The organism is Micromonospora sp. RB23 (assembly GCF_053585025.1).
Genome location: NZ_CM132111.1, coordinates 119736 through 175530, shown reverse-complemented (window position 1 = coordinate 175530; position 55795 = coordinate 119736). Strand labels below are relative to the sequence as shown.

The following is a 55795-nucleotide window of genomic DNA, read 5'->3' as shown; positions in this document are numbered from 1 at the left end:
TCGGCGTACCCGCCCGCGCCGCCGGTCGCGGTGACCACCCGTTGCCCGACGCGGGCCGGGTCGACGTCCGGCCCGACTGCGGTGATGACGCCGCCGACACCGTTGCCGGGGATCATCGGCGGGGTGTACCGGTTCGGCCCGGGACGTCCCGAGCGCTGCTGCGTCTCGACGAAGGTGACGTTCGCGTGCGCGACGTCGATCAACACCTGGCCGGGGCCGGGCGTCGGGTCCGGTGCCGGGCCGGGCGTCAGCACCTCGGGACCGCCGAATTCACGCAACCAGATCGCCCGCATGGAACCCCCTCGTGTCGTGCCAGGCAGCCACGAGTCCAACACCTGAACCGCACTTGAGGTCAAGCCGCGATCAGGTTGAGCCGCGCGGTGGGCGGTCAGGGGCGGGTGGACGGCCCGACGCCGGGGGATTCGACCAGTCGGGACAGCACGATGGTGCTGCGGGTGGACGTCACGAACGACTCGGCGCGCAGCCGCTCCAGCGCGGCCTCGAGGTGGGCGATGTCGGCGGCCCGCAGGTGCACCAGCGCGTCCGCCTCGCCGGAGACCGTGTACGCGCCGACCACCTCCGGGTGCCGCCGGGCCGCCACGCCGATCTGCGCCGGGGTGGTCCGACCGGCGCAGAACAGCTCGACGAACGCCTCGGTGGTCCATCCGACGGCCGCCGGATCGACGACGGCGGTGAATCCCCGGATGACGCCGGTGGCGCGCAGTCGGTCGACCCGGCGCTTGACCGCCGGGGCGGAGAGTGACACCCGGGTGCCGATGTCGGCGTACGACGCACGGGCGTCGGCGACGAGCAACGCAATGATCCGCTGGTCAACGGCGTCTATCTGCAACGTTCCGCCTCTGGGAAGCAATGGTTGTGGCTGTTACCAAACTTCGACGATACCTACTCTTGGTGACCGTGAACCAGCAGCGAGTCCCGCGAAAGCGGACATATCTCATGTGCTCGCCCGAGCATTTCGCGGTCGAGTACGCGATCAATCCGTGGATGGACGTGACCACCCCGGTGGACCGGGACCTGGCCGTCAAGCAGTGGGACCGACTGCGCGAGACACTCGTCGGTCTCGGCCACGAGGTGCACCTGCTCACGCCGGAGGCGGGGCTGCCCGACATGGTGTTCGCGGCCAACGGCGCCTTCGTGGTCGACGGCAGCGTCTACGGCGCGCGGTTCAAGCACGAGCAGCGGACCGCCGAGGCGGCCGCGCACCACGCGTTCTACGAACGCCAGGGCTGGCGGTTCGTCGCGCCGAGCGAGACCAACGAGGGCGAGGGCGACTTCGCGTACGTGCCGGAGGCGCACGGCGGACTCATCCTGGCCGGTCACGGATTCCGTACCGAGATCCCGGCGCACGCCGAGGCGCAGGAGGCGCTGGGTCGGCCGGTGGTGTCGTTGCGGCTGATCGACCCGCGCTTCTACCACCTGGACGTGGCGCTCGCCGCCCTCGACGACGCGAACATCGTCTACTTCCCCGGCGCGTTCTCCGCGGCCAGTCAGCGCGTCCTCACGCAGCTCTTCCCGGACGCGGTGATCGCCGACGACGAGGACGCGATGGCCTTCGGGCTCAACCTGGTCAGCGACGGCGCGAACGTGGTGCTCAACAGCGAGGCCACCCGACTGGCGGGCAAGCTCAAGGCCGCCGGTTACACCCCGGTTCCGGTCGAGCTGGCCGAGCTGAAGAAGGGCGGCGGCAGCGTGAAGTGCTGCATCGCCGAACTGCGGCACTGACCCGAACACTGCCGCGTACGGCAGGGGCCGGCCTCCCGTAGGAGGCCGGCCCCTGCTTCGTCCGGTGGGCGCTCAGCCCAGCGTGGCCAGCTCGTTGGTCAGCACGTTCGACATGACCTGACCGTCGCGCTGGACCTCCCGCAGGTACCACTTCTGCTGCGGCGTACGCGGCTGGTTGAACTGCCAGATGCCGCGCGGGCTGTCGATCTGGCCGAGCTTACCCAGCGCCAGGTTGACCTGCTGCGGGGATGGCGATCCGCCGGTCAGCTGGATCGCCTGGTCGAGCACCTGCGCCGCGTCGTACGACGCCATCGCGTAGGTCGTCGGCGTGGTCTGGTGCTTCTTGCGGTACGCCGAGGCGAAGACCCGGTTCGACGTGTTGTTGAGATCGGCCGAGTAGTTCAGGGCGGTCTGGATGCCCAGCGCGTCCCGGTCCAGGCTCTCCAGCACGGTGCCCTCGGTGAGGAAGCCGGGCGCGTAGACGGGGCCGGAGAACTGGTCGCGCAGTTGCTTGATGAACTCCACGGCGGCCGCGCCCGCGAAGAAGCAGAACACGGCGGTCGGGTTCTTGCGCAGCGCCTTCTCGATGTCCGCCACGTAGGTGGTCTTGCCGGGGTTCGGGGTGGGACTGGTGTTGGTCACCGGGTCGGAGATCCGCGAGTCGGTGACGCCGAAACCCTGCTTGAACCCCCGTACGACGTCCGGACTGCCCACGTTCTCCGGCACGATGATCGCGATCCGACCGTTCGCCGGCAACTGATCGCGCAGGTAGAGGCCCAGCGCCCGTCCCGCCTCGTCCAGCACGTACGAGGTCCGCCAGATGTAGACGACGCTCTGCAGACTGCTCGGCGAGGCGTTCGAACCGATCAGCGGGACACGCGCGTCCTCGACGGTGTCCCGGATGCCCACCATCACCGACGAGTTGACCACGCCGGTGAGTGCCAGCACGTTCTGCTTGAGGAGCTGGTCGACGGCGGCCTTGCCGGTCTTGGCGGTCTCGCCCTCGTCGGCGGTCAGCAGTTCGACCGGGTGCCCGCCCAACTGCTGGTTGTGCAGGTCGAGGAAGAGCTGGAAGCCGTTGGTGATGTCGTCACCGATGGACTTGAATCCGCCGGCCTTCGGCGCGATCAGACCAATCTTGATCGGGCTCTTGGTGGCGGTCGGCTGGTCGGCGGTGTCGGAGCCGCACGCGGTGGCGAATCCGGTCGTACCGAGCGCGGCCAACAGTTGGAGCGCCCGCCTGCGATTCATCTGCGACACCGAGTTCCTTCCAGGAGCGTTGCAGGGCGGAACAGCGCCCCTCCGGCGTTCTACCTGGTCGGCGACGCTGCGTCAATGGCTATTGATCATCGTGCAGGGACCGCAACACATCCCGCACCCGGGGCCAGGCCGAGGACTCCGGATCGATCAGTCCGAAATGCTCGCATCCGGGTAGCTCAACAAGGGAGAAATCGGAACCTGTGCCACGGGCTGCCGCCACGAAGTCGCGGCTCATCGAGACCGGCACCTGCTCGTCCAGTGACCCATGTATCACTACAGTACGTGTTGGCATCGGTACCAATGATCGTGGATCGGCCACCGCGTACCGGTCCGGCACATCCCCCGGACCACCGCCGAGCAGCGCGGCCACCGCTCCGGAGTCCAGGTCCAGCCGGTACGCCTCGGCGAGGTCGGCCACCGGGGCCAGGGCCAGCACCCCGCCCACCGTCGACGGCGCGGTGGCCGCCGCGTACAACGCCAGGTGGCCACCGGCGGAATGACCGATCAGGATCGGCGCGGCCCCGCTCACCCGACCCGGCAGCGCCCGCGCGGCCAGCTCCGGCAACGCCGCGATCCCGGCGAGAACGTCGGTCAACGTGCCCGGCCAGCCGCCGCCCGGTTGCCCGGTACGTCGGTACTCCAGTTGTGCCACCGGATACCCGTCGGCCGCGAGCGCGGCGGCCAGCGGTCCGGTGTGCCGCCGGTCGTACTCCGCCCGCCAGAAGCCCCCGTGCACCACGACGACCAGCGGTCGGGCCGGCCCGGCGCCCACGGGGTTGCGGAGGTCGGCGACCTGGTCGGGGTGGTCGCCGTACGCCACCGTCCGGTCCGGCGCGGGCGCGGACCGGGTCAGCACGGCGCGTGGGTCGGCAGACATGGCGCGACCGTAGCGCGCCCGCCCGGGTGGTTCGGCACAGGGAGTTGGTCCCGGGCGGCATGGGCCGCGCCTCCTGGGTAAAGATGGACCCCATGACCGAAGCGCGCTCCGCTGAGCAGAACGACCAGCCCGGCCCCGACGACTCCGGCCACTCCGGCACCGTGGTGGTGGTCGGCCCGGACGGGCGGCCCATCGGCACCATGCAGACCGAGGAGGGCCAGGGCGAGGACCCGACCCGCCTCGTCGAGCAGCCGGCCAAGGTGATGCGGATCGGCAGCATGATCAAGCAGCTGCTGGAGGAGGTCAAGGCCGCCCCCCTGGACGACGCCAGCCGGCACCGGATGCGGGAGATCCACGAGCGCTCGATCGTCGAGCTGAAGGAAGGTCTCGCACCCGAGCTGCGCGACGAGCTGGAGCGCATCTCGCTGCCCTTCACCGAGGACAAGGCGCCCAGCGAGAGCGAGCTGCGCATCGCGCACGCCCAGCTCGTCGGCTGGCTGGAGGGCCTGTTCCACGGCATCCAGGCCGCTCTGGTCGCCCAGCAGATGGCCGCCCGGGTCCAGTTGGAGCAGATGCGCGGCGGCCGGCAGGCGCTGCCCAGCGGCCCCGGCGGGGTCGTCCCCGGTATGCCGGGTATCGGCCAGCCGGGCGGCGGTGAGGGTCACAACACCGGTCAGTACCTCTGACCGGTCACTGGACCCCGAAAATCTTCTCCAGGTACGCGGCCACGCCGTCCTCGGAATTCGTACCGGTCACGTCGTCGGCGACCGCGAGGACGGCGGGGTGCGCGTTGGCCACGGCCACGCCGCGCCCCGCCCAGCTCAGCATCGGCACGTCGTTGGGCATGTCGCCGAAGGCCACCACGTCCGCCGCGGCCACCCCGAGCCGGTCGCAGTACCAGTCGAGCCCGGCCGCCTTGGTCACCCCGGCCGCGGAGATCTCCACCAGCCCGGAGGACGACGAGTGCGTCGCCTCGGCCAGCCCCTGCAGCGCCCTGCCGATGAGCGCCGCGAACGTGTCCGGGTCCTGCTCGCCGGCCCGGGCGAGGAGCTTCACCGCCGGCACGGAGAGCAACTCCTCCGGCGTCTCGATCGGCCGGATCCCCTCGGCATCGGCGTCCCAGCGCAGCGGGTAGTGCGCCTCGTGACGCATCTCCCGGCTGTCCAGGATCTCCACCGCGAAGCTGATGTCGGGCACCTCGGCGCGCAGCCGCCGGGCCACCTCCGCCAGATGCTGTGGCGCGAGCGGGTCGGCCCGGAGCACCTCGTCGTTGAACGGGTCGTAGACCACGGCGCCGTTGGCGCAGACCGCCGGCAGAGGCTCGGCCAGCTGGTCGTACACCATCTTGAGCCAGCGGACCGGGCGGCCGGTGACCAGCACGACCGGCGTGCCTCGCGCGGCGATCCGCGCGAGCACGTCGGCGGTGTGCGGGCTGACCGTGTGGTCGTCGCGGATCAGCGTGCCGTCGATGTCCGTGGCGATGAGCCGGGGCGTCTCTCCCATCATCGGGAGAGTAGTCGGTCCAGATACACCGCCACCCCGTCGTCGTCGTTACGCAGGGTCACCTCGTCGGCGGCCGCGCGGACGTCGGGGTGCGCGTTGGCGACCGCCACCCGCGACCACCCGGCCCACTCGAACATCGGCAGGTCGTTGGGCATGTCGCCGAAGACCAGCACGTCGGCCGGGTCGACCCCGAGCGTCTGCGCGACGACGGTCAGGCCGGTCGCCTTGTCCACCCCCGGCGGGCAGATCTCGATGAAACCGAGTCCGGCCTGGGTGAGGGTGGCGACCTGCGGCGCGACGATCCGGCGGGCCACCGCGAGGAGTTCGTCGACGTGGTGGTCGGCGGTTCTGGCAAACGCCTTGAGCACGTCGCAGGAGAGACACTCGTCGCGGGTGCGCGCCTCGAACCGGTCCTGGTAGGGCCAACTGGGGTGGTAGTCACCCCAGAGCGGGGCATCGTGCTCGTCGGACGCCTCGACCATCACGGTCAGCGGGCCGACCTCGGCCTCCAGATCGGCGAGCAACCGGGCCAGCACCTCCGCGGGCAGGCGCTCGTCGCGGAGCACCACCGGGCCCGCCGGGTCGCTCTGGTCGACCACACGCCCGCCGCCGGCCATCACGAGGAAGTCGGCGGCGCGGATGTCGTTGCGGGTCAGCTCGGTCAGGCGAGGGCCGCGGCCGGTCGCGCCGACTACCGGAATACCGGCGGCCCGCACCCGGTCGAGCACCCCATGGGTGTACGCGGAGACGGTGTCGTCGCTGCGGACGAGCGTCCCGTCGAGGTCGGTCGCGATCAGCTTGGGCAGTCCCGGGCGGGTCATCGTTCCTCCTTCGCCCGCCGCCGTCGCAGCCAGCCGTGCGGCCCTGGTCGAGACCCGGCGTGACGGCGGGCAGCAACCGTACCTCGCGGAACGGGTCGCAACCATGGCTTCCCGGCGAATCGGGCACCAACGCGCAGCGCCCCCCAGGTGTCCACCCCCTGGCCCGCCCCCGCGCCCCGCGCGCCCCGCGCCCCACGTCCCGCCGATCTTGCACTTTCGGTCGTCCATATGTCGGTTTCGACGCCTTATGGGGCGACAGAATCCGCAAGATCGGCGTGGGGGTGAGCACGGGCTCGGCGTGGGGGTGGGGGGTGGGGTGGGGGTGCAGGTCAGGTCAGGTCAGGTCAGGTCAGGTGGGGTTTTCGGGGCGGGCGAAGGGGGTTGTGGGTTGCACGGTCAGGTCGGCGGGAGCGGGTGGACCATCGTCGACCGGACCCGGCTCCCCACGGCGACGCCAGGATCGCATCGCGGGCACGTCGACACGGGCGTCGTCGTCGGGCGGTCCTCCGGGCACGCCGGTCGGTACGGCCCACGCCAGTCGCAGGGCGGCGGCGAACAGGACGCACGTGACAAACGCGAGCACGAGACCGCGGCCGTACTCGACCCGGAACTCGTCCTGGGTCGTGTAGAACAGGGTCCGTTCCCCGGGGTCGTCGAGCGTTGCGGTGGCGGCGACCAGCAACGTCAGCAGCGCGCCTGCCAGCGTGAGTCCGACCAGCCGCGCGTTCGCCCGGACCGCCGGGGTGCCCGCCAACGCCAGGACCACGGCGCAGACCAGGGCGAGCAGACCGGCGAGGTAAGCGACCCCGAAGCCGCCGACCTCGGAGACGGTGGCGGGCACCTCGATCGTGGTGGGCCCCTCGGGACCGCCGCTGGGCAGCGTCGTCAGCACCCACTCGCCGACCATCGACGCGATACCGGCGACCGCGCCGAGGACCGCCAACAGCAGCGGCAGGCGAGGATCCCGGGTCAGACCGACCAGCGGGTTACCGAACCGGCGTGCCCTCGCGGGCTCGTCGGCGCCCCACTCGATCACGGCGGGCGCGTCGGGCGGGTCGACCTGGCGCGGAACGGGCAGATCCTCGGGCATCGGCCATCCCTCCGCCGGTCACGGGCCTGCGTCGCATCATGGCACAGCCCTTGGTCGTGCCGCTGCCGTCGACACCGCGCAGGCCGACGCCGCCCGCCGCCGTCCGCCGCCGCCGCCGATCACCGTGACGGGAATCGCAGCACGGTCGTCGGTGCTGGTCGGTCGCCCGGGAGTCAGGTATCCGCTAGCGTTTCCAACATGCCTATCCGTACCGCTTCCGCACAATGGCAGGGCAATCTCACCGAGGGTTCCGGCACCGTCCGCACCGGTAAGGGCGGCCTGTCCGGCAACTACTCCTTCAAGTCGCGCTTCGAGGAGGGCGAGGGCACCAACCCCGAGGAGCTGATCGCCGCCGCGCACGCGGGCTGCTTCTCGATGGCGTTCTCGAAGGCCCTCGCCGACGCCGGCACCACGCCCACCTCGGTCGAGACCACCGCCAAGGTCCACCTGGACAAGACCGACGCCGGGTTCAGCGTGACCCGGATCGACCTCGAGACCGTCGGCCAGGTGCCCGGCGTCGACGAGGCCGAGTTCCAGAAGCTCGCCGAGGCCGCCAAGGCCAACTGCCCGATCTCCCGCCTGCTCTCGCCGGGCGCCGAGATCACCCTCACCGCCCGCCTGGCCGCCTGACCCGGCGACCCGCACACGTGGACCTCGGCCCGGGTCGCCGAGCGCGACCCGGCCGATCGGTCCCGCGTCGGGCAGAATGAACGTCGTGCCGGTGGAGATGACCCGCGAGCGCTTCGAGGAGCTGGTCGCTGACGCCCTCGACGAGGTGCCCGAAGAGCTTCTCGGCCTGATGAACAACGTGGTGATCCTGGTCGAGGACGACCCACCGCCGGGCGAGACCGACCTGCTCGGCCTCTACGAGGGGCACGCGCTCACCAACCGGGGCTGGGACTACTCCGGCGTACTGCCGGACCGGATCTTCATCTACCGTCACCCGATCCTGCGGATCTGCGACAACGACGAGGACGTCGTCGACGAGGTGGCGGTGACCGTGGTGCACGAGATCGCCCACCACTTCGGCATCGACGACGAGCGGCTGCACGCCCTGGGCTGGGGCTGACGCGCGAGCCGCTGAACCGATCACCTCTGGTTGCCGTGGTCACCTACGGTCGGTGCAGCGACCGCGACCATTTCAGGAGGCACCTTTCATGCGCAGCGAGCTGTTCTCGGCGGAGAATCTGGAGAAGGAGTCGGCGCAGGCCGGCATGCGTCTGCAGAACTCCAAGATGTTGAAGATCGAGCTCAACGGCGAGGCGATGGCCCGGGTCGGCTCGATGGTCGCCTACCAGGGCAACGTGCAGTTCCAGGCCCTGGGATCGGGCGGCCTCGGCAAGTTCCTCAAGCAGAAGCTCACCGGCGAGGGCGTCCCGCTGATGAAGGTCACCGGCCAGGGTGACGTCTTCCTCGCCGAGCTGGCCAAGGACGTCCACATCATCGACCTGGAGCCGGGCGACGCGCTCTCCATCAACGGTTCCAGCGTGCTCGCCTTCGACTCGACCCTCCAGTACGACATCAGGATGGTCGGCGGCGCCGGCATGGCCTCCTCGTCCGGGCTGTTCAACTGCGTGTTCAGCGGGTACGGCCGGATCGCCATCACGACCAGGGGCACCCCGGTCGTGCTCAACGTGGACGCCCCGACGTACGTCGACCCGCAGGCCGCCGTCTGCTGGTCGGCCAACCTCCAGACCGGCTACCACCGTGCCGAGCAGCTCGGTCTCGGCACGCTGCTCGGTCGGCGCACCGGCGAGTCGTTCACCATGAGCTTCGCCGGTCAGGGCTTCGTCGTGGTGCAGCCGTCCGAGGAGCCGCCCGTCATGGGCAGCGGTCAGCAGCAGCAGGAGGGCGGCCTGCTCGGCGGTCTGCTGAGCTGAGCGTCCACGCGGCCGGGGCGCGGCGTTCGCCCCGGTCAGCTCATCTCGCCGGTGCGCAGCCGTGCCAGCCAGGCCGCCGCGTCGGCGTAGTCGACGTCCGACAGGCCGGCCGGCGCGGGCACACGCCGCTCGCCGGCCTCGACCCAACGGTGCCGGGGATAGGACCCGAGGAAACGGACCTCCGCACACACCCGGCGCAGCCCCTGCAACGCCTCACCCAGGCGTACGTCGGCCACGTGCCCGGTGCAGTCGAGGAAGAAGACGTACCGGCCCAGCGCCTCACCGGTGGGGCGGGACTCGATCCGGGTCAGGTTCACCCCCCGTACGGCCAGCTCGACCAGCACCGACAGCAGCGCGCCCACCCGGTCGTGAGCGATGTAGACGGCCAGCGAGGTGAGGTCGTCGCCACTCGGCGGTGGGGGTGGCCCGGGACGGGAGACCAGCACGAACCGGGTCACCGCGTCGGGGTGGTCAGCGATCTTGTCGGCGAGCAGCGTGAGGCGGTGCCGGGCCGCCCCGATGGGCGCGCAGATCGCCGCGTCGTACTCGCCGGACCCGGCGCCGGCCGCCGCCGCGCCGTTGGAGAGGACGTCGACGACCGTCGCGTCGGGCAGGTGGTCCCGCAGCCAGCCCCGGCACTGGGTGGACGCCTGCGGGTGTGCCGCGATCGAGCGGACCGTCGACAGCGCGGTGCCCGCACGCGCGGCGAGCACGAACTCCACCGGCAGGATCACCTCGCGGGTGATCACCAGTGGCTCACCCTCGACGATCTCGTCGAGGGTGACGCCGACCGCACCGCCGATCGAGTTCTCCAGCGGTACGAGCGCCGCGTCGGCCTCCCCGGCCCGGATGCTGTCCAACGCCTCCCCGACGCTGCGGGCCGGCGTGCGGGAGCCGTGTTCGGCGGCGGGGATGGTGCGCAGCGCCTGCTCGGCGAAGGTGCCCTCGGGGCCGAGGTAGACGAAGCGCGTAGGTGGTGTTCCGGGCATGCCGCCCAGACTACGCACCCGGCCCGACCGCCGGAGAGGGATCGCAGGCGAGCGTACGGATGCCGGCCGGCCCGATGGCCCGCACCTCGACGGTGCACACGTCCGTGCCGGCGGTGACCAGTTCCAGCGCGGTGGGTCGCCCCTGGGTGACGACCTGAAGCTCCTCGTGCCCGGTCACCTCCAGCACGGTGTACTGCCAGTCCCCGGCGCACAGCGGGCCGGTGCGGACCCGGACCCGGACGTTGTCCGGGAGCACCGAGGCGCGTCCACGCAGCAACTGCACCACCCGTTGCCCGGTCGGCCCGTTCCGGCAGGTCGTCGCCACCTGGCCGGGGTCCGGGGTGGCCGAGCCGGTGGCGGGTGGCGGCGCGGTCGGCGCGGTCGAGGGTGTGCCCGTCGGTACGCCGGTCGGGCCGGACGGCCGCGGGCTGCCGGCCACGGTGGGCACGCCGGACGGGTCACGCAGCTCCGGAGGTGCGCCGCAGCCGGTCAGCGTTCCGATCACGAAAAGCGCCAGCAGCGCGGCCCACGCGGGCGCGGTGGCGGTGGGGGCAGCCGGATGGCGGGGTGGGGTGAACGGCACGGCCGATCCTCGGGACATCGGGATACGTCGCGGCCGGGGTGGCCGAGCCCATCGTAGGGCGAGCGGTCGGTCGGGTGAAGCTCAGCCGAGGACGCGGTGTCCGGCGCGCTCCAACGCCGTCGTGCCCTCGGTCAGCCGGACGGCCGGCACCAGCACGTAGTCGGTGTCGAAGGTGGAGAAGGTGACCACGCTGACCCGGGCCGCGGCGAGCGGATCCACGAGCGCCGCGAGGGTTCCCGTGCCGTCCATGCCTGCCGGGCCGGAGACGCGCAGGCAGCGCCAGACGGTCTCCACCACGGCCTCGTCGGGCAGCCGATCGGCCGGGCAGATCACCGAGATCCCGTCGGCGGTCCAGCTCACCGTGACCACGTCGGCGCGACTCAGCCCGCTCGACAACGCGTCCGGCAGGGCCGCGCCGGCGCCCAGCCGGCACACGGCGTACTCCCCCGGCAGCACAGTGATATCGAGCATGAGGGCACCTTACGGCGTGGAACCCAGCCCACCCGGGCATCGCCGCGTGCGGCGAGCGCCACATCCCGCCGCAGGTCAGACCTCGGAGAAGAAGGTAAGCGAGCCCGCCACGGCCCCGTCGCAGAGCAGCGGGGTGGAGATCGCGTCGACCGTGGCGTCGGGGCTGCCGGTGGAGGCGGCCTGTACCCGCAGCAGGCCACGGGCGAGCCGGCCGGAGGAGAGCGCCAGCAGGGGCGGGATCTTGTCGATCTCGGCCTCGGTCAGCTCGCCCCGGTTGGCCGTGAAGTCGAGCAGGCGCAGGCCGCCGTCGAGCAGCGGCCGCCCGATCAGTCGGGCGGGCTCGCCCAGGCAGAGCAACTGGCAGCCGGCGGTGGAGATGGCCACCACGCGGGTGTCGGCGTCGATCAGCAGGCAGGGCTCGTCCGCCCGGCCGACGGTCGAGGACCACTGGCCGACATTGTCGAACTCGTGCTCTGTCGAGGCTCGCGCCGACGGCACGAACACTTCCGAGAGCGAGAGTTCGACGTGGGCCACCGCGCCTCCTATGTACAACGACGGACTGTCCACGCTAGCCGGTCGACGACGGATTCACCGAGCGAGCCGGGTCACCGCACCGCAGCGGAGAATCCTGGGCGGCCGGCGACGGCGCGGGAGCCGGTGGGTAGGTGGGGGACCGGGGCCGCGTGGCGTCGCCGGTGACGTTACCGGTGGTGGGCCGCCTTGTCAGCGGCCGTTCGGCCCTCCTCGTACCACCGGTAGTCGGCCGATGGACGGTACGTGCCGTTCAGCCAGGTGCTCGGGTGCTGTGCCACCCGTGCCAGCTTCTCGGCGGTGGTCGGGCTGATCCGGTTGCCACCGGCCACGAGGAGACGGTCCAGCTCCCGGTGGGTGGCCATGAGGCAGTCTTTCGGGAGGCCGTAGACGCTGATCACGCCGGAACCCACGAAGGTCAGCACGGGCGTCACCGGGATGGTCAGCCCCACCGCGTCGGAGAGGGCCTTGCTGGCGCGCTTGGCGTCCCGCCGGGCCTCGGTGACGTACGGGGGCCGCTTCCCGTTGATCTGCACGACGTCCCCGGCGACGAGCACCCGTGCCCGGCCGTGGTCGGCGATGGTCACCGCGAACAGGCCGCTCGGCCCGATGGCGAGGAAACCGGCACGGTCGTCCTGGGCGCGGTCGAGCAGGACGTCCGCCACGTCGGTGCGGGGCCACTCGATGACGTGCCAGGACGGCCCGAGGTGGTCGAGTTGACCGAGTGCCCGCGCGCCGGCCGCCTCCAGCCGACGGGCGCCCCGTTCGGCACGGCGGCGTCGGGCCCACTCGAGCGGTGTGGGGCGGACCGGTTCCAGAGCCCCCGGCGTCTCGACGCGGGGGTGGGGCACCGCGATGGGCGGCAGTGCCCGGGCGGTCGGTACGGCTCGTCGTGCGGGAAAGACAGTCATCGTCGTCGACCTCCGGCAAAAGGTCCCTCGAAGTTATCTCCTCACTACACTACGTTGCCACTGTGGGTGTTCGGCAAGCCGGAGCGCCGGAGTGACTGTGGATGAATGCCATATTCATCCACAGTTCTTTTCTCGGATGCCGCCAAACCCTGCCCTACGCTGCGGGGGTGACCCACTACGTCGACAGTGAAGTCGGCCGGCTCGGCACCGTTCTGCTGCACCGGCCCGGCCCGGAACTGGCCCGGCTCACCCCGCGCAACAACGACTCGCTCCTGTTCGACGCGATCCCCTGGGTCGGACGCGCCCAGGAGGAGCACGACGCCTTCGCGGCCGCCCTGCGCGAACGCGGGGTCGAGGTGCTCTACCTCGCCACCCTGCTGGCCGAGACGCTGGCCGTCGAGGACGCCCGCGCCGAACTGACCGAGCAGGTGCTGCGCTCGCGCCGCCTCGGCGACACGCTCCGCGCCCGGGTCGCCGAGCACCTCACCTACCTGGACCCGGTCGCGCTGGCCGACGTGCTCACCGCCGGGCTGGCCCACGAGGAACTGCGGATCAGTTCGGAGCGCCCCGGCGGGCTCGTCTACACCCTGATGGACCGGCACGACTTCGTCATCGACCCGCTGCCCAACCTGCTCTTCACCCGGGACTCATCGCTGTGGATCGGCGACCGGGTCGGTGTCACCAGCCTCGCCATGCCAGCCCGCCGGCGGGAGACCACCCTGACCGACGCCATCTACCGGCACCACCCACGGTTCGCCGGCACCGGGTTCGTCTACCGTCCCGACCTGGAACACCTGGAGGGCGGGGATGTCCTGCTGCTCGCACCGGGCGTGCTGGCGGTCGGCGTGGGCGAGCGGACCACCCCGGCGGGCGCGGAACGCCTCGGCCGGCAGGTCTTCGCCGCCGGTCTGGCCCACACCATCCTGGTGGTGCCGATCGCCCAGAAACGCGCCACGATGCACCTGGACACCGTCTGCACGATGGTCGACGTCGACGCCGTCCTGATGTATCCGAACATCGCCAGCACGCTCTCGGCGTACACCGTCATCGCCGGCGCGGACGGCGAGGACCCGCGGGTGGACGGCCCGGCGCCCTTCCTGCGGGCCGCCGCCGACGCGATGGACCTGGACCAGCTCCGGGTCATCGACACCGGCCTTGACCCGGTGACGGCGGAACGCGAGCAGTGGGACGACGGCAACAACACCCTCGCCCTCGCGCCCCGGCTCTGCGTCGGATACGAGCGCAACACCGAGACCAACGCGCAGTTGGAGCGGGCCGGCATCGAGGTCATCCCGATCGCCGGTTCGGAGTTGGGCTCGGGCCGGGGCGGCCCGCGCTGCATGTCCTGCCCCATCGTCCGCGAGCCGCTGCCCGCCCGCCGCTGAACCGGGCCACCCGCTGCCCGTGCACGGCTCAGCCGGGCCACCCGCTGCCCGTGCACGGCTGAGCCGGGCCACCCGCTGCCCGTGCACGGCCCTACGGGCAGCGGGCCCGGGTCAGCGCAGGGTGAGCTGGCGGCCGAGCAGCCCCTGGCGGGCACGCCGGCCGGCGGCGTCCAGCGCCTCGGTGCTGGCAAGGGCCTCCGCGTACCGCTTGGCGAACTGCGCGACCGGGTCCTCCCACTCGCCCGCCGGCGCCTTTTCGGGCAGGTCCCAGACGGGTACGAGCCGGCCGTGGGCGCGGAACATCCCGGCGAACTTGGTCTGGTCGCCGAGCGTCAGCGTGCCGGCCGCACCGAGCCGGGCCAGCGCGTCGAGGGCGGCGTCCTCGTCGTCCGGCAGCACCCAGCGCACGTGCGCCTTCTCGGGGACCTGGCACCAGTACGCGGCCTTCGCGGAGGTCATCCGCACGGTCGGGTAGATGGCGGCGTTCGCCCGCTCCAGGGACGCCTGGACGCTCGGATCGTCGGTCGCGCCGGGATCGAGCCAGAACTCGAACCCGTCGTGCATGGTGATCTCGAGCGGGCCGTCGACGAGGATGTCCTGAAGTCGGGGCCCGGGGCCGGGCAGCGGCGGTACGGACACCTGGCGGCCCGGCCCGGTACGCAGCGCGCAAAGGAGCGCCTCGGCCAGGTCCCGGGAGACGTCGCCGGACTGCTGGTGGCGCTGCAGACCGATGAGCACGTGGCCGTCCGGCTTGCTCACGGCCGGCGCGGCCATCGGAAGCACCGTGGCCAGGGTCGCCGACCGGTCCCCGAACTCCTCGACCAGGGCGGGCGCCAGTCGCAGCGGGGCGGACGCGGCGGGCACCAGCTCGCGCAGCGCGATCCACTCGGGCTCGTCGACCAGGCCCTCGAAGGGGCGCGGCACGAAGACGTCCCGCACCTTGTCCCGACGGGGAGTGGTGTCGGTGGCTGCTCGCTGGCTCTTTCGACGCTTGCTCACGGCGTCACAGCCTAGAGCCCTCGGCCCCGCACGGTGGCCCGGACCCGCCACCGCGACCTGCCGGATCGCCGCCCGGTCTCGACCGCCCTTGTGAAAGAGGCCCTAGTTCGCCACCAGCCGGGGAGTGGGGTCGAACTCCGCCCAGACGCGCTGGCCCATGCCGTCCCGCTCGACGCCCCAGCGGGTCGCCAGGCCGGCCACGATGTGCAGACCCCGCCCGTCCGCCGAGTCCAGGCCGGCGGTGCGGATGCGTGGGCCGGTGGCCGCGCCGCCGTCGGTCACCCGCAACTGGATCCGTGGGCCGTCGGCGGACGGCCGTAGCCGCCAGGCCACCCGGACCACGCCGCCGGGCAGCGGGCGGGCGTGCCGGACCGAGTTGCCCACCAGTTCGGCGAGCACCGCGATCAGGTCCGCGAGGAGCGCCGGGGATACGACGTTCGCCAGGTCGTCGGCGAGCCGATGCCGGGCGAGCCGTGCGCCGGCGGGATGGTGGGGAACCACCACGCACCACGCCCGATCCCTCGTCGCCGTCGCCACCGCCGCCTCCACGTCCCGCCCCGCTGGTCAACCGCGCGGTAGCCGCACCTCTGCGACCGTACCGCCGTCGGTCCTCGGACGTAGGGATACCCATCCATTCTGTTGTTCAACGATCCGGCGGACGAGATAGAGGCCGAGCCCTGCTCCGGGGTAGCCGCGCCGGTCACCGGACTCGCCCTGCCAGAACCGGTCGAACGCCCGTTCCACGTGCTCCGGGCGGATGCTGATGCCACGGTCACTCACCCGGAACGCGACCAACTGACCGTCGACCCCGGCCGTGATCTCGATGGGGGAGCCCGACGGCGAGTACTTGCCGGCGTTGGTCACCAGCTCGGTCAGGACGGTGGCCAGGCTGGGACGGTGGCCTAGCGCCTTGGGCAGGTCGACGGGCAGGCGAAGCGTCAGCCGGTGCCGCAGCTCCGCCGGCAGGTCCACGACCGCGGCGCGCAGGGCCGCACCGAGGTCGAACGGGGTGGGCGGCTCGTCCGCGGGCCCCGTCTCGGCCGCCGAGGAGAGCAGCCGGTCGACCAACCGGGCCAGCTCGTTGGCGCGCTGCCCGATCACCCGGGCGGCCTGCCGCCGGTCGCCGTCGGTCAGCGACTCCCAGTGGTCGGTGAGGGTGTCCGCGTACCCCTTGATGACGGTGACCGGCGTGCGTAGCTCGTGGCTGGTCACCGCGACGAACAGCTCCCGGTCGTGATCGCGGCGCTGCTGGTCGGTGATGTCGCGGAAGGTGACCACCCGCAGCGCGCCCGGGCCCGGCAGGTCGCCGGAGGTGATACGCAGCCAGCGTCCGTCCGGCAGCCGGTGGTCGCGGACCTGACCCGCGGGCGGCAGTGGGAACGGCAACGGCCGGTTCAGGGCCTGGTCCGTCGTGCGGCCGGTGACCTGGACGGCGGCCGGGTTCCACAGCCGGACGTGCCCGTCCCGGTCGACCACCGCGAGCCCGTCGGCGAGTGCCGCCACCACCGGTCCGTCGCCGTGCACCGGTAGTCCGCTCTGGTCGCCGTACATGTGGGCGACGCACGTGGCGAGGTACGCGATGACCCCCTGCTGTTCGGCGTCCGGCTCGTCGTCGCCCGGATAGAGGGCGTGCAGGCTGCCGACGGTGTGGCCGCCGATCTCGGCCCGGGACACCACCATCCGGCGAAGTCCGCTGCCGGCCAGTTCGGCGGCGAGCTTGCTGCTGAGGTCGGTCACCCGGACCTGGCTCACCCGGGGGCCGGAGAGCAGGCGGACCGTGTCCGGGTCGTCCGCCGGGAGCGGGCGGCCGAGCGCCCACTCCGCCGCGCCGGTGGCCGCGATCACCCGGCCGCCGGTCGGACCGAACTCGACGAACGCCATTCCGCTCGCGCGCAGCGCCGGTTGGGTCAACCGGAGAAGCTGGGTAAGGACCGGTAGGCCCGCGTCCCCTGCGTTGATCATCTCGATCACGACGGTGTGGCCGGCGAGAAGAGCGGGAAAATCGATACGCTCCGGCATGTGCCGAGTCTGCCCCGCCGGCCCGGCTTTCGGCACCCCCGGATGTCGGGTACGCGGCGGCTCGTTCGCCTCGACAGACCCGTTCAGCGGTCCCGCCGGGCCAGGACGCGCGACGGTCGGTCGGTGATGATCCCGTCCACCTCCTCGGCCAGCACCAACTCCACGTCGGCCGGCTCGTTGACCGTCCAGACGTACACCTGGTTGCCGGCGGCGCGCAGCGCGGGCAGCAGGTGGGGGCGGGCCCGGATCAGGCCGATACCCGGGCCGGCGATGCGGGCGCCGAACGGCAACCGGCCCAGCCGCAGCCAGGGCGGAAGCACCTCCAGCAGCAGCACCGTGGGCAGCGCCGGGGCCAACTCCCGGACCCGGCGTACGGCCAGCGGGGAGAACGACATGACGGTCACCTGGACCGGGTCGTCCGGCGCCGGGTCGTCCAGCCCGTACTGCCGCAGCAGGTCGATCAGCCGCCGCTCCACCAGCGAGCCGAAGCGGGACGGATGCTTCGTCTCCACGAGCAGCCGGACCGGCCGCCCGGCCGCGAGCACCGCGTCGAGCAGCCGGGCCAGGGTCAACAGCCGGGTGTGCGACTCGTCCGGCGGCAGGTCACCGCCCGGTGCGCTGGCCGGGTGCCACGACCCGAAGTCCAGCGCGTCCAATTCGGCGAGGGTCCGCGCGCTGACCAGCCCGCGACCGTTGCTCGTGCGGTCCAGCCGCCGGTCGTGTACGCAGACCAGGTGACCGTCCCGGGTCAGCCGGACGTCGCACTCCAGCCCGTCGGCGCCCTCGTCGAGGGCACGCAGGTACGCGGCGAGGGTGTGCTCCGGAAGGTCGTACGAGGCGCCGCGGTGCGCGAAGACCAGTGGCCCGCCCATCCCGCCCGCCTCAGATGACCTGGCCGGGCTGCCCGTTCGCGTCGACCACTGGCCGGCCGACCGCTGCCCACTGGCGCATCCCGCCGTCGGCGTTGCGCACCTGCCCCCAACCGTTGTTGATCAGGTAGGCGACGACCTGGGCGGATCGTCCGCCGGAGCGGCAGATGACGGCCACGTCCCGGTCGGTTGGCACCTCGGCCAGCCGCGCGGGCAGCTCCATCATCGGCAGGTGGTGTGCGGTGGGGGCGTGGCCGGCCGCCCATTCGTCGGCCTCCCGCACGTCGAGCAGGTAGGTGTCGTCGGCGATCTCGGTCACGGGCACGGTGGGAACCTGGGGTCCGAACACAGGAAGCAACACTAGATCCTCGGGGGCCGGATCGGCACCGACCCGGCCGTCGCCACGGTCACAACCGGGTCACCCAGCGCGGGTTGGCCTGCGCCCAGGCCGGTACGCGGGTGCCCCGGACCGCCTCGAACAGCCCGTCGCCCCCGTTGTCGAGGACCACGTACGAGACCTGGTCGATGGTCTGCGGCGACGAGGGCACCTGGACGCCGCGCATCCCGTCGGGCGGCAGCGCGCGGAGCGCGACGAGCAGGTCCTCCAGGGGTACGCCGTTGGTGTCGACGGTCAGCGAACCACCGACCGCCCGGAGCACCTGGTCCAGCTTCACCGGATTGTTGCGCAGGTCGGCGTCGCCGGCGCTGTCCAGCATCGCCCGCAGGAGTTGCTGCTGGTGGCGCTGCCGGTCGAAGTCGCCGTTGGGCAGGTCGTAGCGCTGCCGTACGTAGTCGAGCGCCTGTGCCCCGTCCATGCGCCGGCAGCCGGTCGGGAAGACCCGGTTGGTGTGGATCGAGCGCACCTCGGTGTCGACGCACATCTGCACCCCGCCGAGGAGGTCGATCACCTTCCGGAAGCCGGAGAAGTCGATCAGGGCGGCGCCGTCGAACCGGATGCCGGTGAGCCGGTTCAGTGTGCTCGAGAGCAGTCGGGTGCCGGCTGGTCCGCCGCCGCCATGCTCGTACGCGGCATTGATCTTGTCCGGGCCGCCGCCGAAGCCGTTCGCCGGCGGGATCGCCACCAGCAGGTCACGGGGGATGGAGACCAGGTAAGCCTCGTGCCGGCCGGCGGGCACGTGCACGATGAGGATGGTGTCCGAGCGCTGGTCCGGTTCGCTGCTGCCGGCGCGCCGGTCGGTGCCGATCAGCAGGTAGTTGAGCGCCCCGTCCAGGTCGGTCCGGTCGGTGCGGGCGTCGGCGTCGAGCAACTGCTCCTTGGTCACCGTACGGTCGTACCGGTGGGTCAGTGTCTTCAGGCCCACCGCGGCGAGCCCGGCCAGCAGGACGAGGGCCAGGCCGACGCCGAGCAGGAGGCGTGACCAGCGCTCGCGGCGCGACCCGGTCGGGCGTGCCCGGCCGGCCGCGTTCCGTCCCCACCTGGACGTGACCGCCTCCCCGCAGCCGATACGTGAACCTTGCTCACGTCAGGCTACGGTCAGTGACGGGACGGTCGCCGGGCTTTCCGCGACTTGGTTACACCGGGCCGTCACTTCCGCCCGGAGATCACCTCGGGGTGGGTGAAGACGAACTCGGCGAGCTTGTCCTGCTTGACCGCCTCGAACATCTCCATCGTCTCCGCGCTCAACGCCTCACGGTTGTTGCCGTTGCCGTTGAAGCTGCCGTTGTTGGTCTTCAACATGGTCAGCTCGTTCGCGGTGACGCCACGCATGGTGAAGATGAAGTTCTCGATCGGTACGCCGCCGGTGTCCAGAACGAAGGCCTTGCCGGCCGCCTTGATCAACGAGTTCATCTTGGCCGGGTTGGTCAGCATGCCGCCGTCGGTGGCCTTGCGGGCCATCGCCTTGATCAGTTGCTGCTGGTTCTGCTGCCGGTCGTAGTCGCCGCCGGGGAGGCCGTAGCGCTGCCGGGCGTAGTCGAGCGCGGCCCAGCCCTCCATCTCCTGGCAGCCCTTCTTGTGCACCACCGGGGTCATCGACTTGCCGGTCTTCTTGGCGTCGGCGTTCCACATCGGCTTGCCGTCGACGTACGACATGTGATGCGACTTGACCTCGTGGCTGACACAGATCTTGACCGTGCCCAGCGTGTCGATGACGTTCTTGAAGCCGCCGAAGTTGATGATCGCCGCGCCGTCGAAGCTGACCCCGGTGAGGCGCTTGATCGTCTGGGCCATCAGCTGGGCGCCACCCTCCCAGCCGCCGCCGTTGCGGGCACCGGCTTGGAACGCAGCATTGATCTTGTCGGTGCCGCCGGTGAAGCCGCTCTTCTTGAAGGGCGGGATCTGCGCCTCGGTGTCCCGCGGGATCGAGATCAGGTACGCCTGGTCGTGCGAGGCCGGGATGTGCAGGATGATGATGCTGTCCGACCGGACGTCGTCGGCGGCCCACCGCTCCCGCGCGTCCACGCCGAGCAGCAGCATGTCGATCGGGCCGTCCAGGCTCGCGCCGCCCTCGGCGTCGGTCTTGCCGGCGTCACCGAGCAGGTTGCGCTGGGCGATGTCGCCGGTGGCCTGACCGATCAGCACCTTCGAGCCGACGATCGCCACCCCGCTGCTGAGCATCAGCACCGCACCGAAGATCACGGTGAGGCGGGCCCAGAGCGGATCCTTGCGCCGGGGCCGCTTCTTCGCCGGCCCCTTACCGCCCGTCCGGCTGCCGCTGTCACCCGGCGGGCGACCGCCTGGACCACCGCCCGACCGGCCGGGCTGCACCGGTATGGACGCGGCGATGCGGCCGCTCTGTGCGGCGGATTTCGTGGACGGAGGGCGACGGCTGGCCTGAACCGGCATTCGTGCTCCAGCTCGTGATCAGGAGGGGGCGGCACCACTGTACGTACATCAATTCGACTTTGCGAGTTCATCTGGACTCAATTGGGACGACAGGTCCCGTCAACCGGGCGATCGGTCGTACTCGATCACCGAAACGGTGAGTCGGTCTCGCGTTGGGTGGACCGCCGTGCCATCCCTGCGCTCAGCCGCCGTCGGAGTTCTTCGGCGGGTTGGCCTTCACCCAGTCCGCCATGGTGTCCGCCGACATGGCCTTGTACATCGCGAGCGCCTTCTCCCGGTCCGAAACCACCACCGACTCGCCGTTGATCGTGTCGCTGCCCGAGTTCGGGCTGGTCAGGAATGTCAGGTTCTCCCCGCGCAGGTTGCGGAACTGCACCGCCATATCGGTCAACGAGAAACCCTGGTCGACGGTCACCGCCGCGGTCACCGACTTGAGGAAGTCGTTGAGCTTCTTCGGGTTCGCCAGGGTGCCGGTGCTCGCCGCCTTGTCCATCAGCGCCCGCAGGAACTCCTGCTGGTGGCGCATCCGGGCGAAGTCGCCCTCCGGGAACTGCTTGCGCTGCCGGATCCAGTCCAGCGCCTCCGCGCCGTCCATGTGGTTGGTGCCCTTGGTGAACGTCCGGTACGGCTTGTGGATCGAGGTGATCGTCCGCTCGACCTTCAGGTCCACCCCGCCCAGGGCGTCGGTGACCTCCTTGAACCCACCGAAGTCGATCGCCATGACGTGGTCGATCCGTACGTCGCTGAAGCACTCGACGGTACGGACCGCCAGCGGCAGGCCACCGAAGGCGAACGCGGCGTTGATCTTCGCGCGCTGGCCGGAGCCGCAGTCCGCGCCCGCGCTCTCCGGGATCGGCACGTACAGGTCACGCGGGATGGAGACCAGGTAAGCCTCCTGGTGGTCGGCGGGGATGTGCATCACGATGATCGTGTCGGCCCGCCACTTGCTCTTGCTGTCGACCGGCGCGTCCGGGTCCCGGGAGTCGCTGCCGACCAGCAGGATGTTCAACGCGCCGTCGACGGGCTTCGCCGGCCGACCGCCGGTGATCTCCGCGAAGGGGTCGGTGCGGGCCAGGTCGTTGTTGAGGTTGCGCGCGTACAGCCACGCGCCCAGGCCGCCGAGCAGCGCCAACACCAGCACCGTGATGCCGGCCACCAGGCCGATCCGTCCCCACCGCGGCCGTGGCCCACGCCGTCCCGACCCGCCGGAGCCACCCGGCCCGCCAGGTCCCGTCGGCCCCACCGGGCCGCCCGGACCTACCTGCCGGTCGTCGTGCGACGGGTACCAGCGCGCCTCGGCCGGACGCGCGCGTCCGGAGGCGCCCCGGTCGGGGCCGGGCACCGAGGCGCGTCCGGCGCTGCGGTGCAGGTACGGGTGGGGAACGCCGGCAGAGGTCCCTGACATGTAAGTCAGGGTACGTAGCGAGGGCCAGTGCCGCCCTCAGGCGACACTCAGCGACTGGCGGTCCGCCTCGAACCGGTTACCCTAGCCGCGCCCGGAAGTACTCGATCGTGCGTCGAAGGCCGTCTTCGGGCGCCACGGTCGGCTCGTATCCGAGCAGGTCACGGGCGAGGGTCAGGTCGGGGCGGCGCATCTCCGGGTCGTCGGCGCTGCGCGTGATGTACGTCACCTGCGAGCTGCTGTCGGAGAGCGACACGATCAACTCGGCGAGTTGACGCATGGACATCTCGTGTTCGGTGCCGCAGTTGACCGGGCCGGTCTCGGTCGAGTCGAGCAGCAGCAGGATGCCGCGCACCAGGTCCTCGACGAAGCAGATCGACCGGGTCTGGTTGCCGGTGCCGTGCACGGTGATCGGCTCGCCGCGCAGCGCCTGGGAGATGAAGGTGGGGATGGCGCGACCGTCGTCCGGGCGCATCCGCGGGCCGTACGTGTTGAAGATCCGCACGATCGCGGCGTCCAGCCCCCGGTAGCGGTGGTACGCCATCGTGGCCGCCTCGGAGAAGCGCTTCGCCTCGTCGTAGACGCTGCGGACGCCGATGGGGTTGACGTTGCCCCAGTAGGTCTCGCGCTGCGGGTGCTCCTTCGGGTCCCCGTACGCCTCGGAGGTGGAGGCCATCAGGAACCGGGCGCCGTCGGCGACCGCGCGGTCCAACAGGTGCAGGGTGCCCACCGAGCCGACCCGGAGGATCTCCACCGGTAGCTGGGCGAAGTCCGTGGGGCTGGCCGGGGAGGCCATGTGCAGGATCGCGTCGAAGCGCTCGGCCAGCGCGGGGTGGTGCGTCGGCAGCCCGTCGGAGATGTCCGCCTCGACCAGGGTGAAGGTTGGCCGGTCCAGCAGGTGGGCGACGTTCTCCTTGGAACCGGTGACGAAGTTGTCCAGTGCCACCACCGTGCAGCCCCGGGCGATCAGGGAGTCGACCAGGTGCGACGGGACGAAACCGGCGCCGCCGGTGACGAGAACGCGGTGACCGGAACCGAAGCGCTCAGCAACCTTCATGCCGGTCAGCCTACCGATCTCCCTGAACAGCGAGAGGCCCCCTGTGGACGCGTGGCGTCGACAGGGGGCCCAGCGCCTCGATCAGTGGGCGCCCGCGCCGGTGAGGGAGCGGACCTCCAGCTCGGCGTACTTGGCCTCGTCGTGCTCCTTCGAGATGAGCGTGCCGACGAACCCGCAGAGGAACCCGAACGGGATGGACAGGATGCCCGGGTTGGACAGCGGGAACCACTGCCAGTCGTGATCCGGGAACATCGACGTCGCTGCGCCCGACACGACCGGTGAGAAGAACACCAGCACCACGGCCGAGACCAGACCGCCGTAGATCGCCCACACCGCTCCGGAGGTGTTGAACCGCTTCCAGAACAGGCTGTAGAGGATCGCCGGCAGGTTGCCCGAGGCGGCGACCGCGAAGGCCAGCGCCACGAGGAACGCCACGTTGAGGTTCTGCGCGTAGATCGACAGCAGGATCGAGACCGCGCCGATGACCAGGGCGGAGATCCGGGCGACCCGTACCTCCTGGCGCTCGGACGTCTCGCCCTTCTTCAGGACGTTCGCGTAGAAGTCGTGGGCCAGGCTGGACGAGGAGGCCAGGGTCAACCCGGCGACCACGGCCAGGATGGTGGCGAAGGCGACCGCCGCGATGATCGCCAGCAGGGCTGCGCCACCCAGTTCACCGCCGAAGAACTCCAGGCCGAGCGCCTCGGCCAACTGCGGCGCGGCGGTGTTGCCGGCCTTGTCCTGTGCGGTGATCGCCGCACCGCCCACCATCGCCGCCGCGCCGAAGCCGAGGGCCAGGGTGAGCAGGTAGAAGGTGCCGATGATGCCGATGGCCCAGAGCACACTCTTACGGGCCGCCTTGGCGGTCGGCACGGTGTAGAAGCGGATCAGGATGTGCGGCAGACCGGCCGTGCCGAGCACCAGGGCGATGCCGAGCGAGAGCAGGTCCATCTTGTTGTAGAACGTCTGTTTGGCGTTTCCGGCGACCTCCACCCCGTACCGCAGGCCCGGTTCCAGGGTGGCCTGGCCCTTGCCGGAAGCCGCGGCGGCGGCGCCGAGCAGCTCGGACAGGTTGAAGTGGTACTTCGCCAGCACCAGCACGGTCATCAGCAGCGCGCCGCTCATCAGCAGGAACGCCTTGACGATCTGCACGTACGTGGTGCCCTTCATGCCACCCACGGTCACGTAGATGATCATCAGGGCGCCGACCATGATGATGGTCGCGACCTTGGCGGTGGCGGCGTCCATGCCGAGGAAGGTGGTGCCCGGCTTGATGCCGAGCAGCAGCGCGACCAGCGCGCCGGCCCCGACCATCTGGGCGAGCAGGTAGAAGATCGACACGGTGATGGTGGAGACGGCAGCCGCCGTACGCACCGGACGCTGCCGCATCCGGAACGCCAGCACGTCGGCCATCGTGTACCGGCCGGAGTTGCGCAGCAGTTCCGCGACCAGCAGGAGGGCGACGAGCCAGGCGACCAGGAAGCCGATCGAGTAGAGGAAGCCGTCGTAGCCGTACAGCGCGATGATGCCGGCGATGCCCAGGAACGAGGCGGCCGACATGTAGTCGCCGCCGATCGCCATGCCGTTCTGGAAACCGGAGAAGGAGCGGCCGCCCGCGTAGAAGTCGGTGGCCGTCTTGGTCTGCCGGCTGGCCCAGATGGTGATGCCCAGGGTCACCGCCACGAACACCAGGAACAGCGTGATGGTCAGGTTGCGGGCCGTGTGGTTCGTCGCGTCGGCCGCGAGGAGCAGGTCAGCCGCGTGGACCGTTGTCATGGGTCACCTCCCCGATCTCGGCACGGATGCGGTCGGCGACCGGGTCGATCTTCCGGTCCGCGTACCGGGAGTAGAGCCACGCGATCACGAACGTCGAGACGAACTGGAGCAGGCCGAAGATCAGCGCAACGTTGATGTTGCTGCCGAACAGCTTCGTGCCCATGAAGTCCCGGGCATAGGCGCAGAGAATGACGTAGAGCGCATACCACAGGAAGAACGCGACGGTCATCGGGAAGACGAAGCCGCGCAACGCGCGCCGCAACCCGGCGAACTCGTCTGACTGTTGTACTGCCAGGTACTTGTCCGGCTGGGAAGCGGTCGGCGCGGGTGTGTCCGTGGACATCTGTGGATCACCACCTTCACAGGCGTCGGGGGTAGTTGCGCGCACCGTAGGAGGCGCGCTCCCCGACGGGGAAGGTCGAGATCGATGCCGGTCGCCGACTGCGCCGAGCGGTTGGCTGGGTGCGCCGAGTGACCCAGGTCACCCCGGTGACCGGTTGGGCGTCGAGGGCCCCTGGTCAGCCCGGCAGCTCGTGGTATCGGCCCCGGTAGTGCAGCAGCGGGCTGGTGTCCCCGGTCAGGTCGACAGCCTCGATCGTGGCCTCCACCAGCAGGCCCCAGCCGTACTCACGGGCGGTGTCGAGCCGGCACCCCGCCCAGCCGCCGGCGTCGGACGGCACCGGCCCGTAGGGCGTGTCGGTCCACGAACCGCCGGCGAAGAGTCCTCCCGGCGCGGGGAAGAGGCCGGCGAAGCGGTCGGCGAGCTGCCGGTGCGGCGGGCCGAGCGGCGCGACGGCGAACCGACCCGTCCCCTCGACGGCCGCCCAGAGGTCGGACTCCGGGTCGATCAGTCCGAGCAGCCGGTCCGGCTCCCCCTCCGCGACCAGCGTCGACGACACCGTCAGGCCCGCCGGGCCGGGCGCCGTCCAGAGGGTCACCGGCGCGGCGAGCCGACCCCGCAGCCGGCGGGCCGGTGACCGCTGCCCGGTCGGCACCGCGAACGGGTCGGTGTGGTGGATCTCGGCGCCCGGCTCATGATTCACGTGAAACATTGTGCCGCCCCGGCCCCGCGCCCAACCGACGAAGCGCGCGTGCAGATCGGCCGGTCGCCCGTTCAGGCGGGCGAGTTGGTCGCCCGCCTCCGCCATCAGCGTGCCCAGGTAGAACAGCAGCGCCGTGCGGTCGTCCCGGTACTCGGCCAGCAACGCGAGCCGCGCCGGCTGGCAGGGCCACGGCGCGCCGCAGCCCCGACACCGCCACAGCGGTCGCATCGGCAGGTGCGGCCGACTCACCCCACACCTCCGGCGGCCCGGGGGAGGAAGTACCTCAGTGAGCGTGATGCCGGTGAGTCATCTTGATGCCTGTCAGGCATCACGCTCGTCGGGATGTCAGGTCCTCGGGCGCGTCGCGCCGCGCCGCCGCGTGCTGGCTCGATCGCGCCCGGCACGGCCGTCGCCGCCACGTTCCTCATCGAGTACGACCACCGCGTCCCGCCCCGACCAGGAATGAACCCGACCACGGCTGACCTCCTACCAGTCGACGAGGGCCGCCCCGATCGGGGGAATGACCGGGGCGGCCCGACGCAGGACCAGCCGTCGGGTCATCGCCTCCACCGGCCGGGCCGCGTGCTCTCCACCCTGGACGGCGCGGCGCGGACACGGGAGGATTCCAGGGCTTACTACGCAGCGCAGTCACGTACTTACCGGAGAGGTAAGGATGAACATCGAGATGTGGGTACGGGCGTTGAAGGCCGCCCGAGCCGGCGCCGACGTGTCCCAGGAAGCTCTGGCGACCCTGATCAGGTGGAGTCCGTCCACGGTGGCCGCCATCGAGACCGGCCGCCGCCGGCCGACGATGGAATTCGCGGTGGCCGCCGACGAAGCCCTGACCACCGGCGGCCTCCTCGCCGAACTCCTGTCGGCTGCCGATCGCCAGCGGCTACCCACATGGTTCGTCCCTTGGCGCCACCACGAGGAGCATGCGATTCGCCTCTGCGAATTCGAGCCCTGTCTGATTCCTGGTCTGCTGCAAACCGAGGACTACGCCCGAGCGGTGATCTCCGCCGGGGGCCTGAACCCTGCCGATGTGGTGGATGAGTTGGTCGGGGTTCGACTCGACCGGCAGCGGCTCTGGCAGCGCGCCGAGCCGCCCCAGTGCGTGTTCGTCCTGGACGAGGCTGCTCTGCGACGTCCGGTAGGCGGGCCGGAAGTGCTCGACGCGCAGCTTGGCCGACTGATGGAACTCGCCACCATGCCGAGCGTCAGGCTGCACATCGTCTCGCTCGACATCGGGGCCCACGTCGGGTTGACCGGTGGCTTCCTGCTCGCCGAACTGCCGGACGGGGAGCGGGTGACCTACGTGGAAGACGTCGCCCGAGGACACGTCATCGACGACCCGGACGTCGTGCGTCTGATAGGTCGGAAATGGGATAGCCTGCTCGGCGAAGCGCTGCCCACGAGCGCTTCGCTGGATCTGATCCGGAAGCTGAAGGTGACGCCATGACCCTTGCTCATCCGCGTTGGCGAACGTCGACCAGGTCCGGCGACACAGGTGGCGCGTGTGTCGAGGTGGCGGACAATCTGCCGGGTGTCGTGTTGGTGCGGGACAGCAAGGATCGGTCCGGCCCGGTGCTCACGTTCAGCCCGTCGGCCTGGACCGATTTCCTCGCCGCCCACTCAGCTCGCGGCCCGGTCGCCTAGCGCCGTGGCGTGACGGTGGCCAGCAGTTCCGGCTGACGCCGGTCCAGGACGTCACCGGCCAGGTACGCGCCGAGCAGAGCCGCGCCCAGCCCGTACGCCGTGCCGAGCGGGAGGGCCAGCCAGAGCCAGGCGTCGCCGAGCAGCGCGGCGGCCACCACCATCGGCACCGCGATGACTCCCGTGGTGATCATGGCGAGCAGGGTGAGCAGACCCTTCGCCATGCCCGCGCCGCTGTTCATGCCGAACGGGTTGCTCGTCTCCGGCAGCGAGTACGCCCCGAGCACCGACACGAAACTGCTCACCGCTAGCCCGGCGCCGTAGGTGGCGACCAGGCTGCCCACCATCAGCCCGATCCACTCCGGGCGGCTGAGCAGTATCGACAGCACCACCGAGACGAGCACCAGCAGCGGCAGGACGTACAGCGAGAACGCGGTCATCCGTGCACGCAGCTCAACCCGCCCGGGCACGCCGGCCACGACGTTCGCGGCGTACGCGCTGCCGTCGAAGCCGAACTGGTTGGCCAGGGTGACCGAGGCGAGTACGCCGACGAAGAGCAGCGAGATGGTGACCACGACCGGCGAGCTGTCCTTGGCCGCCGCCGTGAATCCACCGTTCTCGGGGGCCGCGAAGTCGCCGCCCATGACGTTGACCAGGACGGGCACGAAGATGCCGACCACCGCGATCGTGATCAGGTTCGCCCGGCGTCGCGCGTCCCGCCACCAGTAACGCGCCTCCCGGGCGACGAGCGCTCCGAAGCGGTCGCGTCGTACCCAGCTCGCGACGCGTGGGAACAGTTGGGCGACCGGAGCGCCGCTGACACCCCGCTGGGCCGGCGCGCGGCCGGCGGTCGCCGAGCCGACCATCGCCGACTCCAGCGACCGCGACCACCAGGCCAGCAGAGCGCCGATCGCCGCCGCCGTGATCAGCAGCTTGAGCGGGGCGGCCCACACCCGTCCCTGCGCCACGTCGATGCCGGCGGTCCAGGGGGCTCCGAGCGGTGTCCATCCCAGCACCGAGGCGGCACCGGTCAGGCGGTCCCAGTCCGCCTCACGGAGCGCGGCCAGGCCGAAGACCTGCAACGGGCCGAGCAGCGCGGCGGTCACCGCCAGCAGCACGGCAGCCAGGTCGCGTACCCGACGGGACCGCAGCATGCTGGCGAAGGCGCTGGTCACCGCCCGGCTCGCGGCCACGCAGAGCAACAACCCGCCGAGTACGCCGAGCACGGCCACCAGGCCCGCGGACCAACCGCCTAGCGCCCAGGCGGTCAGCACCAGCCCCAGCGAGGCGACCGTCACCGCCAGTACCGGAACGCTGACCAGCGCGGCGGCGAACAGGCCGACGACGAGGGTGCGGCGCGGCAGCGGCAGCAGCGCGAACCGGGCCGGGTCGAGTGTCTCGTCCACCCCGAAGAAGACAAGCGGCAGCAGCAGCCAACCGAGCACCAGCAGGCCCCCGCCGGCTGCCGCGACTAGCACGGCGTACTGACCGTTGCCCGCCAGGCCCGGCGCGGCGAACAGGAAAAAGCCACTGGCCGCGAACCAGAGACCGACCAGCGCCCCGCCGACGAACATCGCGATCCGCCAGCCCTGACCCCGGAAGTTGTTGCCCATCACCCGCAGCTTGAGCCGTACGAAGTGCCGCGCGGAGACCCTTCGCGCCGGGGCCTCGGGCGCGGTGGCCGCGGTGGCCCGGTTCACCGAGACAGCCATGACAACTCGTCACCGGTCGCGGTACGCCCGCCGACCACCTCGACGAAGACCTGTTCCAGTGACCGGTCGCCCCGGACGTCCGCGATCGTGCCGACCCGCTTGATGGTGCCCTGGGCCAGGATCGCCACGTGCGAGCACAACCGCTCGACGACCTCCATCACGTGACTGGAGAAGACCACCGTGCCGCCTCCGGCCGCGTACCGGGTGAGAATGTCGCGGATCAGCGCCGCCGACACCGGGTCGACCGCCTCGAACGGCTCGTCCAGCACCAGCACGCGGGGGCCGTGCAGCAACGCGCAGGCCAGGCCGATCTTCTTCTTCATGCCCGCCGAGTAGTCCACCACCAGCGTCCGGCCGGCGTCGCTGAGCGCCAGAACGTCCAGCAGCTCCGCGGCCCGCTGGTCGACCACCGCCGGGTCCATCCCCCGCAGCAGCCCGTGGTACGCCAGCAGTTCCGCGCCGCTGAGCCGGTCGAACAGCCGTACACCGTCGGGCATCACGCCGAGCAACTGCTTGGCCGTGACCGGATCGCGCCACACGTCCTGGCCGAGCACCCATGCCGAGCCGGCATCCGGCCGTAACAGGCCGACCGCCATCGAGAGGGTGGTGGTCTTGCCGGCGCCGTTCGGGCCGAGCAGTCCGTAGAAGGACCCGGCCGGTACGTCCAGGTCGACGCCGGCGACCGCGACCGTTCCGTCGAACCGCTTGGCCAGACCACGCAGCACGAGCGCGGGATGCTCACCAGTCATGGCCCGACGTTATCCGCCGACCGCCATATCCGCCGTCCGGCGACAGGCGGACGCGCGATCATCCCCGAGAGGTAGCCGCCCGGCTTGATCCACTCGTGTTCATTGATACAGCGGTATCCCGGCCGCCCGGACACCCCAATTTCAGAGACCTCGAGTGGATCAAGCCGCTTCCCGCGCCGAAAGGGCGCAGGGCGCGGGGCTACAGGCGTAGGGCTTCGGGAGTGTGTAGGCGGAGCATGGTGGCGGCCACGTCGGCCGGTGCTCTGCGGCGGGTCGCCATCGACACCGCCACCATCACGGTGAACGCCAGCGGCACCGTCCAGGCGGCCGGCTGCGCGGTGAGGGTGGCGGGCCATCCCGACAGCGGCGGACCGAGGACGGTCACCAGCACCGCGCCGATCGCCGCCCCGCCGCCGACCAGCACTCCGGCGGCCGCGCCCAGGTCGGTCAGACCGCGCCACCAGATGCCGAGTACCAGCAGCGGGCAGAAGCTCGACGCGGCGACGGCGAAGGCCAACCCGACCACCTGGGAGACGTCCAGGCCGGAGACGTGCAGGGCCAGCGCCGCCGGTACGCCCCCGGCGATGACGGTCGCCCAGCGGAAGCCGCGTACCGAGCCGCGGCCGAGCACGTCCGTCGAGATCACCCCGGCGACGCTCGTCAGCAGGCCCGACGAGGTGGAGAGGAAGGCGGCGAACGCCCCCGCCGAGACGAGCGCGGCGAGTAGCCGCCCGGCCAGCCCGTCACCGAGGACCGCGCCGGGCAGCAGGACCACCACCGCGTCGGTCTGCCCGCTGACGAGCAGTTGCGGGGTGTAGATCCGGCCCAGCACCCCGTACAGGGTGGGCAGCAGGTAGAAGACGCCGACCAGGGCCAGCACCACGAGCGTCGTCCGGCGTGCCGCCGCGCCGTCGGGATTGGTGTAGAAGCGGACCAGCACATGCGGCAGGCCCATGGTGCCCAGGAAGGTGGCCAGGATCAGCGAGTACGTGCCGAACAGGCCCCGGTCGTCGGCGCCCGCGGCGCTGGGCAGCAACCAGTCCGCCGCATCGGTGGCCACCCCGGACACCTGCGGCACCGGGTCGCCGGCGGCGAAGGTCAGCTCGTCGCCGGGGCGTACCTCACGAATCTCACCGTCGGCCAGGGTGAGGGTCGCGCGGTGCTCGACCACGACGGTGGTCGCGGCCCGGAACGTCGGTCCGTCCGGCGGCGTCACCGCCGGGCGGGCATCGGCCTGCCACTGCAACGCCAGGAAGATCACGGGTACGGCGAGAGCCGTCAACTTGAGCCAGTACTGGAACGCCTGGACGAACGTGATGGCCCGCATCCCGCCGAGCGCCACGTTCGCGGTGACGACCACCGCGACCAGAAGGGCGCCCACCGGGTACGGGGAGCCGGCCACCGTGGCCAGCGTGAGCCCGGCGCCCTGCAACTGCGGCACCAGGTAGAGCCAGCCGATGAAGATCACGAAGGCGGTGGCGAGGATGCGCAGGCGACGGGACCCGAGCCGCAGCTCGCAGAAGTCGGGCAGCGTGAACGCGCCGGAGCGGCGCAGCGGCGCGGCCACGAACAGCAGCAGCGCCAGGTAGCCGGCCGCGAAGCCGACCGGGTACCAGAGCACGTCCACGCCGTACTTGAGGACCAGGCCGGCGATGCCGAGGAAACTCGCGGCCGACAGGTACTCCCCGCCGATGGCGGCGGCGTTCCAGGTCGGACTGATCGCCCGCGAGGCGACCAGGAAGTCGGACGTGGTCCGGGCCAGCCGCAGCCCGTAGAAGCCGATGCCGACGGTGACCAGGGTGACCGCGACGATGGCCGGGACCACGTAGTCGTTGCCCACGTCAGTGCTCCGGCCGCTGCACCAGGTCGGTGAAGTCCTGTTCGTTGCGCTCGGCCAGCCGCACGTACGCCCAGCCCACCGCGATCAGGAACGGGAACGAGGCCACCCCGAGCAGCAGCCAGGGCAGGTTGACGCCGGCCACGGTGGTCCGGCCGAGCGACGGCGCGATGGCGAACAGCCACGGCAACCCGCCCAGCCCGATGACCACCACCAACGACAAGCGCAACGCCAGCGCGAGCTGTGCCCGGACCAGGCCACGGACCAGCGCCTCGCCGACCTGGGTCTGCTGGGCCAGCTCCACGCGGGTCCGCTCGGAGCGCGTGTCGCGCCGGGTGATGTCGGCCAACACGATCCGTTCCCGCCGGGGCGGCGGAACCGCACCGCCCGACCCCACGTCAGGGAGTTGCTTGGCCACCCCGGCAGTCTTGCCCGCCTCGCGCGATTGTCAAGCGTCGACGCTCACCAGTCACGCGGGACGAGGCAGTGCGACGCCGGGCCGATCACCGGGATCGTGGCCAGCTCGGGACGGGCGCGCTCCCGTCCGAGGTTCGTCGCCCAGAGGCCGTCCCGGGGCAGTTCGACGGCGAGCCGGGACAGAGCGCAGATCCGCATCGGCTCGGGCAGTCGGGCCAGGGCCGGTACGGCGTCCGCCGACAGGCCGGACACGTAGTCGACGTCCAACCGGCCGGTTTGCAGGTACCGGTCGACGTTCCGGTCGGCGATCAGCCGATCGGGGTTGACCAGGGCCAACCCGAGCAGCGCCAGCACCGCCGTGCCGATCACCAGTCGGGGCAGCCAGGTGGCCCGCAGCCGCACCACGGCCACGCCGACCAGTACGAACAGCAGCCCGAGCCACAGCTCGACGGTCGCCACGACGAGCCGCAGGCGGGTGGCCCCGTACGCGTCGGCGTAGACCTGCATCCGGTAGAGCGCCGAGGCGACGATCACCAGGCTGAGCGCGGTGAGCGCCCCGAGCAGCGTGCGGACCAGCAGCCGGTCGGTCCGCGTGGCCTTCGGTGCCCGGCGGGCGGCGATGGCGATCACCAGCAGGGTGAGCCCGGTGACGGCGAGCAGTTGCCAGAAGCCGCCGCGCGCGTACTGCGCGTAGGTCAGCCCCGCCGTGCGCAGCACGTGCCCCGAGCCACCGAACAGCACCGTCAACTGGACCAGTACGAACGCCGCGAACAGGGCGTCGAGCAGCACCAGCGGAAGCGTCCACTCCAACCGGTGCGCGGGCCGGGACGGCGCGGGCCGGAGATCCTCCAGATCCGGGGGGCGGCTGACCAGGTACGCGGCACCCAGCAGACCGCCGCCGATCAGCAGCAGCCGGAACGTCCACCCGATCGTGCCGGGGACCGAGATGTCGGGCAGCAGGCCGCTGACCAGGTCGGCGAAGACCGCGTCGGCGGAGGCGAAGAGCAGCCCGAACAGCATCAGCAGGCCGGCGGAGAGCGCCACGCTGGTGAGGACCCGTCCGACGGCGATACCCGAGCCGGCCGGCCGGTGGTCGCGCAGTCCGCGTACCGCCCAGGGGAGCGCGCGTACCGTCGCGGCCGGCGGCAGGGTCGCGGCCAGCAGCATTCCGAGCGGGCTCCGCCCGCCGGTCACCGCGAGCGTCCCGGTCACCACGGCGGCGAGCAGGCAGAGCGCGAAGAGCCAGCCGGCCGCCCGGACCGTGCCCACGGCCACCAACGCCACGGTCGCGGCGGCCCAGAGGACCTGCGCCGCCCGCCCCGATGCCCCCGTGGCATCGGGACGGACGGTGGCCGCCGGGGTGACCTGGGCCGCCGAGGTGGTCGGGGTGACCTGACCGGCCGGCGTGGTCGGGGTGGCCTGGGCTGTCGGGGCGGTCGGGGTGACCTGACCGGCCGGCGGGGCCGGCGTAACCGGGGCGGCCCGGGCCGCCGGGGTGGTCGGGCTGGGCTGGTCGGTTGCGCTGGGCTGGGTCGCCGGAGCCGCCGGGGTAGGTGCCGTGGTTGGTGACGTCGGCGTCGGCGACGCGGGTGGGGCGGTCGACGGCCGGGCCCGGACGACGGCGGCGACGGCGAGCGCGGTGGTGCCGGCCACCGCGGCCACCAGCCAACCGAGTCCGGGACGAACCATCGTGATCGTCGACGCGCCGAGGATGGCGGCCGCCGTCAGTGCCGCCAGGACGAGCGGGCGCGCGGCACCCGATGGCCCTGGCCAGCGCCGCTCGATCAGCGACGGCGGCCGGGGCGCGAGGAGCGGGGCAGCCATCGGCTGGGGCCAGGCCGGGATCGGCCGTCCGGCGCCGCCGGTGGCCGGTGCCGCTGGGCCACCGGTCGACAGGGCCGCCGTGCTGGCCGGCGGTCGCGCCGGTGAGTCGGCGACCGGCGTCGTCGGGCCGCTGGTCGGAGGCGGAGTGCTGCCAGGGGCGGTCATGCGACCTCTCCTCGGTGTGGTCCGTTGTTCGGGATGGTGACCTGGATGCGGCAGCCGGGAGGGGTGCCCTTGGCGGCGCTGACCGGGTCGAGGACCGCGATCCGGCCGCCATGCAGTTCCACGACCCAGCGGGCGATGGCCAGGCCGAGGCCGGTTCCACCCCCGGCGGCGCGGTCGCCGCGCGTGAATCGTTCGAACACCCGGGACCGCTCGGCCGTCGGTATGCCCTGTCCCTCATCGCTGACCTCGAAGTGGAGCTGGCCGGCGTGCTCCTTGGCGCTCACCCGTACGGTGCCGCCCGGTGGGCTGTGGCGGGCGGCGTTGTCGAGCAGGTTGGTGAACACCTGGTGCAACCGCCACGGGTCGGCGTGCACGGTCAACGGCGTCGCCAACTCGTGCAACCGGAAGTCCACGTCCAGACCCGCGCCGGCCGCGCTGGCGATGGCGTGCTCCACCGCCTCGTCGAGGAAGTCCCCGACGTCGATGTGGACCCGGCGTAGCGGCACCACCCCGGCGTCGAGACGGGACAGGTCGAGCAGGTCGGCGACGAGGTGCCCGAGCCGCTCGGTCTGGGACAGGGCCGCACGCAGGGCCGCCGGCTCCGGTTCGGCCACCCCGTCCACCATGTTCTCCAGTACGCCCTGCAACGAGGTGATCGGCGTCCGCAGCTCGTGGGAGACGTTGGCGATCAGCTCACGTCGCCGCTGGTCCGCCGCGTGCAGGTCCTCGGCCATCTTGTTGAACGCCTGGGCCAGCTCGCCCACCTCGTCGCGGGAGGTGGCGCGTACCCGACGGGTGTAGTCGCCGCGGGCCATCGCCCCGGCGGCGGCCGTCATCTCGCGCAGCGGTGAGGTCATGCCGTGGGCGAGCACCTGCGAGGTGACCAACGCGATGCAGATGGAGGTGATCGCCGTGCCCGGTGGGAGCCAGCCGATGCCATACCAGAAGTAGCCGATGGCCACCGCCCAGGAGGCGACCAGCAGCACGCCGAGCTTCATCTTTATCGAGCGGACCGGGTCGAGGGGGCGGGGAAGCACCCGGTCGAGCCAGTCCACCAGCCGGCCCGTCACGCGGGGACCTCCAGGGCGTACCCGACGCCGTGGACGGTCCGGATCAGGTCGGCGCCGAGCTTGCGTCGCAGGGCCTTGACGTGGCTGTCCACCGTGCGGGTGCCGGTGCCGTCCGCCCAACCCCACACGTCGGCGAGCAGTCGTTCCCGGGGAAGCACCGTCCGAGGTCGCCCGGCGAGGTGCAGCAGGAGGTCGAACTCGGTCGGCGTGAGGTGCACGTCCGCGCCGGCCCGGCGGACCCGCCGCTCGGCTTCGTTGATCTCGATGTCGCCGAGGCGGATGGCCGGTGGCGCGGGAGTCGCGGCCCGTTCCATGCGACGCAGCAGCACGTGGACGCGGGCGGCCAGCTCGCGCATCGAGAACGGCTTGGTGAGGTAGTCGTCCGCACCGACGGCGAGCCCGACCAGCAGATCCGTCTCGTCGTCGCGGGCGGTGAGCATCAGCACCGGAACCGGCCGGACCGCCTGGATACGCCGGCACACCTCCAGACCGTCGAAGCCGGGCAGCATCACGTCGAGGACGACGAGATCCGGCTGCCCGGTCCGGAACCGCTCGACCGCGCTGGGGCCGTCCGAGGCGATCTCCACCAGGAAACCCTCGGCGCGGAGTCGGGCGGCGACCGACTCGGCGATGGTGCGTTCGTCCTCGACGACCAGGACGCGACGTTCCTTCATGGGGTCTGACTGTAGGGAGCCGCCGTGGAGATCAGTGGGTGGCGTTGTGAACAACCTGTGGAGAACCGCTCGACCCTGTGGATAACTCGGTGGTGATGCCGGCCTGCCTCCTCGAACGTCCGAGGTTCGTTGTGGACGACCGACCGAGCTGTCAGGGTGGGCCGGGCTTCCCGGCTGGGCACGCAGCGGGGCCGGTGGCAGCGCCACCGGCCCCGCTGACGCCACGGTCAGGCTGCTGGTACGACCAGGTCCGCCGACATGGTGCCGCTGGCCGGCACGTTGAAGAGTGCCAGCTTGCGGGTGCCGTCGGGCTGGGTCACGAGGTAGCGACCGCTGACCTGCTGACCCTCACCGAGGGAGGCGTCGTAGGTGAAGTAGACCCGCTGCGGTCCCTTGATCCGGATGGAGAAGCGGCCGTCCTCGATACTGCCGCTGCCGGCGATGTCGCCGGTGTCGGCGCTGCGCGCCACGACCCAACCGCTGGTGTAGTCGGTGCCGTCGGGCGTGCGGAAGGTGCCGGTGAGGGTCACTCCGCTGTCGAGTTGCGCATTCTGCCTGGCCGCCGCGCCGGCGGTGACGGTCACCGGGGTGGCGGTGAACCGGCTCGGCTTGTCACCCGACCACTCGTTGGCGTAGTGGCCGTCAGCGAACACGACGGGCCAGGCGTACGGCCCGAGGTTGCGCAGCGTGTACACGCCGGCCGCGTTGGTGGTGGCGTCGTTGACGCCGACGCCCGGATGCGCGGTCAGCACGGAGACGTCGATGCCCTGGATCGGCTTGCCGGCGGAGTCGGTGACCGTGCCGGTGATGGTGCCCGCCCGGTCGATCCTCACCTGTGGTCCGGTCGCCACCTGACCGACAGTGGCCGTGACGGTGGCGGCCTGCCGCTCGTCGCCGGTCCCACCGTCGACGCCCACCCACTGACGACCGTAGGTGGAGCCGAGCGGTACGGCGAAGAGCTTGTAGGTGCCTGCGGTCAGCGGTCCGACCTCGATCCGGCCGTTGCGGTCGCTGCACTCGCCGTAGCCGTCGCTGAGTGCGGCCTGCTTCGGCAGGAACGCGTCGAGGCAGACGTCCGACAGCGGCGCGCCGGTCTGCCGGTCGACGACGGTGGTGGCGATGACCGCGCCCGGCCGGAGCTTCACGGTCAGGTTGGTGGTGCTGTTGGCCTTGACGCGTACGCCCGTGAGCTGGCGGGAGAAGTAGTGACCGTCCGGCGCGTACAGGAAGAGGTCGTGTTGACCCTGGGGCAGGCCGCTGACGGTCACCGTGCCGCTGCCGTTGCTGCACACGGAGTCGGCGCAGAAGTTGGCGACCGGGGCGCCGGTGACCGAGTCGACGGCCGCGATGGTGACCGATCCGGTGCCGAGCAGGCTGTCCGCGATGGTCGTCTGCTGCCCGCCGCGGATCTCGACGACGTCGGCGGCCTCGGCCGTCAGCTTGCCGCGGTAGTACTGCTGCCGGTCGTCCGTGGAGAACGCGACCTTGTAGGACCCCTGGAGCACCTCGACGTTGAACCGACCGTTCGAGTCGGTCTGCGTCCATGCTCCGCCGTAGGAGTTCACGGTGGTGATGTCGACCTGGGCGTTGGCGAGGGCGGCGCCGGTCGCCGTGGTGAACCGGCCGGTCAGGCCACCCACCGGCAGCACCGTCTCGTTGACCTCGGTGACCGCGTCCAGCTTGACCTCGAAGACGCTGGCGCCCTCTTCGTCGAGCTTCCCCGGTACGTACTGGGTCTGGTAGGAGCCCTCGATCGGGTTGAAGCTCACCCGGTAGCGGCCGGGTAGCGCGTTGATGGCGAATCGGCCGTCGTCGTCGGTCGAACCACCGGCCCAGCCGTACGTGTCGACCTCGTTGGCGTTGATGCTCACGTACGGCACGGGGCTGCCGGCGGCGTCGACGAGCCGGCCGCTGAGGGTCCCGGTGCCGAAGAGTTGCTCGTCGACGGTGGTGGTGCCTCCGGCCGTGACGGTCACCGGGTCGGCGTCGGACATCTGCGACTTCTGGTGGTGGTACTGCTCGGGGCGCAACCAGGGGAAGTACCCCACCCGGTAGGAGCCGGCCGGCAGGTTGGCCACGGTGTAGTTGCCGTCGGCGTCGGTGCTGGTGTAGCCGGCGCTCTCGTAGTCGTCGGCGGGGTAGACCTGGACCATGACCTCGGCGGCGGGTGCGCCGTCGCTGGTGGTCAGTCGTCCGCTGACCGCGCCCGTCGCCGCGGCCTGGGCCGGGGTGGCGCCGGACAGCACGAGGGCCGCCACGACGGCACCGGCCAGCAGGGCGCGGCGGGCTGGGGATTGCTGCATCGATGTCCCAACGTGAGGGTGGTGGGGCGGCCTGAGCAGGCTCCGCCCGCACCGACCCTGCGCCCCGTACGGGACCGGCACACGGACGATAGGTCACCGACGATGGCTACGTAACCGGCCGATCGGCGCTACCGTCCTCAGTGGAATCAGTCGAGACCGATGCGTTCCGGTCGGGCCGAGGCGGAGCCGAGCCAGGTGTGCGGGTTGCCGTACCAGCACCAGCCCAGCTTCGGTGCGCCCTGGCTGATCCAGAGCGCCGGCACCCGCTTGTCACCGCACCGCGAGCCGACCAGAGAGAAGCACCTGTTGCTGGCCAGCGCCTCGGGATACAGCGTGATGAAGGCCAGCCCCTCGTCGATGGTGAGCGGAAGCCGACCCTGAGCGGTCATGCCCTCCATTGCCACGGACGGGGCGAGGTTGCGGAACTCCTCACCACGGTGGACGTCGAAGAGGAGGTACGCCGGACCGGCGGGCACCTCCAGCTCCTTGATGGGGTCGAAGCGCGGCAGGTCGTCCTCGGCGTAGTGCCGGTCGAGGAAGCCGGGCTTGCGCTTGCCGGCCAGGGTGGTGAGTTCGAGTCGGGGCTCCACGCCGATGAGGTCGCGCGTGACGACCAGCAGGAACGGCACCCGCGCGTCGGTGGGCGCGGGCAGGCCGGCGGCACCGTCTACCGCGCCGGATCGCAGGGGCGCGACCAGGTCGCGGAAGGCGCTCTCGGGCATCCCGGCGAGGGTCGGGTAGCCCAACCGCACCAGGCGGTCGACCTGGTTGTCGAACTCGGTCTCGGCGTCGAACGGGTTTTCGGTCACGGCGGCCCTCCCGGATGTCGTACGGCGTAGCGTACAACGTACGGGATGGTTGCCGGCATTCCCGACTCAGCGACTCCAATCCTGCTTCGCGGCCCTGACCAGCTTGTCCTTCAACTCCCTGGTGTGCCGCCGGCTCACCGGCAGCTCGGTGGAGTCGACCACCACCACGTAGCCGGAGTTCACCAGGCGCAGTTCCGCGATCAACTTCAACTGCACGAGGTACGACCGGTGCACCCGCACGAAACCCGCATCCGCCCAGCGTTCGGCGAGCGTCGCCAGCGACACCCGCACCAGGTGTGACCCCTCGGCGGTGTGCAGCCGGGCGTAGTCGCCCTGCGCCTCCACCCACCGCACCGCCGAGCGCGGCAGCATGCGGGTCGTCCCGGCCAGCTCGATCGGGATCGTCGGATCCTCCTCGGCCCGGGCCAGCGCCGCCGGATGCGACGGCACCACCCGCGACCCGATCACCCGCCGCAGCGACTCGGCCAGCCGTTCGGCGCGTACGGGTTTGCGGACGTAGTCCGTGGCACCCAGGTCGAAGGCGTCCACCGCGCCGTCGTCGTACGCGGTGACGAACACGATCGCCGGCGGTCGGGCGAAGCGCCGCAGCACCCGCGCCAGCTCCATGCCGTCCAGGCCGGGCATCCGGATGTCCAGGAAGACCACGTCCACGTCGCCGTCGCGCAGCAGCCGCAGCGCCTCGGTGGCGTCCCCCGCGGTGTGCAGCCGGGCCACCCGGGGGTCGGCCCGCAGGTGGTACGCCAACTCGTCCAGCGCCGGCGGCTCGTCGTCCACCGCCAGCACCCGCAAAAAACCGGAGGCGTTCACCGGGCTGCCCGCATTCGCTCGCTGCGCTCGCTCACGAACCGGCCCGTACGCCCGGGTGGAACTTCGGCACCCGCACGCTCACGCGCGTTCCCGAACCCAGCCCGGTCTCGACGACCAGGCCGAAGCGGTCACCGAAGACCGACCGGAGCCGCTCGTCGACGTTCGAGAGGCCGACGTGCTGGCCCGTGTCGTCGCCCGGGTCGCCGGTGCTGTGAGCCAGCTCGGCGATACCGGCGGTCAGCGTGGCCGGATCCATACCCACCCCGTCGTCCTCCACCGTGATGTGGCATTCGGCGCCCGCGTCCCGGGCCTCGATGCTCACCATGCCCGTGCCCGGCTTGCGGGACAACCCGTGCCGGACGGCGTTCTCCACCAGCGGCTGGAGGCAGAGGAACGGCAGCGTCACCGGCAGCACCTCCGGCGCGATCTGTAGCCGCACCTGCAAACGGTCGCCGAAGCGGGCCCGTTCGATCGTGAGGTACCGGTCGATCGACCGCAGCTCCTCGGCGAGGGTGGTGAACTCGCCGTGCGCCCGGAACGAGTACCTGGTGAACTCCGCGAACTCCAGGATCAACTCCCGGGCGCGCTCCGGGTCGGTCCGGACGAACGAGCCGATCGCCGTCAACGCGTTGTAGATGAAGTGCGGGCTGATCTGCGCCCGCAGCGCCCGGATCTCGGCCCGCGCCAGCCGCTCGCGGGACGAGTCCAGCTCGGCCAGGGCGAGCTGGTTGCCGGCCCAGTGCGCGGTCTCCAGGGTGGCCTGCACGAGTCCCGGCGCCGGCGCGTTGTCGGCGATCGCCACCAGCGCCCCGACCACGCGGGCGTCGGCGCCGTGCAGGGGCGCGACCACCGCTCCGCGGATCGGGCAGTCCACCCGGTCGCAGCGCAGGTCGGACTCGCCGAGCACGGTCGACCGCCCCGAGTTGATCGACCGCTGGGCCGCCGCGAGCAGTTGCTCGCCGTGGTGCGTGCCGCGTCCGTCGAGGGCGAGCACCGCGTCGGCGTCCGTGAGCGCCAACCCGACCGCGCCCACCAGGGCACGCAGATGACGTACGGCCTTCGCCGCGCCCGCCGCGCTCAGCCCCGCCCGCAGCGGTTCGGCGGCGAGCCCGGCGGTGTGCAGCACCTCGTAGGTGGCCCGCTGGGTGGCGGTGGCGATGCCGCGTCGGGCGCGCAGTCGCAGCACCGCCAGCAGGGCCGCGGTGAGAGCGGTGACCAGCGAGACGACGCCGACCACGGCGGAGAGGTTGCCACCCACGCAGCGATCCTGACGGCTCGCCGGCTCCGGCGCTAGTAGGCGCCCTTACGGGCGAGCACCACCCCGACCGTGCGCCACAGGATGCTGAGGTCGTACGCCAGCGACCAGTTGTCGACGTAGTAGAGGTCGAGCCGGACCGCCTCGTCCCACGACAGGTCGGAGCGGCCGGAGACCTGCCACAGCCCGGTCATGCCGGGGCGGACCAGCAGCCGGCGTCGCACGTCGCCCAGGAAGTCGCCGTCGTCGGCCGGCAGCGGTCGCGGCCCGACCAGCGACATCTCACCCCAGAGCACGTTGATCAACTGCGGCAGCTCGTCCAGCGACGAGGCACGCAGGAAGCGACCCACCGGGAAGACCCGGGGGTCCTGCTTCATCTTGAACAGCATGCCGTCGGTCTCGTTCTGGTCGGTGAGGCTGGCCAGCCGGTCCTCGGCGTCGACGTACATCGTCCGGAACTTCCACACCCGGAACGTGCGCCCCTCGTGCCCCACGCGGGGCTGGCGGAAGAAGACCGGCCCGGGGTCGGAGATGCGGATCGCGATCGCGATCGAGATGAAGAGCGGGATCAGCAGCAGCAGGCCGAGGCCGGCGGCGACCCGGTCCATCAGGTTCTTGGCCAGCAGCGCCGGCCCGGAGAGCGTCGGCTCCTCGACGTGCAGCAGCGGCAGACCCTCGATGGGTCGGATGTGCACGCGCGGGCCGGCGATGTCGGTCAACTGCGGGGCGACCACGAGATCCACCCCGGAGCCTTCGAGCTGCCAGGCCAGTCGGCGCAGCTCGCCCGGCTCTGCGCTGGCCGACCCGCACACGGCGATGGTGTCCCCGCCGACCTCGCGGACCAGGGCCAGGACGTCCCGGCCGGCGTGCACCGGCACCGGCGTCGGCACCCCGCGGGCCGCCGCGTAACCGTCGGTGATGTGGATGGCGACCGGCATCAGGCCGGCGGCCGGACTGCGGGTGACCGCCGCGTAGACCTCCAGGCACTCCGGCAGGGTGCCGACCAGCACCATCCGGTGCGCGGCCTGACCGGCCCGGCGGCGGATGTAGTGCAGCGCCCAGCGGGCCACGAAACGGCCCCACAGGATCAGCAGCAGCGCCCCGAGGAGCGCCGTGCCCACCGTCCACCGCGACAGCGCGGTCTTCGTGGCGAAGGCGAGGAAGGAGACGCTGGCCGCGACCGTGACCGCGGCCCTGATGACCCGCTTGAACTCGTCCGGGCCGAGCCCCAGATACCGCCGGTCGTACGCCCGGTTGCTCCAGAGGATGACCACCCAGCCCAGCGGCAGCAGCAGGTAGGAGATGGTGTGGAACCAGGTCGGGTCCTGGTTGGTGCCGGAGAAGCCCGAGGCGGCCTGGTCGAAGAGTTGGATCGCGATCCAACTGGCGAAGGCCGCCGCCCCGAAGTCGAGCAGCAGCAGGATCGCGGTGTAGGGGCGGTGCCAACGGGAGACACGGCGTCGCGCCCTGGCCCACGCCGACCGAGGCACGCCGTTGTGTGACGGCGGCGTCGGCGGCTGGATCTCGAAGCTGTCGACGTGCCGCACGAGTCTGCTCCGGCCTTCGTTGGATACCGGGCGCTGGAGGCTTGCCGTCACCTCACCCATGTCCTCCCGCATGACACGTGCCGCTCACTCGCCGTGAGGGCCCGGGTCGCCCACCGTCCCAGTCTCCCACGCGGGCTCCGGCCGGTCGCCGCCCCGCAGGAGATTGGCGACCGATGGTGTCGGCGGGATCTGGCCGGCTCCGCACCATTTCAGAAGCCGGGGACCGGGCCACTATACCGATGGATACGCCTGTGGCGAGAACGGTGGACCGGAGGTTCGGCTCACTCGGGACGATTCCGCTCCGTAGTCGCGCCGTGGAATTACTCACCGTACGAGACGGGACAACCGTCGGTCAGCGAGCGGTTTGCCGCCCGTCTGACACGTGGCGCAGTACTGCAGGCTCGAGTCGGCGAACGAGACTTCCCGCACCGTGTCCCCACACACCGGACAGGGCAGGCCGGTACGGGCGTGCACCTTCAGCCCGGACCGCTTCTCGCCCTTGAGTTCGGCGGCACGTTGGCCGAGGGATCGCTCGACCGCGTCGCCGAGCACCTGCCGCGTCGCCGCGTGCAGGGTGGCCAGCTGGGCGTCCGTGAGCCGGTCGGTGATCGCGAACGGCGACAGCTTCGCCGCGTGCAGGATCTCGTCGGAGTACGCGTTACCCACCCCGGCCAGCACCGACTGGTCGGTCAACACCCCCTTGACCTGCCCGCGTCGGCTGCGCAGCCGCTCGACGAAGGTGGGGAGGTCGGCGGCGAGCGCGTCCGGGCCCAACTTGGCCACCCCGGGCACCGAGGCCGGGTCGGTGACCAGGTACGCGGCCAGCTTTTTCTGCGTACCGGCCTCGGTGAGGTCGAAGCCGGACCCGTCGTCGAGCCGGACCCGCACGGCGATCGGGCCCTTGCCGGGGCGCAGCGGGGTCGAGGACGGGAATGCCTCCCGGTAGTGCAGCCAGCCCGCCCGGGCCAGGTGCACGACGAGATGCAGATCACCCTCGATGACGACGTCGAGGAACTTGCCGTACCGACGGGCGTCGACCACCGCCTTGCCGGCGACGACGGTGGGTGCCGGGTCGTACGTCTTCAGGGCGCTGATCGCGGCGATCTCCAGCCGGTCGACACGCCGCCCCACCGCGCGCTGCCGCAGGTAACCCGCGAGCGCTTCAACCTCCGGTAGTTCGGGCACCAGCCAACGGTAGCCTTCTTTCCCGTGAGAATCGTGGTGGCGCACAACCGGTACCGGGAAGCTCAGCCCTCCGGCGAGAACACCATCGTCGACGCGGAGATCGCCCAGCTCACCGCCGCCGGTGTCGAGGTGCTGCCCTTCATCCGCAGCTCGGACGAGATCCCCTCGATGTCGAAGGCGGCCAAGGCGCTGCTGCCGATCTCACCGATCTGGGCGCCCCGCGCGCAGCAGGACCTGAGCCGGCTGCTCACCGAGCACCGACCGGACGTTCTGCACCTGCACAACCCGTACCCCCTGATCTCGCCCTGGGTGGTGCGGACCGCGCACCGGCACGGCGTGCCGGTGGTGCAGACGGTGCACAACTACCGGCAGGTCTGCTCCTCGGGGATCTACTTCCGCGACGGTGTGATCTGCCAGGACTGCAAGGGCCGGGCGCTGGGCGTGCCGGCGATCAGGCACCGGTGCTACCGCGACTCGGCGGCGCAGAGCGCCCTGATGGCGACCACCCTGGCCGTGCACCGGGGCACCTGGCGGTCGGTCGACCGGTACGTCGCGCTCACCACGGCCATCGCCGATCACCTGCGCGACTACGGCATCCCGGACGACCGGATCGTGGTGAAGCCGAACGCCGTCCCCGATCCGGGCCGGCCCGCACCGCTCGGTGACGGCTTCCTCTACATGGCCCGGCTGTCGCCCGAGAAGGGCGTCGACCTGCTGCTGGACGCTTGGCGACGGCACCCGGTGGGCACCCTGGGCACGCTGCGTATCGCCGGCGACGGCGAGCTGCGCCCGCTGGTGGAGGCTGCCGCCGCCGAGCGACCCGACGTGGTCTACCTCGGGCAGCTCGACCGCGCCGGGGTACGCGCCGCGGTCGAGGCCAGCGCCGTGGTGATCGCGGCGTCGATGTGGCACGACGTGCTGCCGACCGTGATCATCGAGGCGCTGGCGAGTGGCCGGCCGGTGCTCGGCACCGCACTCGGCGGCATCCCGTACCTGGTGGGAGCGGACGCCCCGCACGAGCCCGCCGGCACCGGCCCGGCCGAGACCGCCTCGGCGGTCGCCGGGGGTGGTGGCCCGGTCATGCCGGCCGGGATCGGTCTCGGTGATGCCGGCTGGGTCGTCGCCCCGGAGCCGGCCGCGCTCGCCGCCGCCCTGCCGGTCGCCAGGGCGGGCGCGTCCGGGCTGACCCAGGCCGCCCGCGCCCGCTACGAGCGCACCTTCCACCCCGACGTGGTGACAAAGCAACTCATCGACATCTACGCAAGCCTGTCCCAAACCCCCACCCACCCCTAACCCGCCCCGCCCCGCCCTACCCCTACCCCTTGCTGCCCCCGCGCCGCCCGATGCCGTCGATCATGAAGTTGTGGTGGGCGACAGATGACCTAGAACGCATCAAAACGGGCACCACAACTCATGATCGGCGCGGCAAGGCGCGGCGCGGCGCGGGCGTGGTAGGGCGGGTGGGTGGGTCAGCGGAGGGTGGCGCGGGCGGAGAAGGCGATGCTTGCCAGGAGGAAGCCGCCGTTGACGATGGTGAAGGCGATCAGCACCCAGAGCACCAGCGCGGGGGCCACCGCCAGCACCAGGGCGGCCACGAAGACGACCGCGCCGTAGTCGCGGACCAGCTTCACGAGGCGTACGGGCAGCGAGGTCGAGGTGACCATGCTGGCGGCGTTCGGGCCGGCCTGCATCACCGACGTCACCAGGTTGACCATCCAGGTGCCCGCGAAGGTGGCCACCAGCCACGTCGGGGTGGACGGCTCCTGCGCCACGGCGGTGGCGGCCAGCGCGGCCACCAGGGCGATCTGCGCGGCCACGTCGCAGAGGATGTCGATCCGTGCCCCCGCCGGGCTGCCCTGGCCGGTCACCCGGGCGAGCTGCCCGTCCGCGCAGTCCAGGGAGTACGCCACCTGCCAGCCGACCAGGGCGATCAGACCGACCACCCAGGCCGGTACGTCACCGTCGGCGACCGGGCCGGCGAGCGCGACCACGGTGACGGAGGTGGCCAGGCCGAGCACCAGGTTGGTGAGGGTCAGCGCGGTCGGGCGCAGCCCGAGGCGTTGCGCGACCAGCGCGAAGACCGCGCCGAGCCACTGGCTGATGGACTCGCTGAACAGGCCGCCGCCCCGGTTGACCCGGTGGAAGTCGGCGACGGTGGGACGGGGGTCAGCCAAGCTGGTCGCGGATTGCACCGGCGTAGTCTGCCAGCCGCTCCCGCGTCTCGGTAGGCGACAGGGCCAGGTGTTCGAGGATGGTGTACCGGTCCGGGCGGGTACGCGGCGCGAACTGCACCGCCTCGACGAACTGGTCGTCGGTGAGCGCCACCTCGGCGGGCAGCCGGGGCAGCCCGTGCCGGGCCAGGCAGGCGGACATCTCCTCGAAGCGGCGGAGGTCGCCGCGCAGCCAGGTGCAGAACAGCGCCCCCAGCCCGGCCAGCTCGCCGTGCGAGGCGGTACCGGGGTAGAGCGAGTCGACCGCGTGCATGATCTCGTGGCAGCCGCCGCTGGACGGTCGGCTGGTGCCGCAGACCGCCATCGCCAGGCCGCTGGAGATCAACGCCTCGGCCAGCACGGTGACGAAGGAGTCGTCGGTCATGTCGCCCGGGTGGTGGAGCACCGCCTCGGCACCCGCCCGGGAGAGCGATGCCGCCAGCCCGTCGATCGGCTCGCCGCGTACCTGCCGGGACAGCTCCCAGTCGGCAAGCGCGCTGATGTTGCTGATCACGTCGCCGATGCCGGCCCGGTTGTGCCGGTCCGGCCCGCTCTCCACGAAGTCCAGGTCGACGATCACCGCGATCGGGATGTGCACCCCGTAGGAGCCCTTGATCCCGTCCGTGATGAGGCTGGCGACCGGGGAGCCGATCCCGTCGTTGGCGAGGCTGGTCGCCACCGACACCATCGGCAGCCCGCGCCGGGTGGCCGCGTACTTCGCGACGTCTATGGTCTTGCCGCCGCCGATGCCGACGACCGCGTCGTACGAGCGGGCGCGCAGCTTCCCGCCCAGGTCGTCGGCGGCGTCCAGGGTCGCCCCGGCGACGGTGAACACGTCGGCGGAGCGCAGCGACGGCCGGATCAGCTCGGCGATCTGGGTGCCCTGACCGGGCCCGACCACCACCGCGACGTCGCCGCCGGCGGAGATCCGTCCGTCGGCCAGGATCGCGGCCAGGTCGGCGACCGCCCCGCGTCGCACGTCGATGTGCAGCGGGGTGAGGACGCTCCGGGCTAGTAGCGGCACGCGATCTCCCGCGCCCGGGCCAGGTCGGCGTGGTTGTCGACCTCCACCCACGGCACGTCACCGATCGGCGCGGCCCGGACCTCGCCGCCACGGTCGGCGAACTCCTGGTAGCCGTCCTCGTAGTAGAGGTTCGGGTCCCGCCGCCAGGTCGCCTCCAGCGCGTCGGCAAGGGCGTCGGCGACCTGTGGCTCGATCAGCGTCGCGCCGATGTACTCCCCGTACGCCTCGCCCGGGTCCATCAGCTTGGTGATCCGGGTGAGCTGGCCGGCGGCGTCGAAGGTGGTCTTCATCTCCTCCTCGGCCAGCGGCTTCAGGGTGTCCACCGCGAGCAGGATGCCCGGCCCGCGCTCGGCCAGCAGGGTCTTCTCCACGCTGACCGGGTGCACGGTGTCGCCGTTGACCAGCAGCATTCCGCGCGCGAAGTGCTCCCGGGCCAGCCAGAGCGAGTAGGCGTTGTTCCACTCCTCGGCCTTGTCGTTGTGCACCAGGGTGAGCGTGACCCCGTACTTCTTCTCCAGCTCCGCCTGCCGGGAGACGACCGCGTCCGCCGCGTAGCCGACCACGATCACGACGTCGGTGAGCCCGACCTCGGCGAGGTTGCCCAGCGCGATGTCCAGGATCGTGATCTCGCCGTCCACCGGCACCAGCGCCTTCGGCAGCGTGTCCGTGTACGGGCGCAGCCGACGCCCCGCCCCGGCCGCGAGCACCAAACCGATCATCGCGACATCCTCCCTCGTCCTGCTCCCGTCACCGGTGGAGGATAGCCCCGGGCGGGCCGGCGACTCCGGCCAACCGGTCAGCCGGGCAGCGCCGCCAGGTCGGCCAGCATGGTCAGCCGCTCCTCGGCGGTGAGCACGGCGTACGGCTCGGCGGCCCGGCGGTCGGTCTCCAGGTCGATGGCGAGCCGCTCGGGGCCGGGGGGCAGGGCGGTGACGCTGGACGCGGTGTGCCCGGCGGCGGTCCAGGCGGCGGCGTGCGCGTCGGCGCGGTGGTAGCGCAGCGTGCCGAGTCGGTTGAGCAGCAGCACGCCGGGCGGGGTGCCGTCCGGTTCGTGCGGGGGCGCCATCGCGGCGAACGCCGGCCACGCCCGGTCGCCGTCGACGAGCACCAGGGAGTACGCCAGCAGCCGGCCGAGAGCCGCGGTGAGCCGCGCGACCCGTTCGTCGTGCCCGGCCCACAGCTCCTCGGTGACCTCGGCGTGTATCTGGTGCAGCTCGACCAGGAAGGCGGTGCCGCGTTCGGTGGCGGACAGCCGTCCGTCCGGACGACGGTGGATCATGCCGTGGGCGACCTGCTTGTCCACCGCGCGGCGGCTGACGACCGGATCGCGGTAGCGCGTGATGGCGGCGAATCCAGGCTCGTCGACCGTGCCACCGGGCGCCGCCAGGCGGGTCCGCAGCTCGACCAGGAGGCCGGTGGCGGTCGGTCCGCCGTACCGCTGGCTCAGCTCGGCGCCACCCCAGTCGTGTCCGGCGGACATGCCGGCGCGGAAGACCCGGTCCACGGCCGGGGCGAGCAGCCCGGCGATCCGGTGCGGCGGCAGCTCGACGGCGTTCACGGACCGATCGATCGCAGGAGCGCGAAGCCCTCCTCCGCGATCCGCCGGATCAGGCCGTCGTTGACGTCGCGGTTCTCGTCCAGCACGGTCACCTCGTGCTCGGCCAGCCAGCGGTGTTCGGTGTGCTTGCCCGCCTCCAACCGCGGGTGGCCGAGGTCGCCGTCCACGCGAACCAGGAAGTCGTACTCGACGCGGGCCAGGCCGTCGTCGCCGACGTAGTGGTACTCGCCCACCTGGCCGAGGACGTCCGAGACGGACCAACCGGTCTCCTCGGTGACCTCCCGGCGCAGCGCCTCGTCGATCTCCTCGCCCGGTTCCAGGTGGCCGCCGACGATGTCCCAACAGTCGGGAAACAGGCGCCGGTGTGGTGAGCGGCGCTGGAAGAAGATGCGGCCGTCGCGGTCGACGATCAACGCGCCGGCGCAGCGCAGGGGCTCGGTGGACACGCGTCGACAGTAGCGAGCGCCGCCGCATCCCGACGATGTCCGGTCTTGTCCTGGAAACATCCACGGACGACCATGTCCGTACCGAATGCCACGGTCCCAAAGGGGTGATGCGTGATGCAGGTACGGGAAGCAATGTCCAGCCAGGTCCTCGTCGTCGGTCCGGAGCACACGCTCCGCCAGGCGGCCCGGATGATGTCGGCCCGCGGTGTCGGGTCGGCGGTCGTGATCGATCCCGATTCCGAGGGGGTCGGCATCATGACCGAACGCGACGTGTTGAAGGCCATCGGCGCGGGTCTCGACTGCGACACCGAACGCACGGGCGCCCACCTCACCTGGGACGTCGTGTACGCGGCACCGGAGTGGACGGTCGCCGAGGCGGCCGCCGCGATGGCCCGGGGTGGATTCCGGCACCTCGTGGTGCTCGACGGCGGGGAGGTGGCCGGGGTGATCTCGGTACGGGACATCATGCGCGTCTGGGCGAAGAGCGAGGTCGCCGCCACGACCTGAACCGCGCAGGTGTGCCGGGTCGAATCGAAGGGTAGGTATCCCTCGCGGGCACGGAGATGCCGTGGCCCGTGAGGGAGGGCCCGATGCGTGACGCGGAGCGCCTGATCGAGCAGCAGTACGCGATGCTCCTGCGGCGGGACGTGGCCCGACTGCCGGACCTGTACGCCCCGGAGGCGTTCTACTCCATGCCCGGTGTGACGGTTCGACCGATCGAGCTGCCCGCGCTGCTGCGTACCTGGACCGGTGCCTTTCCGGACCTGCGCGTCGACCCGCTGGGCTCGGTGCGTACGTCCGGCGGCGCGGCCGTGGAACTGCGCCTCAGCGGCACCCACACCGGCACGTTGCACTCGCCGTACGGCACGGTCGCTCCGACCGGCCGTTTCGTGAGTTGGGAGGTCGCCGACGTGGTCCGGGCACGCCGCGGCCGGATCGTCGCGTGGCGCTCCTACTTCGACTGGAGCCAGCTCCTCGACTCGCTCGGCGTGCAGTTTGACGGCCTCTCCCGGGCCGCGCAGCACGACTCGCTCGCACTTCCGGTCTGATCTGCCGTCGACCGGCCCAGGGGCGTCACCCGTCCCGGTGGCTCAGGATGCGGACATCGCCGTGCCGTCGGCGCGTCCCCCGCCGCCGCCCGTACGCTCAATATCCATGACCGCCGAGCAGCTGATCTCCTTTGCCCGTGGGGCCCCCTCGCTGGACATCGTCGATGTCGAAGGGCTCAAGGCCGCCGCCGTACGCGCCTTCGACGCCGATCCCGCGGGGGTCACGGCGTACGGCACCTCCGTCGGCTACGTTCCGCTGCGCAAGTGGATCGCCGAGAAGCACGGCGTCGCGGCCGACCAGGTGCTGGTCACCAACGGGTCGCTCCAGGCCGACGCGTTCCTCTTCGACCACCTGATCCGCCCCGGCGACGCGGTGGTCGTCGAGCGTCCGACGTACGACCGCACGCTGCTCAACCTCCAGCGCATGGGCAGTGAGCTGCACGGGGTCACCGTCCAGCCGGACGGCCTGGACACCGCCGAGCTGCGCAAGCTGCTGGAGTCGGGCGTGCGCCCCCGGCTGGCGCACGTCATCCCGAACTACCAGAACCCGGCCGGCGTGACGCTGTCGCTGGAGAAGCGCCGTGAACTGCTCGACCTGGCTGCCGAGTACCACTTCACGATCTTCGAGGACGACCCGTACGCGGATATCCGCTTCCGGGGCGAGGCGCTGCCGTCGATGCTGTCGATGGACACCCGCAACGTCGTCGTGCACGCGTCGAGCTTCACGAAGACGGTCTGCCCGGGCGTACGTGTCGGCTACCTGGTGGGCCCGGCCGACCTGATCGCCGACATCGCCAAGAACGCGACGAGCCTGTACATCTCGCCGGGCATGGTGTCGCAGGCGATCGTGCACCAGTTCTGCGTCTCGGGCGACATCGACCGCTCGATCGAGACCGTCCGGGCGGCGCTGGGCGAGCGGGCCCAGGTGCTGGCCGAGTCGCTGCGCCGGCACCTGCCGCAGGCGCGGTTCGTCGAGCCCGACGGCGGCTACTTCCTGTGGGTGGAGTTCCCCGAGGACGTGCTGGTGGACCGACTCGCCCCGGCGGCGGCCGAGCGCGGGGTGGCCGTCGTCAAGGGCAGTGACTTCGTGCTGGACGGCGGACGGCACGCCCTGCGGCTGGCCTTCTCGGCGGTGACGGCCGACCGCATCGACGAGGGCGTTCGCCGGCTCGCCGAGGCCGTCGAGGCCAGCCGAAGCTGAAATTCTGTCGGGTTCCCGACAGAAAGACGATGCCGGCCGTCCCAGGTCTCCCCAGCGGGCGGCCGGCGGCCCACAATGCTGCGAGCGTCATCCGTCAGGTGTAGCGGAGATCACCGCCCGCCCACCCCGGATCACGCGCGCAGCACAACCCCCGCCCCCACGGGCGCCGGGTGGGCCGTGTCGTCCCTTCACCCCCCGATGCGACCCGGCCCGCCCGGCGCCGCACCCGCGACCGCCGTCACACCTGCCGGTGGCCACCATCGGCGTAGCCTGCAAGCCGCAGGCGAGCGCGGGGAGGTGTCGCGATGACGGATCGGGCAGAGCGGGGCCGGACGGTGCCGCCGAACACATCCCGGGTGCTGCGACCCCGAGCGTGGCCGTCCCCGGTCCGGGCGGTGACCCGGATGCTCAACGCCGACGGCTCCACACCGACCCCGACGCCCACCGGCACCGGGCGCAGCGGAGTGGTCGACTGCGCGCTCTACGTCGACGGCAAGCGGCAGCCCGGCGACTGGACGCCCGCCGAGGCTCTGGAGGCCGCGCGCCGCGAGGAGCACGGCTTCGTCTGGATCGGGCTGCACCAGCCCGAGCTGGCCGAGATGACCGCCATCGCGGAGACGTACGGCCTTCACGAACTGGCCGTCGAGGACGCCGTGAAGGCCGAGCAGCGGCCCAAGCTGGAGCGCTTCGGCGAGGTGAGCTTCCTGGTGCTGCGCACCGCCCGCTACTGCGAGCACACCGAGCTGACCGAGACCTCCGAGGTCGTCGAGACCGGCCAGGTGATGCTCTTCATCGGCCCGAACTTCCTGATCAGCGTCCGGCACGGTGACGCCTGCCGGCTCTCCCCGGTCCGCGCCGACCTGGAGACCAAGCAGGAGCTGCTGCTCCAGGGCCCGTGGGCGGTGGCGTACGGCGTGACCGACCGGGTGGTTGACCTCTACCTGGAGGTGGCCGAGCAGCTCGAGGACGACCTGGACCAGTTGGAGGCCGAGGTCTTCGACCGCAACAGCCACGGGCGCATCCAGCGGATCTACCAGATGAAGCGGGAGCTGGTGGAGTTCAAGCGCGCGGTGGTCCCGTTGCAGCGTCCGCTGATGAACCTGACCTCGCAGGTCAACCGGGACGTGCCGAAGGAGATCCGCAAGTACTTCCGGGACGTGCAGGACCACCTGAGCCGCACGGTCGAGCAGGTGAACTCGTACGACGACCTGCTGAACTCGATCCTTCAGGCGCGGTTGGCCCAGGTCAGCGTCGACCAGAACAACGACATGCGCAAGATCGCCGCGTGGGCGGCCATCGCCGCGGTCTGGACGTCCATCGCCGGCGTGGAGGGCATGAACTTCGAGAACATGCCCGAGCTGAAGATGACGTACGGCTATCCGGTGGCCCTGGCCCTCATGCTCGGCGTCTCGCTGGCCCTGTACCGCTGGTTCCGCCGCAACGGCTGGCTCTGACCGGACGTCCACCGCACGCGCGGAGCGCCGGCGCGCGGGGGCAAGCCCGCGTCGCCGGCGCTCGTCGCGCTGCTGTAAGGGTCAGCGGCGGCCGTTGGTACGGGCGGTGTCCTTGCCCAGCGCCTTGGTGAGGTCGTCGGTCGGGCGTCCCGACACGTCCTTGGCACCCTCGGCGACCGACGGAACCTTGTCGGTCGGGCGCACAGCGGTCGGCTTGGCGGTGGTGCTGGCGCTGTCGCCGCCGGCCACCGCCGAGCTGCCCGCGCCGGTCATCCCGGAGATGGCGGAGCCGTCGGACCCCTTGGTCGCGGACGGGGTGCGCACCTCGATCGAGTCGACCTCACTGCGCATCGGCTCCAGGGTGTGGGTCGGGTCGTACTCGGCCCATTCCTGCTGCTCGCGGCGGCGGCGCAGGGCGACCGCGCCGGCCAGGCCGGCGATGGCACCCGCAGCCAGCAGGCCGGTCATCATCGAGCCGCGACGGCGCGGCTGCTTCTTCTTCCCCGTGATCCGCATGGTCTTCGACTTGGCCTTCCTGGTCAGCGGCCCTGCCTGCGCGGCGCCGTCACGAGCCGCCGCGGCCAGCGGTGCCAGCGTGGTGAGTGTCGTCCCCCAACCGGTCGACGCGCGGTCGCGCACCTTCACCGCAGCCGGTCCGACGTAGCCCCGGGCCATCTGGACCCGCGGGCCGACGGACGAGCCGGCGCCCTTGGCGGCGTGGTTGGCTGCCTGCATCAGGTGGCTGATGCTCTGGTTCAGCTCTGCCTTGGCGAGCTGGCCCTGGGACTTACGCCGCCCGATTCCAAACACGGTCCTACCTCCTGGGAGTTGTTCCTTCGTCATCCTCCACCTTCGGATGCCTCCGCGATGCCAGATCGGGCACATGGGAGGATCCGCATGGAACTGACCAACGAGTGAGGAGTACCCGTGGCCGAGGCTGTCTACGCCACCCTGCACACCAACGCTGGCCCGATCCGGCTGGAGCTCTTCCCGAACCACGCGCCGAAGACCGTCCGCAACTTCGTCGACCTGGCCGAGGGCAACCGGGAGTACACCGACCCGCGCACCGGCCAGCCGGGCAACGGGCCGTACTACGACGGCACCATCTCGCACCGTGTGATCAGCGGTTTCATGGTCCAGATGGGCGACCCGACCGGGACCGGTCGGGGCGGGCCGGGCTACAAGTTCGCCGACGAGTTCCACCCGGACCTGCGCTTCGACCGTCCGTACCTGCTGGCGATGGCGAACGCCGGACCGGGCACCAACGGTTCGCAGTTCTTCATCACCGTGTCCCCGACGCCGCACCTCAACAACCGGCACACCATCTTCGGCCAGGTCGCCGACGAGGAGTCGGTGAAGGTCGTCGACTCGATCGCGAACACCCCGACCGGCCCGAGCGACCGTCCGCTGCAGGACGTCGTCATCGAGCGGGTCGAGATCGAGCGGTCTGCTGCCTGACGGAACCGCGAGGTACCTTTGCTCGCATGATTGAGCGCTCCGGAGCACCGCGCCGGCCGGCGTCGGTGTGTCGCGCGGTGGCGGACGGAGGGTCGACCCGGTGAGTGAGTCGCCGCCGACCACCCCGGTCTGCTACCGGCACCCCGGTCGGGAGACCTACATCCGGTGCACCCGCTGCGACCGGCCGATCTGTCCGGAGTGCATGCGGGAGGCGTCCGTCGGGCACCAGTGCCCGGAGTGCGTCAACGAGGGACGTCGTAGTGTCCGGCCGGCGCGTACCGCCTTCGGTGGCGGTGCCGCCGGCCGGCACGGCTACGTGACCAAGGCGCTCATCACCCTGAACGTGCTGCTCTTCCTGCTGTCGATCGCCTCCGCGCGGTCCGGGAGCGCGGTGGTCGGCGGGTCCGGCCTCGGCGGGCTGATGGGTGACGGCACACCGCTCACCAACTGGGGCGCGGTGTACGGGCTCACGCCGCCCGGTTACCTCCCGGACGGCATCGCCGACGGCGACTACTACCGGCTGTTCACCGCGATGTTCCTGCACTACGGCGTGATCCACCTGTTGCTCAACATGTGGGCGCTGTGGATCCTCGGCCGGTCGCTGGAGGCCAACCTCGGGCCGCTGCGTTTCGGCGCGCTCTACCTGATCGGTGGTCTGGGCGGCAACGTTGCGGCCTACCTGTTCAGCAATCCGAACGCCGCGACGGCGGGCGCGTCCACGGCCATCTTCGGCCTGTTCGCCGCGCTGGTCATCATCGAGCGCAAGCTCGGTCGGGACATCTCTCAGGTGATCCCCATTCTGGTGATCAACCTGGTGTTCACGCTGACCGTGCCGGGCATCTCGATCCCCGGGCACCTCGGCGGCCTGGTGGCCGGCGGGGCGATGGCGGCGGTGCTGGCGTACGCGCCGCGCGGTCGGCGTACGCCGGTGCAGGTCGCCGGCGGGGCGGTCATCCTGCTGATCCTGCTCGCCCTGGTGATCTTCCGCACCGCCCAACTGCTCAACTGACCGGGCGGGCGGCCCGCAGCGCCCCGGCCACCTCCTCCGGGGTGGCCCCCAGGTCGTACCTGCCGAACAGGTGCAGCGAATCGCCCGCGTCGATCTCCAGGATCTCGCCGGTCAGCCCCAACCGTTGCCGGCGGTCGACGCTGATCGCCTCGACCGCCGACCAGGGCAGCAGCCGCCGGCCGGCGAAGCCGTGGATGACGGTGAGTCCCGCCGGGTCGACCGCCAACCGGACCGGCGCCACCAGGTCGCGTACCGCCCAGACGGCCAGCGCGGCGGCGGCCACTGCGGCCACGACGAGCCGGACGGGGTCCCCGTCGGCGAACAGCAGGCCGAGGGCGACCAGGAG

General features: G+C 71.5%; 59 protein-coding genes (2 of these 59 only partly in view). 15 read left to right on the top strand and 44 right to left on the bottom strand.

Translation table 11 applies throughout. The annotated features are described in order from the left end of the window. Together ACTFTM_RS00725 and ACTFTM_RS00720 are read right to left on the bottom strand one after the other, a co-directional pair. A protein-coding gene (locus tag ACTFTM_RS00725; protein WP_449563969.1) for a zinc-binding dehydrogenase crosses the window boundary here: on the bottom strand, window positions 1-293 show its 5' portion. It extends 670 nt beyond the left edge of the window; only the first 293 of its 963 coding nucleotides appear in the window; its start codon is at window positions 291-293; its stop codon lies beyond the left edge, outside the window. A 95-nt stretch (window positions 294-388) separates the two neighbouring features. Next, the gene (locus ACTFTM_RS00720; RefSeq protein WP_088950743.1) at window positions 389-850 is read right to left on the bottom strand and encodes an Lrp/AsnC family transcriptional regulator; all 462 of its coding nucleotides are present in this window, start codon (window positions 848-850) and stop codon (window positions 389-391) included. Window positions 851-909: 59 nt separating this feature from the next. Between ACTFTM_RS00720 and ddaH the strand changes: the two genes are divergently transcribed. Further along, a complete protein-coding gene (ddaH, locus tag ACTFTM_RS00715; RefSeq protein WP_449563968.1) occupies window positions 910-1743 on the top strand; it encodes a dimethylargininase in 834 nt (277 codons plus the stop codon). A gap of 72 nt (window positions 1744-1815) precedes the next feature. Here the strand turns inward: ddaH and ACTFTM_RS00710 are convergent, their stop codons facing one another. Together ACTFTM_RS00710 and ACTFTM_RS00705 are read right to left on the bottom strand one after the other, a co-directional pair. After that, window positions 1816-3003: an ABC transporter substrate-binding protein gene (locus tag ACTFTM_RS00710; RefSeq protein ID WP_449563967.1), complete on the bottom strand. Its 1188-nt coding sequence runs from the start codon at window positions 3001-3003 to the stop codon at window positions 1816-1818. Between the two features lie 79 nt (window positions 3004-3082). Then, window positions 3083-3880 carry an alpha/beta hydrolase family protein gene (locus tag ACTFTM_RS00705; protein WP_449563966.1) on the bottom strand — a complete coding sequence of 266 codons (798 nt, stop codon included), beginning with the start codon at window positions 3878-3880 and terminating at the stop codon, window positions 3083-3085. Window positions 3881-3963: 83 nt separating this feature from the next. On the opposite strand from ACTFTM_RS00705, the gene ACTFTM_RS00700 reads away from it, so the two are divergent. Further along, window positions 3964-4566 carry a bacterial proteasome activator family protein gene (locus tag ACTFTM_RS00700; RefSeq protein WP_449563965.1) on the top strand — a complete coding sequence of 201 codons (603 nt, stop codon included), beginning with the start codon at window positions 3964-3966 and terminating at the stop codon, window positions 4564-4566. A 4-nt stretch (window positions 4567-4570) separates the two neighbouring features. On the opposite strand, the gene ACTFTM_RS00695 is transcribed toward ACTFTM_RS00700, so the two are convergent. The 3 genes from ACTFTM_RS00695 to ACTFTM_RS00685 all read right to left on the bottom strand — a co-directional run bounded on the left by ACTFTM_RS00695 (window position 4571) and on the right by ACTFTM_RS00685 (window position 7294). Further along, entirely contained in the window at window positions 4571-5383 is an 813-nt protein-coding gene (locus ACTFTM_RS00695; RefSeq protein WP_449563964.1) for a Cof-type HAD-IIB family hydrolase, read from the bottom strand. Continuing rightward, window positions 5383-6204 carry an HAD family hydrolase gene (locus ACTFTM_RS00690; RefSeq protein WP_449563963.1) on the bottom strand — a complete coding sequence of 274 codons (822 nt, stop codon included), beginning with the start codon at window positions 6202-6204 and terminating at the stop codon, window positions 5383-5385. Before ACTFTM_RS00690 ends, ACTFTM_RS00695 begins: the two co-directional genes overlap by 1 nt. 349 nt (window positions 6205-6553) lie before the next feature. Then, on the bottom strand, window positions 6554-7294 hold the full coding sequence (locus tag ACTFTM_RS00685) for a hypothetical protein (RefSeq protein ID WP_449563962.1): 741 nt from the start codon (window positions 7292-7294) through the stop codon (window positions 6554-6556). 198 nt (window positions 7295-7492) lie between these two features. Here ACTFTM_RS00685 and ACTFTM_RS00680 point away from each other — a divergent pair, with 198 nt between their 5' ends. From ACTFTM_RS00680 to ACTFTM_RS00670, 3 genes are all read left to right on the top strand, one after another. Then, window positions 7493-7924, top strand: coding sequence for an OsmC family protein (locus ACTFTM_RS00680; RefSeq protein WP_355048644.1), 432 nt, complete (start codon window positions 7493-7495; stop codon window positions 7922-7924). A gap of 91 nt (window positions 7925-8015) precedes the next feature. Continuing rightward, a complete protein-coding gene (locus ACTFTM_RS00675; protein WP_449566501.1) occupies window positions 8016-8363 on the top strand; it encodes a metallopeptidase family protein in 348 nt (115 codons plus the stop codon). Window positions 8364-8451: 88 nt separating this feature from the next. After that, entirely contained in the window at window positions 8452-9174 is a 723-nt protein-coding gene (locus ACTFTM_RS00670) for an AIM24 family protein (protein ID WP_449563961.1), read from the top strand. 35 nt (window positions 9175-9209) lie between these two features. Here ACTFTM_RS00670 and pheA read toward each other — a convergent pair whose 3' ends face one another. From pheA to ACTFTM_RS00645, 5 genes are all read right to left on the bottom strand, one after another. Beyond that, window positions 9210-10163 (bottom strand): prephenate dehydratase, encoded by a 954-nt coding sequence (gene pheA / locus ACTFTM_RS00665; RefSeq protein ID WP_449563960.1) that lies wholly within the window; start codon window positions 10161-10163, stop codon window positions 9210-9212. 10 nt (window positions 10164-10173) lie between these two features. Next, window positions 10174-10764 carry a hypothetical protein gene (locus tag ACTFTM_RS00660; protein ID WP_449563959.1) on the bottom strand — a complete coding sequence of 197 codons (591 nt, stop codon included), beginning with the start codon at window positions 10762-10764 and terminating at the stop codon, window positions 10174-10176. A gap of 63 nt (window positions 10765-10827) precedes the next feature. Then, entirely contained in the window at window positions 10828-11217 is a 390-nt protein-coding gene (locus tag ACTFTM_RS00655) for an ACT domain-containing protein (RefSeq protein ID WP_449563958.1), read from the bottom strand. 75 nt (window positions 11218-11292) lie between these two features. Further along, window positions 11293-11751, bottom strand: coding sequence for a hypothetical protein (locus ACTFTM_RS00650; protein WP_449563957.1), 459 nt, complete (start codon window positions 11749-11751; stop codon window positions 11293-11295). Window positions 11752-11918: 167 nt separating this feature from the next. Continuing rightward, window positions 11919-12659, bottom strand: coding sequence for a hypothetical protein (locus ACTFTM_RS00645; RefSeq protein ID WP_449563956.1), 741 nt, complete (start codon window positions 12657-12659; stop codon window positions 11919-11921). Window positions 12660-12826: 167 nt separating this feature from the next. Between ACTFTM_RS00645 and ACTFTM_RS00640 the strand changes: the two genes are divergently transcribed. Beyond that, window positions 12827-14044, top strand: coding sequence for an arginine deiminase (locus ACTFTM_RS00640; protein ID WP_449563955.1), 1218 nt, complete (start codon window positions 12827-12829; stop codon window positions 14042-14044). A gap of 111 nt (window positions 14045-14155) precedes the next feature. Here the strand turns inward: ACTFTM_RS00640 and ACTFTM_RS00635 are convergent, their stop codons facing one another. The 12 genes from ACTFTM_RS00635 to ACTFTM_RS00580 all read right to left on the bottom strand — a co-directional run bounded on the left by ACTFTM_RS00635 (window position 14156) and on the right by ACTFTM_RS00580 (window position 26240). Further along, window positions 14156-15043 carry a DUF5926 family protein gene (locus ACTFTM_RS00635; RefSeq protein ID WP_449563954.1) on the bottom strand — a complete coding sequence of 296 codons (888 nt, stop codon included), beginning with the start codon at window positions 15041-15043 and terminating at the stop codon, window positions 14156-14158. Window positions 15044-15145: 102 nt separating this feature from the next. Continuing rightward, window positions 15146-15547, bottom strand: a complete 402-nt coding sequence (locus tag ACTFTM_RS00630; RefSeq protein WP_449566500.1) for an ATP-binding protein — start codon at window positions 15545-15547, stop codon at window positions 15146-15148. A 60-nt stretch (window positions 15548-15607) separates the two neighbouring features. Next, entirely contained in the window at window positions 15608-17062 is a 1455-nt protein-coding gene (locus ACTFTM_RS00625) for a PAS domain-containing sensor histidine kinase (RefSeq protein ID WP_449563953.1), read from the bottom strand. 83 nt (window positions 17063-17145) lie between these two features. Further along, on the bottom strand, window positions 17146-17934 hold the full coding sequence (locus ACTFTM_RS00620; protein WP_449563952.1) for a glycerophosphodiester phosphodiesterase: 789 nt from the start codon (window positions 17932-17934) through the stop codon (window positions 17146-17148). A 10-nt stretch (window positions 17935-17944) separates the two neighbouring features. Beyond that, the gene (locus tag ACTFTM_RS00615; RefSeq protein ID WP_355048654.1) at window positions 17945-18280 is read right to left on the bottom strand and encodes a rhodanese-like domain-containing protein; all 336 of its coding nucleotides are present in this window, start codon (window positions 18278-18280) and stop codon (window positions 17945-17947) included. Between the two features lie 58 nt (window positions 18281-18338). Beyond that, complete coding sequence (locus ACTFTM_RS00610; protein WP_449563951.1) at window positions 18339-19253, bottom strand: LCP family protein; 915 nt, start codon at window positions 19251-19253, stop codon at window positions 18339-18341. A 224-nt stretch (window positions 19254-19477) separates the two neighbouring features. Then, window positions 19478-20737 carry an LCP family protein gene (locus ACTFTM_RS00605; protein ID WP_449563950.1) on the bottom strand — a complete coding sequence of 420 codons (1260 nt, stop codon included), beginning with the start codon at window positions 20735-20737 and terminating at the stop codon, window positions 19478-19480. Between the two features lie 181 nt (window positions 20738-20918). Beyond that, entirely contained in the window at window positions 20919-22142 is a 1224-nt protein-coding gene (locus tag ACTFTM_RS00600; protein WP_449563949.1) for an LCP family protein, read from the bottom strand. Between the two features lie 76 nt (window positions 22143-22218). Beyond that, window positions 22219-23196 (bottom strand): NAD-dependent epimerase/dehydratase family protein, encoded by a 978-nt coding sequence (locus tag ACTFTM_RS00595; protein WP_449563948.1) that lies wholly within the window; start codon window positions 23194-23196, stop codon window positions 22219-22221. Window positions 23197-23277: 81 nt separating this feature from the next. Then, the gene (locus tag ACTFTM_RS00590; protein ID WP_449563947.1) at window positions 23278-24969 is read right to left on the bottom strand and encodes a solute symporter family protein; all 1692 of its coding nucleotides are present in this window, start codon (window positions 24967-24969) and stop codon (window positions 23278-23280) included. Next, window positions 24947-25312 carry a DUF485 domain-containing protein gene (locus ACTFTM_RS00585; RefSeq protein ID WP_449563946.1) on the bottom strand — a complete coding sequence of 122 codons (366 nt, stop codon included), beginning with the start codon at window positions 25310-25312 and terminating at the stop codon, window positions 24947-24949. The genes ACTFTM_RS00590 and ACTFTM_RS00585 overlap by 23 nt, the downstream gene beginning before the upstream one ends. A 175-nt stretch (window positions 25313-25487) precedes the next feature. Beyond that, on the bottom strand, window positions 25488-26240 hold the full coding sequence (locus tag ACTFTM_RS00580; RefSeq protein ID WP_449566499.1) for a flavin reductase family protein: 753 nt from the start codon (window positions 26238-26240) through the stop codon (window positions 25488-25490). Window positions 26241-26685: 445 nt separating this feature from the next. Between ACTFTM_RS00580 and ACTFTM_RS00575 the strand changes: the two genes are divergently transcribed. Beyond that, window positions 26686-27471 (top strand): helix-turn-helix domain-containing protein, encoded by a 786-nt coding sequence (locus tag ACTFTM_RS00575; protein WP_449563945.1) that lies wholly within the window; start codon window positions 26686-26688, stop codon window positions 27469-27471. After that, a complete protein-coding gene (locus ACTFTM_RS00570) occupies window positions 27468-27668 on the top strand; it encodes a DUF397 domain-containing protein (RefSeq protein ID WP_449563944.1) in 201 nt (66 codons plus the stop codon). Before ACTFTM_RS00575 ends, ACTFTM_RS00570 begins: the two co-directional genes overlap by 4 nt. Here ACTFTM_RS00570 and ACTFTM_RS00565 read toward each other — a convergent pair. The 13 genes from ACTFTM_RS00565 to ACTFTM_RS00505 form a co-directional block, all read right to left on the bottom strand. Then, window positions 27665-29377 (bottom strand): ABC transporter permease, encoded by a 1713-nt coding sequence (locus ACTFTM_RS00565; RefSeq protein ID WP_449563943.1) that lies wholly within the window; start codon window positions 29375-29377, stop codon window positions 27665-27667. The two genes, ACTFTM_RS00570 and ACTFTM_RS00565, sit on opposite strands and share 4 nt — an antisense overlap. Next, window positions 29362-30126 carry an ABC transporter ATP-binding protein gene (locus tag ACTFTM_RS00560; RefSeq protein WP_449563942.1) on the bottom strand — a complete coding sequence of 255 codons (765 nt, stop codon included), beginning with the start codon at window positions 30124-30126 and terminating at the stop codon, window positions 29362-29364. Before ACTFTM_RS00560 ends, ACTFTM_RS00565 begins: the two co-directional genes overlap by 16 nt. Window positions 30127-30325: 199 nt before the next feature. Next, window positions 30326-31966 (bottom strand): sodium/solute symporter, encoded by a 1641-nt coding sequence (locus ACTFTM_RS00555; RefSeq protein ID WP_449563941.1) that lies wholly within the window; start codon window positions 31964-31966, stop codon window positions 30326-30328. 1 nt (window position 31967) lies between these two features. Then, on the bottom strand, window positions 31968-32381 hold the full coding sequence (locus ACTFTM_RS00550; RefSeq protein ID WP_449563940.1) for a hypothetical protein: 414 nt from the start codon (window positions 32379-32381) through the stop codon (window positions 31968-31970). Between the two features lie 44 nt (window positions 32382-32425). Continuing rightward, on the bottom strand, window positions 32426-34369 hold the full coding sequence (locus tag ACTFTM_RS00545) for a DUF4153 domain-containing protein (RefSeq protein WP_449563939.1): 1944 nt from the start codon (window positions 34367-34369) through the stop codon (window positions 32426-32428). Continuing rightward, a complete protein-coding gene (locus ACTFTM_RS00540) occupies window positions 34366-35439 on the bottom strand; it encodes a HAMP domain-containing sensor histidine kinase (protein ID WP_449563938.1) in 1074 nt (357 codons plus the stop codon). The genes ACTFTM_RS00545 and ACTFTM_RS00540 overlap by 4 nt, the downstream gene beginning before the upstream one ends. Continuing rightward, on the bottom strand, window positions 35436-36113 hold the full coding sequence (locus ACTFTM_RS00535; protein WP_449563937.1) for a response regulator transcription factor: 678 nt from the start codon (window positions 36111-36113) through the stop codon (window positions 35436-35438). Before ACTFTM_RS00535 ends, ACTFTM_RS00540 begins: the two co-directional genes overlap by 4 nt. A 227-nt stretch (window positions 36114-36340) precedes the next feature. Beyond that, window positions 36341-38416 (bottom strand): carboxypeptidase regulatory-like domain-containing protein, encoded by a 2076-nt coding sequence (locus ACTFTM_RS00530; RefSeq protein WP_449563936.1) that lies wholly within the window; start codon window positions 38414-38416, stop codon window positions 36341-36343. A gap of 146 nt (window positions 38417-38562) precedes the next feature. Beyond that, window positions 38563-39225 carry a DUF5701 family protein gene (locus ACTFTM_RS00525; protein WP_449563935.1) on the bottom strand — a complete coding sequence of 221 codons (663 nt, stop codon included), beginning with the start codon at window positions 39223-39225 and terminating at the stop codon, window positions 38563-38565. 66 nt (window positions 39226-39291) lie between these two features. Next, window positions 39292-40053, bottom strand: coding sequence for a LytR/AlgR family response regulator transcription factor (locus ACTFTM_RS00520; RefSeq protein WP_007453674.1), 762 nt, complete (start codon window positions 40051-40053; stop codon window positions 39292-39294). 31 nt (window positions 40054-40084) lie between these two features. Continuing rightward, window positions 40085-41311, bottom strand: a complete 1227-nt coding sequence (locus ACTFTM_RS00515; RefSeq protein WP_449563934.1) for a sensor histidine kinase — start codon at window positions 41309-41311, stop codon at window positions 40085-40087. A gap of 32 nt (window positions 41312-41343) precedes the next feature. Continuing rightward, complete coding sequence (locus ACTFTM_RS00510) at window positions 41344-42915, bottom strand: sugar transferase (RefSeq protein ID WP_449566498.1); 1572 nt, start codon at window positions 42913-42915, stop codon at window positions 41344-41346. A gap of 264 nt (window positions 42916-43179) precedes the next feature. Then, on the bottom strand, window positions 43180-44040 hold the full coding sequence (locus ACTFTM_RS00505) for an Fpg/Nei family DNA glycosylase (protein WP_449563933.1): 861 nt from the start codon (window positions 44038-44040) through the stop codon (window positions 43180-43182). Between the two features lie 24 nt (window positions 44041-44064). Here ACTFTM_RS00505 and ACTFTM_RS00500 point away from each other — a divergent pair, with 24 nt between their 5' ends. Next, window positions 44065-45333, top strand: coding sequence for a glycosyltransferase (locus tag ACTFTM_RS00500; RefSeq protein ID WP_449563932.1), 1269 nt, complete (start codon window positions 44065-44067; stop codon window positions 45331-45333). 176 nt (window positions 45334-45509) lie between these two features. Here ACTFTM_RS00500 and ACTFTM_RS00495 read toward each other — a convergent pair whose 3' ends face one another. From ACTFTM_RS00495 to ACTFTM_RS00475, 5 genes are all read right to left on the bottom strand, one after another. Then, complete coding sequence (locus ACTFTM_RS00495; RefSeq protein ID WP_449563931.1) at window positions 45510-46232, bottom strand: CDP-alcohol phosphatidyltransferase family protein; 723 nt, start codon at window positions 46230-46232, stop codon at window positions 45510-45512. After that, entirely contained in the window at window positions 46207-47274 is a 1068-nt protein-coding gene (locus ACTFTM_RS00490; RefSeq protein WP_449563930.1) for an iron-containing alcohol dehydrogenase family protein, read from the bottom strand. The genes ACTFTM_RS00495 and ACTFTM_RS00490 overlap by 26 nt, the downstream gene beginning before the upstream one ends. Next, entirely contained in the window at window positions 47262-47993 is a 732-nt protein-coding gene (locus tag ACTFTM_RS00485; RefSeq protein ID WP_449563929.1) for a phosphocholine cytidylyltransferase family protein, read from the bottom strand. Before ACTFTM_RS00485 ends, ACTFTM_RS00490 begins: the two co-directional genes overlap by 13 nt. A 77-nt stretch (window positions 47994-48070) precedes the next feature. Beyond that, entirely contained in the window at window positions 48071-48832 is a 762-nt protein-coding gene (locus ACTFTM_RS00480) for a hypothetical protein (RefSeq protein WP_449563928.1), read from the bottom strand. Continuing rightward, window positions 48829-49278, bottom strand: a complete 450-nt coding sequence (locus ACTFTM_RS00475; protein ID WP_449563927.1) for an NUDIX hydrolase — start codon at window positions 49276-49278, stop codon at window positions 48829-48831. The genes ACTFTM_RS00480 and ACTFTM_RS00475 overlap by 4 nt, the downstream gene beginning before the upstream one ends. 114 nt (window positions 49279-49392) lie before the next feature. Here ACTFTM_RS00475 and ACTFTM_RS00470 point away from each other — a divergent pair, with 114 nt between their 5' ends. The 4 genes from ACTFTM_RS00470 to corA all read left to right on the top strand — a co-directional run bounded on the left by ACTFTM_RS00470 (window position 49393) and on the right by corA (window position 52982). Beyond that, window positions 49393-49785: a CBS domain-containing protein gene (locus ACTFTM_RS00470; protein ID WP_449563926.1), complete on the top strand. Its 393-nt coding sequence runs from the start codon at window positions 49393-49395 to the stop codon at window positions 49783-49785. 83 nt (window positions 49786-49868) lie between these two features. Then, window positions 49869-50327, top strand: coding sequence for an ester cyclase (locus tag ACTFTM_RS00465; RefSeq protein WP_449563925.1), 459 nt, complete (start codon window positions 49869-49871; stop codon window positions 50325-50327). Window positions 50328-50433: 106 nt separating this feature from the next. After that, window positions 50434-51528, top strand: a complete 1095-nt coding sequence (locus ACTFTM_RS00460; RefSeq protein WP_355048685.1) for an aminotransferase-like domain-containing protein — start codon at window positions 50434-50436, stop codon at window positions 51526-51528. A gap of 305 nt (window positions 51529-51833) precedes the next feature. After that, window positions 51834-52982 carry a magnesium/cobalt transporter CorA gene (gene corA / locus ACTFTM_RS00455; RefSeq protein WP_449563924.1) on the top strand — a complete coding sequence of 383 codons (1149 nt, stop codon included), beginning with the start codon at window positions 51834-51836 and terminating at the stop codon, window positions 52980-52982. Window positions 52983-53063: 81 nt separating this feature from the next. On the opposite strand, the gene ACTFTM_RS00450 is transcribed toward corA, so the two are convergent. Beyond that, window positions 53064-53825 carry a hypothetical protein gene (locus ACTFTM_RS00450; protein ID WP_449563923.1) on the bottom strand — a complete coding sequence of 254 codons (762 nt, stop codon included), beginning with the start codon at window positions 53823-53825 and terminating at the stop codon, window positions 53064-53066. An 84-nt stretch (window positions 53826-53909) separates the two neighbouring features. Between ACTFTM_RS00450 and ACTFTM_RS00445 the strand changes: the two genes are divergently transcribed. Both ACTFTM_RS00445 and ACTFTM_RS00440 read left to right on the top strand, forming a co-directional pair. Continuing rightward, window positions 53910-54440: a peptidylprolyl isomerase gene (locus tag ACTFTM_RS00445; protein WP_422737443.1), complete on the top strand. Its 531-nt coding sequence runs from the start codon at window positions 53910-53912 to the stop codon at window positions 54438-54440. 100 nt (window positions 54441-54540) lie between these two features. After that, window positions 54541-55449: a rhomboid family intramembrane serine protease gene (locus tag ACTFTM_RS00440; RefSeq protein WP_449563922.1), complete on the top strand. Its 909-nt coding sequence runs from the start codon at window positions 54541-54543 to the stop codon at window positions 55447-55449. On the opposite strand, the gene ACTFTM_RS00435 is transcribed toward ACTFTM_RS00440, so the two are convergent. After that, window positions 55442-55795 carry the 3' portion of a PH domain-containing protein gene (locus ACTFTM_RS00435; RefSeq protein ID WP_449563921.1) on the bottom strand. Its footprint extends 75 nt past the window's final position, so the window shows 354 of its 429 coding nt (coding positions 76-429); the start codon falls outside the window, past its right edge; its stop codon occupies window positions 55442-55444. The two genes, ACTFTM_RS00440 and ACTFTM_RS00435, sit on opposite strands and share 8 nt — an antisense overlap.

Excerpts from the sequence above, each read along its gene's own strand:
- ACTFTM_RS00565 (WP_449563943.1), bottom strand. The coding sequence starts at position 29,377 with ATGGCTGTCTCGGTGAACCGGGCCACCGCGGCCACCGCGCCCGAGGCC.
- ACTFTM_RS00450 (WP_449563923.1), bottom strand. The coding sequence starts at position 53,825 with ATGACGAAGGAACAACTCCCAGGAGGTAGGACCGTGTTTGGAATCGGG.
- ACTFTM_RS00465 (WP_449563925.1), top strand. The coding sequence starts at position 49,869 with ATGCGTGACGCGGAGCGCCTGATCGAGCAGCAGTACGCGATGCTCCTG.
- ACTFTM_RS00535 (WP_449563937.1), bottom strand. The coding sequence starts at position 36,113 with ATGAAGGAACGTCGCGTCCTGGTCGTCGAGGACGAACGCACCATCGCC.
- ACTFTM_RS00620 (WP_449563952.1), bottom strand. The coding sequence starts at position 17,934 with ATGGGCGGGCCACTGGTCTTCGCGCACCGCGGCGCCTCGTACGACCTT.
- ACTFTM_RS00645 (WP_449563956.1), bottom strand. The coding sequence starts at position 12,659 with ATGACTGTCTTTCCCGCACGACGAGCCGTACCGACCGCCCGGGCACTG.
- ACTFTM_RS00695 (WP_449563964.1), bottom strand. The coding sequence starts at position 5,383 with ATGGGAGAGACGCCCCGGCTCATCGCCACGGACATCGACGGCACGCTG.
- ACTFTM_RS00470 (WP_449563926.1), top strand. The coding sequence starts at position 49,393 with ATGCAGGTACGGGAAGCAATGTCCAGCCAGGTCCTCGTCGTCGGTCCG.
- ACTFTM_RS00680 (WP_355048644.1), top strand. The coding sequence starts at position 7,493 with ATGCCTATCCGTACCGCTTCCGCACAATGGCAGGGCAATCTCACCGAG.
- ACTFTM_RS00590 (WP_449563947.1), bottom strand. The coding sequence starts at position 24,969 with ATGACAACGGTCCACGCGGCTGACCTGCTCCTCGCGGCCGACGCGACG.
- ACTFTM_RS00560 (WP_449563942.1), bottom strand. The coding sequence starts at position 30,126 with ATGACTGGTGAGCATCCCGCGCTCGTGCTGCGTGGTCTGGCCAAGCGG.
- ACTFTM_RS00660 (WP_449563959.1), bottom strand. The coding sequence starts at position 10,764 with ATGTCCCGAGGATCGGCCGTGCCGTTCACCCCACCCCGCCATCCGGCT.
- ACTFTM_RS00485 (WP_449563929.1), bottom strand. The coding sequence starts at position 47,993 with ATGATCGGTTTGGTGCTCGCGGCCGGGGCGGGGCGTCGGCTGCGCCCG.
- ACTFTM_RS00625 (WP_449563953.1), bottom strand. The coding sequence starts at position 17,062 with ATGCCGGAGCGTATCGATTTTCCCGCTCTTCTCGCCGGCCACACCGTC.
- pheA (WP_449563960.1), bottom strand. The coding sequence starts at position 10,163 with ATGCCCGGAACACCACCTACGCGCTTCGTCTACCTCGGCCCCGAGGGC.
- ACTFTM_RS00670 (WP_449563961.1), top strand. The coding sequence starts at position 8,452 with ATGCGCAGCGAGCTGTTCTCGGCGGAGAATCTGGAGAAGGAGTCGGCG.
- ACTFTM_RS00575 (WP_449563945.1), top strand. The coding sequence starts at position 26,686 with ATGAACATCGAGATGTGGGTACGGGCGTTGAAGGCCGCCCGAGCCGGC.
- ACTFTM_RS00685 (WP_449563962.1), bottom strand. The coding sequence starts at position 7,294 with ATGCCCGAGGATCTGCCCGTTCCGCGCCAGGTCGACCCGCCCGACGCG.
- ACTFTM_RS00690 (WP_449563963.1), bottom strand. The coding sequence starts at position 6,204 with ATGACCCGCCCGGGACTGCCCAAGCTGATCGCGACCGACCTCGACGGG.
- corA (WP_449563924.1), top strand. The coding sequence starts at position 51,834 with ATGACGGATCGGGCAGAGCGGGGCCGGACGGTGCCGCCGAACACATCC.
- ACTFTM_RS00580 (WP_449566499.1), bottom strand. The coding sequence starts at position 26,240 with ATGCGACCGCTGTGGCGGTGTCGGGGCTGCGGCGCGCCGTGGCCCTGC.
- ACTFTM_RS00510 (WP_449566498.1), bottom strand. The coding sequence starts at position 42,915 with ATGGGTGAGGTGACGGCAAGCCTCCAGCGCCCGGTATCCAACGAAGGC.
- ACTFTM_RS00585 (WP_449563946.1), bottom strand. The coding sequence starts at position 25,312 with ATGTCCACGGACACACCCGCGCCGACCGCTTCCCAGCCGGACAAGTAC.
- ACTFTM_RS00600 (WP_449563949.1), bottom strand. The coding sequence starts at position 22,142 with ATGTCAGGGACCTCTGCCGGCGTTCCCCACCCGTACCTGCACCGCAGC.
- ACTFTM_RS00705 (WP_449563966.1), bottom strand. The coding sequence starts at position 3,880 with ATGTCTGCCGACCCACGCGCCGTGCTGACCCGGTCCGCGCCCGCGCCG.
- ACTFTM_RS00545 (WP_449563939.1), bottom strand. The coding sequence starts at position 34,369 with ATGACCGCCCCTGGCAGCACTCCGCCTCCGACCAGCGGCCCGACGACG.
- ACTFTM_RS00595 (WP_449563948.1), bottom strand. The coding sequence starts at position 23,196 with ATGAAGGTTGCTGAGCGCTTCGGTTCCGGTCACCGCGTTCTCGTCACC.
- ACTFTM_RS00605 (WP_449563950.1), bottom strand. The coding sequence starts at position 20,737 with ATGCCGGTTCAGGCCAGCCGTCGCCCTCCGTCCACGAAATCCGCCGCA.
- ACTFTM_RS00570 (WP_449563944.1), top strand. The coding sequence starts at position 27,468 with ATGACCCTTGCTCATCCGCGTTGGCGAACGTCGACCAGGTCCGGCGAC.
- ACTFTM_RS00700 (WP_449563965.1), top strand. The coding sequence starts at position 3,964 with ATGGACCCCATGACCGAAGCGCGCTCCGCTGAGCAGAACGACCAGCCC.
- ACTFTM_RS00460 (WP_355048685.1), top strand. The coding sequence starts at position 50,434 with ATGACCGCCGAGCAGCTGATCTCCTTTGCCCGTGGGGCCCCCTCGCTG.
- ACTFTM_RS00530 (WP_449563936.1), bottom strand. The coding sequence starts at position 38,416 with ATGCAGCAATCCCCAGCCCGCCGCGCCCTGCTGGCCGGTGCCGTCGTG.
- ACTFTM_RS00655 (WP_449563958.1), bottom strand. The coding sequence starts at position 11,217 with ATGCTCGATATCACTGTGCTGCCGGGGGAGTACGCCGTGTGCCGGCTG.